At 68.1% G+C, this 56981-nt stretch carries 53 protein-coding genes and 1 riboswitch (2 of these 54 only partly in view); of the genes, 30 read left to right on the forward strand and 23 right to left on the reverse strand.

Annotated features, from left to right (window positions below; translation table 11 throughout):
* The 3 genes from ABZ909_RS20890 to ABZ909_RS20900 form a co-directional block, all read right to left on the reverse strand.
* A protein-coding gene (locus ABZ909_RS20890) for a tobH protein (RefSeq protein WP_357002037.1) crosses the window boundary here: on the reverse strand, positions 1–380 show its 5' end (the start). The gene continues 799 nt to the left of window position 1, outside the view; 380 of the gene's 1179 nt are visible here — the first part of the coding sequence; it begins with the start codon at positions 378–380; the stop codon falls past the left edge of the window.
* Between the two features lie 73 nt (positions 381–453).
* Positions 454–1830 (reverse strand): phosphomannomutase/phosphoglucomutase, encoded by a 1377-nt coding sequence (locus ABZ909_RS20895; RefSeq protein WP_357002040.1) that lies wholly within the window; start codon positions 1828–1830, stop codon positions 454–456.
* A 169-nt stretch (positions 1831–1999) separates the two neighbouring features.
* Entirely contained in the window at positions 2000–2413 is a 414-nt protein-coding gene (locus ABZ909_RS20900) for a DUF3499 domain-containing protein (RefSeq protein ID WP_357002043.1), read from the reverse strand.
* 244 nt (positions 2414–2657) lie between these two features.
* Between ABZ909_RS20900 and ABZ909_RS20905 the strand changes: the two genes are divergently transcribed.
* A complete protein-coding gene (locus ABZ909_RS20905) occupies positions 2658–3137 on the forward strand; it encodes a metallopeptidase family protein (RefSeq protein WP_357002045.1) in 480 nt (159 codons plus the stop codon).
* 183 nt (positions 3138–3320) lie between these two features.
* Here ABZ909_RS20905 and ABZ909_RS20910 read toward each other — a convergent pair whose 3' ends face one another.
* Positions 3321–3581, reverse strand: a complete 261-nt coding sequence (locus tag ABZ909_RS20910) for a WhiB family transcriptional regulator (RefSeq protein ID WP_354834123.1) — start codon at positions 3579–3581, stop codon at positions 3321–3323.
* A gap of 599 nt (positions 3582–4180) precedes the next feature.
* Between ABZ909_RS20910 and cofD the strand changes: the two genes are divergently transcribed.
* The 4 genes from cofD to ABZ909_RS20930 all read left to right on the forward strand — a co-directional run bounded on the left by cofD (position 4181) and on the right by ABZ909_RS20930 (position 7787).
* Positions 4181–5140, forward strand: coding sequence for a 2-phospho-L-lactate transferase (gene cofD / locus ABZ909_RS20915; RefSeq protein WP_357002294.1), 960 nt, complete (start codon positions 4181–4183; stop codon positions 5138–5140).
* Positions 5137–6501 (forward strand): coenzyme F420-0:L-glutamate ligase, encoded by a 1365-nt coding sequence (locus ABZ909_RS20920; RefSeq protein ID WP_357002048.1) that lies wholly within the window; start codon positions 5137–5139, stop codon positions 6499–6501. Before cofD ends, ABZ909_RS20920 begins: the two co-directional genes overlap by 4 nt.
* Complete coding sequence (locus tag ABZ909_RS20925; protein WP_357002050.1) at positions 6498–7016, forward strand: NUDIX domain-containing protein; 519 nt, start codon at positions 6498–6500, stop codon at positions 7014–7016. The genes ABZ909_RS20920 and ABZ909_RS20925 overlap by 4 nt, the downstream gene beginning before the upstream one ends.
* Positions 7017–7093: 77 nt before the next feature.
* Positions 7094–7264, forward strand: a riboswitch (FMN riboswitch).
* Positions 7265–7340: 76 nt separating this feature from the next.
* Positions 7341–7787 carry a 6,7-dimethyl-8-ribityllumazine synthase gene (locus tag ABZ909_RS20930; RefSeq protein WP_357002052.1) on the forward strand — a complete coding sequence of 149 codons (447 nt, stop codon included), beginning with the start codon at positions 7341–7343 and terminating at the stop codon, positions 7785–7787.
* A gap of 125 nt (positions 7788–7912) precedes the next feature.
* Here the strand turns inward: ABZ909_RS20930 and ABZ909_RS20935 are convergent, their stop codons facing one another.
* Positions 7913–9277 (reverse strand): cation:dicarboxylase symporter family transporter, encoded by a 1365-nt coding sequence (locus tag ABZ909_RS20935; RefSeq protein WP_357002054.1) that lies wholly within the window; start codon positions 9275–9277, stop codon positions 7913–7915.
* A 226-nt stretch (positions 9278–9503) separates the two neighbouring features.
* On the opposite strand from ABZ909_RS20935, the gene ABZ909_RS20940 reads away from it, so the two are divergent.
* The 4 genes from ABZ909_RS20940 to ahcY all read left to right on the forward strand — a co-directional run bounded on the left by ABZ909_RS20940 (position 9504) and on the right by ahcY (position 14536).
* The gene (locus ABZ909_RS20940) at positions 9504–10964 is read left to right on the forward strand and encodes an ATP-binding protein (protein ID WP_357002295.1); all 1461 of its coding nucleotides are present in this window, start codon (positions 9504–9506) and stop codon (positions 10962–10964) included.
* On the forward strand, positions 10961–11674 hold the full coding sequence (locus ABZ909_RS20945; RefSeq protein ID WP_357002056.1) for a response regulator: 714 nt from the start codon (positions 10961–10963) through the stop codon (positions 11672–11674). Before ABZ909_RS20940 ends, ABZ909_RS20945 begins: the two co-directional genes overlap by 4 nt.
* Positions 11675–11866: 192 nt before the next feature.
* Entirely contained in the window at positions 11867–13027 is a 1161-nt protein-coding gene (locus ABZ909_RS20950) for an alkane 1-monooxygenase (RefSeq protein ID WP_357002058.1), read from the forward strand.
* A 33-nt stretch (positions 13028–13060) separates the two neighbouring features.
* The gene (gene ahcY, locus ABZ909_RS20955) at positions 13061–14536 is read left to right on the forward strand and encodes an adenosylhomocysteinase (RefSeq protein ID WP_357002061.1); all 1476 of its coding nucleotides are present in this window, start codon (positions 13061–13063) and stop codon (positions 14534–14536) included.
* An 83-nt stretch (positions 14537–14619) separates the two neighbouring features.
* Here the strand turns inward: ahcY and ABZ909_RS20960 are convergent, their stop codons facing one another.
* Positions 14620–14916, reverse strand: coding sequence for a hypothetical protein (locus ABZ909_RS20960; RefSeq protein ID WP_357002064.1), 297 nt, complete (start codon positions 14914–14916; stop codon positions 14620–14622).
* A gap of 182 nt (positions 14917–15098) precedes the next feature.
* Positions 15099–15749 (reverse strand): glycerophosphodiester phosphodiesterase family protein, encoded by a 651-nt coding sequence (locus ABZ909_RS20965; protein WP_357002066.1) that lies wholly within the window; start codon positions 15747–15749, stop codon positions 15099–15101.
* Between the two features lie 99 nt (positions 15750–15848).
* On the opposite strand from ABZ909_RS20965, the gene ABZ909_RS20970 reads away from it, so the two are divergent.
* The 11 genes from ABZ909_RS20970 to ABZ909_RS21020 all read left to right on the forward strand — a co-directional run bounded on the left by ABZ909_RS20970 (position 15849) and on the right by ABZ909_RS21020 (position 27230).
* Complete coding sequence (locus ABZ909_RS20970; RefSeq protein WP_357002067.1) at positions 15849–16496, forward strand: dTMP kinase; 648 nt, start codon at positions 15849–15851, stop codon at positions 16494–16496.
* 78 nt (positions 16497–16574) lie between these two features.
* Entirely contained in the window at positions 16575–17252 is a 678-nt protein-coding gene (gene mtrA, locus ABZ909_RS20975; protein WP_033090495.1) for an MtrAB system response regulator MtrA, read from the forward strand.
* Positions 17253–17296: 44 nt separating this feature from the next.
* Positions 17297–19336 (forward strand): MtrAB system histidine kinase MtrB, encoded by a 2040-nt coding sequence (gene mtrB / locus ABZ909_RS20980; RefSeq protein WP_357002297.1) that lies wholly within the window; start codon positions 17297–17299, stop codon positions 19334–19336.
* Positions 19333–21126, forward strand: a complete 1794-nt coding sequence (lpqB, locus tag ABZ909_RS20985) for an MtrAB system accessory lipoprotein LpqB (protein WP_357002070.1) — start codon at positions 19333–19335, stop codon at positions 21124–21126. The genes mtrB and lpqB overlap by 4 nt, the downstream gene beginning before the upstream one ends.
* Before the next feature lie 16 nt (positions 21127–21142).
* Positions 21143–21787, forward strand: coding sequence for a ComF family protein (locus ABZ909_RS20990; protein WP_357002072.1), 645 nt, complete (start codon positions 21143–21145; stop codon positions 21785–21787).
* A 228-nt stretch (positions 21788–22015) separates the two neighbouring features.
* Positions 22016–22687 (forward strand): ribosome-associated translation inhibitor RaiA, encoded by a 672-nt coding sequence (gene raiA / locus ABZ909_RS20995; RefSeq protein ID WP_357002298.1) that lies wholly within the window; start codon positions 22016–22018, stop codon positions 22685–22687.
* 281 nt (positions 22688–22968) lie between these two features.
* Positions 22969–24261 carry an acetyl-CoA C-acyltransferase gene (locus tag ABZ909_RS21000; protein WP_357002074.1) on the forward strand — a complete coding sequence of 431 codons (1293 nt, stop codon included), beginning with the start codon at positions 22969–22971 and terminating at the stop codon, positions 24259–24261.
* A gap of 379 nt (positions 24262–24640) precedes the next feature.
* A complete protein-coding gene (locus ABZ909_RS21005) occupies positions 24641–25072 on the forward strand; it encodes a hypothetical protein (protein WP_357002077.1) in 432 nt (143 codons plus the stop codon).
* Positions 25073–25314: 242 nt separating this feature from the next.
* The gene (locus ABZ909_RS21010; RefSeq protein ID WP_357002079.1) at positions 25315–26019 is read left to right on the forward strand and encodes a hypothetical protein; all 705 of its coding nucleotides are present in this window, start codon (positions 25315–25317) and stop codon (positions 26017–26019) included.
* 65 nt (positions 26020–26084) lie between these two features.
* On the forward strand, positions 26085–26402 hold the full coding sequence (locus tag ABZ909_RS21015) for a YciI family protein (protein ID WP_357002082.1): 318 nt from the start codon (positions 26085–26087) through the stop codon (positions 26400–26402).
* Between the two features lie 63 nt (positions 26403–26465).
* A complete protein-coding gene (locus tag ABZ909_RS21020; RefSeq protein ID WP_357002084.1) occupies positions 26466–27230 on the forward strand; it encodes a type 1 glutamine amidotransferase domain-containing protein in 765 nt (254 codons plus the stop codon).
* Positions 27231–27235: 5 nt separating this feature from the next.
* Here the strand turns inward: ABZ909_RS21020 and ABZ909_RS21025 are convergent, their stop codons facing one another.
* The 7 genes from ABZ909_RS21025 to ABZ909_RS21055 all read right to left on the reverse strand — a co-directional run bounded on the left by ABZ909_RS21025 (position 27236) and on the right by ABZ909_RS21055 (position 35030).
* Positions 27236–27772 (reverse strand): YceI family protein, encoded by a 537-nt coding sequence (locus tag ABZ909_RS21025; RefSeq protein WP_357002086.1) that lies wholly within the window; start codon positions 27770–27772, stop codon positions 27236–27238.
* Positions 27773–27841: 69 nt separating this feature from the next.
* Entirely contained in the window at positions 27842–28474 is a 633-nt protein-coding gene (bluB, locus tag ABZ909_RS21030; protein WP_357002300.1) for a 5,6-dimethylbenzimidazole synthase, read from the reverse strand.
* 143 nt (positions 28475–28617) lie between these two features.
* The gene (locus ABZ909_RS21035; protein WP_357002088.1) at positions 28618–29868 is read right to left on the reverse strand and encodes an acyl-CoA desaturase; all 1251 of its coding nucleotides are present in this window, start codon (positions 29866–29868) and stop codon (positions 28618–28620) included.
* Positions 29869–29963: 95 nt separating this feature from the next.
* Positions 29964–31418, reverse strand: coding sequence for a fatty acid desaturase (locus ABZ909_RS21040; RefSeq protein WP_357002090.1), 1455 nt, complete (start codon positions 31416–31418; stop codon positions 29964–29966).
* 188 nt (positions 31419–31606) lie between these two features.
* The gene (locus ABZ909_RS21045) at positions 31607–32770 is read right to left on the reverse strand and encodes a ferredoxin reductase (protein WP_357002092.1); all 1164 of its coding nucleotides are present in this window, start codon (positions 32768–32770) and stop codon (positions 31607–31609) included.
* A 267-nt stretch (positions 32771–33037) separates the two neighbouring features.
* Positions 33038–33556, reverse strand: coding sequence for a hypothetical protein (locus ABZ909_RS21050; protein ID WP_357002302.1), 519 nt, complete (start codon positions 33554–33556; stop codon positions 33038–33040).
* Between the two features lie 52 nt (positions 33557–33608).
* Positions 33609–35030 (reverse strand): wax ester/triacylglycerol synthase family O-acyltransferase, encoded by a 1422-nt coding sequence (locus ABZ909_RS21055; RefSeq protein WP_357002094.1) that lies wholly within the window; start codon positions 35028–35030, stop codon positions 33609–33611.
* A gap of 482 nt (positions 35031–35512) precedes the next feature.
* Here ABZ909_RS21055 and secA point away from each other — a divergent pair, with 482 nt between their 5' ends.
* The 3 genes from secA (at position 35513) to ABZ909_RS21070 (ending at position 41814) form a co-directional block, all read left to right on the forward strand.
* Positions 35513–38347: a preprotein translocase subunit SecA gene (gene secA / locus ABZ909_RS21060; protein ID WP_357002096.1), complete on the forward strand. Its 2835-nt coding sequence runs from the start codon at positions 35513–35515 to the stop codon at positions 38345–38347.
* A gap of 182 nt (positions 38348–38529) precedes the next feature.
* Positions 38530–38769 (forward strand): hypothetical protein, encoded by a 240-nt coding sequence (locus ABZ909_RS21065; protein ID WP_357002099.1) that lies wholly within the window; start codon positions 38530–38532, stop codon positions 38767–38769.
* 420 nt (positions 38770–39189) lie between these two features.
* Positions 39190–41814, forward strand: a complete 2625-nt coding sequence (locus ABZ909_RS21070; protein ID WP_357002101.1) for an AAA family ATPase — start codon at positions 39190–39192, stop codon at positions 41812–41814.
* Between the two features lie 31 nt (positions 41815–41845).
* Here ABZ909_RS21070 and ABZ909_RS21075 read toward each other — a convergent pair whose 3' ends face one another.
* Complete coding sequence (locus tag ABZ909_RS21075) at positions 41846–42163, reverse strand: hypothetical protein (protein WP_357002103.1); 318 nt, start codon at positions 42161–42163, stop codon at positions 41846–41848.
* 423 nt (positions 42164–42586) lie between these two features.
* On the opposite strand from ABZ909_RS21075, the gene ABZ909_RS21080 reads away from it, so the two are divergent.
* Positions 42587–45328 carry a LuxR family transcriptional regulator gene (locus ABZ909_RS21080; protein ID WP_357002304.1) on the forward strand — a complete coding sequence of 914 codons (2742 nt, stop codon included), beginning with the start codon at positions 42587–42589 and terminating at the stop codon, positions 45326–45328.
* Between the two features lie 57 nt (positions 45329–45385).
* Here the strand turns inward: ABZ909_RS21080 and ABZ909_RS21085 are convergent, their stop codons facing one another.
* The 4 genes from ABZ909_RS21085 to aroA all read right to left on the reverse strand — a co-directional run bounded on the left by ABZ909_RS21085 (position 45386) and on the right by aroA (position 48504).
* A complete protein-coding gene (locus ABZ909_RS21085; RefSeq protein ID WP_357002105.1) occupies positions 45386–45910 on the reverse strand; it encodes a nitroreductase family deazaflavin-dependent oxidoreductase in 525 nt (174 codons plus the stop codon).
* 15 nt (positions 45911–45925) lie between these two features.
* Complete coding sequence (locus ABZ909_RS21090; RefSeq protein ID WP_357002108.1) at positions 45926–46144, reverse strand: hypothetical protein; 219 nt, start codon at positions 46142–46144, stop codon at positions 45926–45928.
* A 72-nt stretch (positions 46145–46216) separates the two neighbouring features.
* Entirely contained in the window at positions 46217–47260 is a 1044-nt protein-coding gene (gene rsgA / locus ABZ909_RS21095; RefSeq protein ID WP_357002306.1) for a ribosome small subunit-dependent GTPase A, read from the reverse strand.
* Positions 47221–48504: a 3-phosphoshikimate 1-carboxyvinyltransferase gene (gene aroA / locus ABZ909_RS21100; RefSeq protein ID WP_357002110.1), complete on the reverse strand. Its 1284-nt coding sequence runs from the start codon at positions 48502–48504 to the stop codon at positions 47221–47223. The genes rsgA and aroA overlap by 40 nt, the downstream gene beginning before the upstream one ends.
* Positions 48505–48706: 202 nt before the next feature.
* Between aroA and ABZ909_RS21105 the strand changes: the two genes are divergently transcribed.
* Positions 48707–49000: a hypothetical protein gene (locus ABZ909_RS21105; RefSeq protein WP_357002113.1), complete on the forward strand. Its 294-nt coding sequence runs from the start codon at positions 48707–48709 to the stop codon at positions 48998–49000.
* Between the two features lie 135 nt (positions 49001–49135).
* Here the strand turns inward: ABZ909_RS21105 and ABZ909_RS21110 are convergent, their stop codons facing one another.
* A complete protein-coding gene (locus ABZ909_RS21110; RefSeq protein ID WP_357002115.1) occupies positions 49136–50644 on the reverse strand; it encodes an aldehyde dehydrogenase family protein in 1509 nt (502 codons plus the stop codon).
* Between the two features lie 132 nt (positions 50645–50776).
* On the opposite strand from ABZ909_RS21110, the gene ABZ909_RS21115 reads away from it, so the two are divergent.
* A complete protein-coding gene (locus tag ABZ909_RS21115; RefSeq protein WP_357002308.1) occupies positions 50777–51544 on the forward strand; it encodes an SOS response-associated peptidase in 768 nt (255 codons plus the stop codon).
* 120 nt (positions 51545–51664) lie between these two features.
* On the opposite strand, the gene ABZ909_RS21120 is transcribed toward ABZ909_RS21115, so the two are convergent.
* The 3 genes from ABZ909_RS21120 to ybaK all read right to left on the reverse strand — a co-directional run bounded on the left by ABZ909_RS21120 (position 51665) and on the right by ybaK (position 54557).
* Positions 51665–53362 (reverse strand): MDR family MFS transporter, encoded by a 1698-nt coding sequence (locus ABZ909_RS21120; protein ID WP_357002118.1) that lies wholly within the window; start codon positions 53360–53362, stop codon positions 51665–51667.
* The gene (locus tag ABZ909_RS21125; protein ID WP_357002119.1) at positions 53359–53907 is read right to left on the reverse strand and encodes a MarR family winged helix-turn-helix transcriptional regulator; all 549 of its coding nucleotides are present in this window, start codon (positions 53905–53907) and stop codon (positions 53359–53361) included. The genes ABZ909_RS21120 and ABZ909_RS21125 overlap by 4 nt, the downstream gene beginning before the upstream one ends.
* 155 nt (positions 53908–54062) lie before the next feature.
* A complete protein-coding gene (gene ybaK, locus ABZ909_RS21130) occupies positions 54063–54557 on the reverse strand; it encodes a Cys-tRNA(Pro) deacylase (RefSeq protein WP_357002122.1) in 495 nt (164 codons plus the stop codon).
* Positions 54558–54847: 290 nt separating this feature from the next.
* On the opposite strand from ybaK, the gene ABZ909_RS21135 reads away from it, so the two are divergent.
* From ABZ909_RS21135 to ABZ909_RS21150, 4 genes are all read left to right on the forward strand, one after another.
* The gene (locus ABZ909_RS21135) at positions 54848–55579 is read left to right on the forward strand and encodes a sigma-70 family RNA polymerase sigma factor (protein WP_357002310.1); all 732 of its coding nucleotides are present in this window, start codon (positions 54848–54850) and stop codon (positions 55577–55579) included.
* 8 nt (positions 55580–55587) lie between these two features.
* Entirely contained in the window at positions 55588–55863 is a 276-nt protein-coding gene (gene rsrA, locus ABZ909_RS21140) for a mycothiol system anti-sigma-R factor (RefSeq protein WP_357002312.1), read from the forward strand.
* Between the two features lie 353 nt (positions 55864–56216).
* Positions 56217–56432, forward strand: coding sequence for a biotin/lipoyl-binding carrier protein (locus ABZ909_RS21145; RefSeq protein WP_357002125.1), 216 nt, complete (start codon positions 56217–56219; stop codon positions 56430–56432).
* 88 nt (positions 56433–56520) lie between these two features.
* Positions 56521–56981, forward strand: partial view of a histidine kinase N-terminal domain-containing protein gene (locus ABZ909_RS21150; protein WP_357002128.1) — the beginning only. 1054 nt of this gene lie beyond the right edge of the window; only the first 461 of its 1515 coding nucleotides appear in the window; it begins with the start codon at positions 56521–56523; its stop codon lies off the right edge, out of view.

Consider the following 56981-nt stretch of genomic DNA (forward strand, 5'->3'; position numbering starts at 1 on the left):
TCGGCACCTCGCCGAAGTGCTCGGTCCACCGCTTCGGCCAGCCGCGGATCACCCGCGTCGTCGCCCGCCACCAGCACCACGTCCAGCGGCCCGACCCACGGCGGGATCGAAGTCGCCGGTACCAGCGGCATACTCGTGCGGTCACCCAGGGCCGCGATCAACAGCGCTGCCGCGCGTGCGGCGCGCCCGCTGCCCGACACCAGGACCAGACTGCGGGGTCGCAGATCGGTCAGTCGGGTCAGCGCATCTTCGGAAAGTGCCGCGGCGGTTGCCCTTACCTGGGCTCCCCCCGACGCGGCGGAGCGGAGTACACCCCCGGCGTCCGCCGCCTCCAGCGAGGCGACGTCATCGAGGTCGATTACCGGTGTCCCAGCGATCATCGGGCGTTGCCACCTCCCCTCATCGGGTCACCAGACGCTGGTGAATCCAAGCTCTGTGATTCCACTATTCCAGTCAGGCGCGGACGATGCTCAGGATCTCGGTTACGAGTGCGTCTACTTCATCTTGCGAGCGCGCCTCGACGTTGAGCCGCAGCAGCGGTTCGGTATTGGAGGCCCGCAGGTTGAACCACGCGCCGTCGGCCAGCTGCACGGTCACGCCGTCCAGCCGATCGACCGATTTCGCCCGCTTGCCGAAGGCCTCGAGCACGGCGAGGGTCCGCTCCTGCGCATCCGAAACCGTCGAATTGATCTCCCCGGAGGCCGCGTACGTCGAGTAGGCGGAGGCCAATTCCGACATGGGCCGGTCCTTCTCGCCCAGTGCGGCCAGCACGTGCAGGGCGGCGAGCATGCCGGAGTCGGCGCCCCAGAAGTCGCGGAAGTAGTAGTGCGCCGAGTGCTCGCCGCCGAAGATCGCGCCGGTGGCCGCCATCTGCTGCTTGATGAACGAGTGACCGACCCGGGTGCGCACCGGGGTGCCACCGAGCTCGGTCACCAGCTCCGGCACCGCCCGCGAGGTGATCAGGTTGTGGATGACGGTCGCGCCCGGTTCCTTGGTCAGCTCGCGCTCGGCCACCAGGCCGGTGATGGCCGACGGCGAGACCGGGTCACCCTTTTCGTCCACCACGAAGCAGCGGTCGGCGTCGCCGTCGAAGGCCAGGCCGAGATCGGCGCCGGTCTTGCGGACGTAGTCCTGCAGATCGACCAGGTTCTTCGGATCCAGCGGATTGGCTTCGTGATTGGGGAAGCTGCCGTCGAGTTCGAAGAACAGCGGCTCGACGGTGTACTGCGGCAGCGTGCCCAGCACGGCGGGCACGGTATAGCCGCCCATGCCGTTGCCGGCGTCCACCGCGATGCGCAGCGGGCGCGAGCCGCTCAGGTCCACCAGCTTGTGCAGGAAGTCGGCGTAGGCCGAGAGCAGGTCCTCCCGGGTCTCGCTGCCGCGCGGCCCGTCGAAGGCCGGGACGCCCGCGACGACTTCCTCGGTGATGGTGGCCAACCCGGTGTCCTGGCCGACCGGCAGCGCCTTGGCGCGGCACAGCTTGATGCCGTTGTACTTGGCGGGATTGTGGCTGGCGGTGAACATGGCCCCGGGGCAGTCCAGGTGGCCGGAGGCGAAGTAGAGCTCGTCGGTGGAAGCCAGGCCGATGTGCACCACATCGAGCCCCTGGGCGAGCACGCCGTCGGCGAAGGAGGCAGCCAATTCCGGTGAGGAGTCGCGCATATCGTGACCGATGACGATGCGCCGGGCGCCCTCGCCGCGCATCAGCCGGGCGAAGGAACCGGCGACGTCCCGGACGAAGTCCGCGTCGATCTGTTCGCCGACAACCCCGCGAACGTCGTATGCCTTGATGACTGCTTGAACTGACTCGGCGGACCGGGCGACTGTCATGGCCCCCACCCTAGTGGCAGAGTCCGGTAACGCGAGACTTCCCCTGCCCCTGCTTTCTGGACAACTGACTTCGTGGGGCGAGGGTAACTCGCCGGGTACGTCCGAAATTGGTGACGGCACCCAACCGCCGGCACGGATTGCCAATGGATCACGGCTCCCGGCTGCCCGCTTAAGATTCGGAGAGGCGGTCGGGTGGGTCCGGTAGGACGCGAAGATGTCCGCGTCTGCCGGTGCGACCCGTACGGGTCGGGCGCTGCGGGGCGGGAGCGTAGTCGGTGTAGCCGCGCGGATCGGGTTCCGGTGTGCGGCGGCGCAATCCGGCCTCGCGGACGGCTTCGGCGAGCGCGGTGAGATCGTCGTCATCCGGCGTCGAGGAGGAGAACCCGCCCTCGTGGCGGACCAACTCCCAGCCCTTGGGTGCGGTGATCCGGGAAGCATGCGTTTCACACAGGTCCCAGGAATGTGGTTCGGCCACCGTGACCAGCGGACCCACGACTGCCATCGAGTCGGAGTACACATAGGTCAGCGTCGCGACGGCCGGGTTCTTGCAGCCTGGACGGCAGCAACGACGCATGGGGATCACGCCATGCAGGGTAACCCCCCTCGCTGCCTCGTGGACAAAGACACGCTCAATGAAGCCCGTCTCACTCGTGCCACAAGGGCCTCGGGTAGCTGTGCGCTTTCGTGCCGCGGGCGCGTCGCAGCGGCCCTCGGAAGTGCGGCTCACCGGGTCTCCGGAACGGCGTCGCAGTGGGCCGCCGCACCGGCCGGGCGGCCGGGCGAGACGGGTGCGCACACCCGCCCGGGGTAAGGGCTAGATTCAAGGTATGACCCGTTCACGTAAGAGGCGGCCGCCCACCGCGCGGTCGGTCATCCGCCGCGGGCGGGGTGTGCGCGGGCCGATGCTGCCGCCGACAGTGCCCGCCCGGCGCACCCGGGGTCAGGAGTTCGACCGCCTGGTGCTGGAGGCCTTCGCGCCGCTGGAGACCCGCTGGCACGAGCAGCTCACCAAGCTCGATATCGCGGTCGACGACGTGCCGAAAATCCGTCCGCTGCACCCGGATTCGGTCACCTGGCCGGACGAGGTGGTGGCCGACGGCCCGGTGCCCCTCTCCCGCCTGATCCCGGCCGGTGTGGACCGCTACGGCATGGCCACCCGCGCCCGCGTCGTGTTGTTCCGCAAGCCGTTGGAGCTCCGGGCCGGGGACCCCGACGACTTGGTCGACCTGCTGCGCGAGGTCCTCGTGCAACAGATCGCGACCTATCTCGGCGTCGAACCCGACGTCATCGATCCCGATCCGGAGTAGCCAAGGCCCTGACGTTGTACCCCGAACTACGTTTCGTAACAACTGATTTCGTGAGTTCGGGGTAACTCGTCGGGCACGTCCAAAGTAGTTTGGGCACCTGACCACCGGCACGGTTGTCAGCGGTCAACGGCTTCCGAATCGCCCGCTGAAGACGCGGAGAGGCGGGGGAGTGAGGCGGGGTAGCTAGCTGATGCCCCGTTTCAAGCGGCGGCGCTCCCGCTCGGAGAGTCCGCCCCAGATGCCGAAGCGCTCGTCGTTGGCCAGGGCGTATTCGAGGCACTCGTCGCGGACCTCGCAGCCCATGCAGATGCGCTTGGCCTCGCGGGTGGAGCCGCCCTTCTCCGGGAAGAACGCCTCCGGGTCGGTCTGGGCGCATAGCGCCCGTTCCTGCCACTGTTCGGCCTCAGTCATCATGCGGCCGCCGCGCGAGAAAGTGTCGTACATATCCTCGGCACCGGTGACGATCAGGCTCAACCGCGGTGGTTCGGGCTGGTAGGCGGCTCGCGCCCACTGCCCGCCCCCCAGTCGCACAGTCGTCATCGGTTCACCCCCCTCGTATCCGTTCCGATCGTCGGCGCAGAAGTCAGGTGCTGCGCCAGTCGTGGAATCGGTTTGCGATACACCGCCCGGAATGCCCGACGGGGCCAGCTCTTCGGCCATCGCTCCGCCTCCTCACTGTGTGTTAGCGCAGAATGATTAATCCGTCGGAGCCGATCCCACCGACGGCCCAACGCCGCGGCGTAGTCCCGCGGCCATCCCCGAGCTTGACGTCACTCCGGTGCGAACGCCTGTTCGAAAACCCGTCCGCGCCTTGCACTCTCACGCGGACCCGGAATGACATGCCTGTGATTAGACACGCCGGGAGCGGCGATGGTCAAGCTGCCGAAGCGATTCCGTTACCATCTCCGACCCCGTCGGGAGGCGTTCCCGCAGTTCAAATAGCAAATTCGCAGCAAATGAACTGCCGACCGACTTTCCGCTCCGAACGCATAGGCTGTGCGGATGTGACTCGAGAACAAGCGGACACCGTGCCCGGCACCGGCCTGCGGATCGCCGTCCTGGTCGGCGGAGTCGGCGGCGCGCGGTTCCTGATGGGGGTGCGCGAACTGCTGCCCGGAGCCGACACCACGGCCATCGTCAATGTCGGCGACGACGTGTGGATGCACGGGCTGCGCATCTGTCCTGACCTGGACACCTGCATGTACACCCTGGGTGGCGGCATCGACCCCGAACGGGGCTGGGGGCACGCGAACGAGACCTGGAGTGCCAAGGAGGAGCTGGCGAAATACAAGGCTCAGCCCGATTGGTTCGGGTTGGGCGACCGGGATATCGCCACACATCTCATTCGCACCGAAATGCTGCGTCAGGGATACCCGCTCTCGGCGGTCACCGAGGCGCTCTGCAATCGGTGGCAACCGGGTGTGAAACTGCTCCCGGCAACCGATGACCGATGCGAAACACATGTCGTAATCGGCGACCCGGAGAACCCTGGCGAACGCCGCGCGATCCATTTCCAGGAGTGGTGGGTTCGATACCGGGCGAACGTAGAGACCCATGGATTCGTGACTATTGGGGCAGATGCTGCGAAACCGGCCCCGGGTGTGATCGAAATCATAGATTCAGCGGATGTGATCCTGCTCGCTCCGTCGAACCCGGTCGTGAGCGTGGGCGCCATCCTCTCGGTTCCGGGCATCCGGGGTGCACTGCGCACCACGGGTGCCAAGGTGATCGGACTGTCTCCGGTGATCGGCGGAAAACCATTGCGCGGCATGGCCGATGAGTGCCTGTCGGTGATCGGTGTGGAAACCTCCGCCGAGGCCGTCGGGGCCCACTACGGCGCGCGCTCGGGCACCGGCATTCTCGACGGCTGGCTCGTGCACACCGGTGACACCGCCGACATTCCGGGCGTCGAAACCCGGAGCGTGCCGCTGCTCATGACCGACCCGGTCGCGACCGCCGAGATGGTTCGCGAAGCCCTCGACATCGCGGGAGTCAAACCGTGACAACGGATTCCATCGAAGCGCTGGGCGATCACGCGTCCGGTGGCGAACTGCGCATCCTGCCTGTTCCGGGCCTGCCGGAATTCCGCCCGGGCGACGATGTCGCCGACGCCATCGCGGCACAGGCGCCCTGGCTCCAGGACGGCGACGTGCTGGTGGTGACCAGCAAGATCGTCGCCAAGGCCGAGGGCCGCATCGTGACCGTGCCCAGCGACCCCGAGGAGCGCGACGCCGCGCGCCGGCAACTGGTGCTCGACGAGTCGGTGCGAGTGCTGGCGCGCAAGAACCGCACCCTCATCACCGAGAACCGGCTCGGCATCGTGCAGGCTGCCTCCGGAGTCGACGGCTCCAATGTGGAACAGGGCGAACTGGTCCTGCTGCCGGAGGATCCGGACGCCAGCGCCAAGGCGCTGCGCACCGCGCTGGCCGACCGCCTGGGCGTGCAGGTGGCCGTGGTCATCACCGACACCATGGGCCGGGCCTGGCGCAACGGCCAGATCGACGCCGCCATCGGGTCGGCGGGCATCGGGGTGCTGCACGACTACAACGGCGCGGTCGACGGGCAGGGCAATGAACTGCACGTCACCCTGGTCGCGGTGGCCGACGAGCTGGCCGCGGCCGCGGACCTGGTGAAGGGCAAGCTGGGCGGCGTCCCGGTCGCGGTGGTGCGCGGGCTCGACTACATCGACGACGGGTCCACCGCCGGGGATCTGCTCCGGCGCGGCGAGGACGATCTGTTCTGGCTGGGCACCGAGGAATCTGTCGAGCTCGGCCGCAAACAGGCGGTGCCACTACGGCGTTCGGTGCGCCGGTTCGCCGAGACGCCGGTGCCGCCGCAGCTCATTCGTGAGGCCGTCGCCGCCGGGCTCACCGCGCCCGCACCACATCACACCCGTCCGGTCCGCTTCGTCTGGGTCCGCAAGCGCGGCCTGCGCGAGCAGCTGCTCGAGGCCATGGCCGAGAAGTGGCGCACCGACCTGACCGGTGACGGTCGCACCTCGGAGAGCGTGGAGAAGCGGGTCGCGCGCGGCCGCATCCTGTTCGACGCCCCCGAGATGATCATCCCGTTCTGCGTGCCCGACGGCGCGCACGAATATCCGGACGAGCGCCGCCGCGCCGCCGAGCAGACCATGTTCACCGTCGCGGTGGGCGCGGCCGTGCAGGGCCTGCTGGTCTCGCTGGCCGTGCGGGGCGTGGGCAGCTGCTGGATCGGGTCGACCATCTTCGCGCCCGAGGTCACCCGTGACGTGCTGGGCCTGGAGGCGGACTGGAATCCGCTGGGCGCCATCGCCATCGGGTACCCACTCGACGAGGTCGCCCCGCGCGAGGCGCGCGAGCCCGGCCTGGGGCTGGTCGAGCTGTGAGCGCCGAGTCGCTGCACAAATCGGCGACCGAGCTGCTGGAGACCTGGTCTCCGGCAACGGGTTCGGAGTGCTCGATCCGGGAGGCCATGCTGGCCTTCCTTGGTTCCGCGCCGCGCGGCTGCCTGCGCGAGCACGCGGCCGGGCACATCACCGCCTCGGCCATCGTGTTCTCCCATGACGAGCGCGAGGTGCTGCTGACTCTGCACCCGCGGGTGGGCCGGTGGATCCAATTGGGCGGGCACTGCGAGGAATCCGATGATTCGGTCGCGGCGGCCGCCTTCCGCGAGGCGACCGAGGAGTCCGGCATCGACGGGCTGGTGCTCGAGCCCGGCCTCTACGGCGCGCAGGCGCACCCCATCACTTGCTCACTGGGCGTGCCGACCCGGCACCTGGATCTGCTGTTCAAGATCAAGGCGCCGGAAGGCGCTGTGCCGGTGCGCAGTTCGGAGTCGACCGACCTGCGCTGGTGGCCGGTGGACGGGCTGCCCGCCGATTCCGACGTACTGGTGCGCTGACACACGGCCGTGCTGTCGCATTGTGCGGTACACGGGGTTCCGGACGCTGGAATCCCCGTGTTACTGTCCGCTACGTAACACGTTCTCAGGGCGGGGTGGAATTCCCCACCGGCGGTAATGGCATCCGGGCCGATCCGGAGCGCACGAGCCCGCGAGCGCCACAGTGTCTTTCATCGGCAGTGTGGGTCGAGCAGATTCCGGTGTGATCCCGGAGCCGACGGTCACAGTCCGGATGAAAGAGAACGCGGCACCGGCACGTCCGCACCGCTGGACGGGCCCGTTCGCGTCTTGCCCTGGGTGACATCGCGAACAGGAGGAATCCCCATGTCACCCACTCCCACTCGCATCGCCATCGTTGCCGCACGCTGGCACAGCGACATCGTCGACAAGGCCGTCGCATCCTGCCGGGCCGGGCTGCTCGAACGCGGCTACACCGAGGTCGACGTGATCGAGGTGCCCGGTGCGTTCGAAATCCCGCTGCAGGTCAAGCGTTTGGCCACCGGCGGCTCCTACGCCGCTGTCGGGGGCTGCGCGCTCGTCGTGGACGGCGGCATCTACCGGCACGACTTCGTGGCCTCGACCGTCGTCGACGCGCTCATGCGCGTGCAGCTCGAGACCGATGTGCCGGTGTTCTCGGCCGTGCTGACCCCGCACCATTTCCACGAGCACGGCGAGCACCTGGCCTATTTCGCACGGCATTTCGAGGTGAAGGGCGCGGAACTGGCCAATGCCATCGCCGCCACCCTGGCCCTGGACACGGTCGGCGCCTAGGCAAAAAGAGAAAACCCTGCCCGCACGAGCCGGAGGCGGCTGGTCGTGCGGGCAGGGTGCGGGTTCCGCCGGCGGGTACGGGGGGAGAACGCGCCGACGGTCCGGGCTCGGCCTGGGGGTTGGGTTCAGGCCGGAACCAGGTCTTTCTCTTGCGAGCCCTGCTTGTCGGGGGCGGCGGGCGCCGGGTGCTCCTCCACCATGGCCTGCTCGTCGAAGGGGATCTCGCGATCCAGCACCGCGCGGACGCGGGCCGGGTCGATGGTCTTCGTCCAGGTGCCGATCAGCAGCGTGGCGACCGCATTGCCCGAGAAGTTGGTCAGCGCGCGGGCTTCCGACATGAACCGGTCGATGCCGACGATCAGGCCGACGCCGTCCAGCAGTTCCGGGCGATGGCTCTGCAGGCCGCCGGCCAGTGTGGCCAGGCCCGCGCCGGTGACACCCGCCGCGCCCTTGGAGGCCACGATCATGAACAGCAGCAGGCCGATCTGCTCGTGCCAGGCCAGCGGCTTGCCCATGGCGTCGGCCACGAACAGGGTGGCCATGGTCAGGTAGATGGCGGTGCCGTCCAGGTTGAACGAATACCCGGTCGGGACGACCACACCCACCGTCGTGCGGTCCACGCCGACGTGCTCCATCTTGGCGATGAGCCGCGGCAGCGCCGACTCCGAGGACGAGGTGGCGAAGATCAGCAGGTACTCCCGCGCCAGGTAGCGCACCAGCTTGAAGATGGAGTTCCCGGCCACCAGCCGCAGCAACAGGCCCAGCACGCCGAAGATGAAGACGACGCAGGTGAGATAGAACGCCACCATCAGCAGCGCCAGCTGCTTGACCGCGTCGAGCCCGGTGCGCGCCACCACATTCGCCATGGCGCCGAACGCGCCGATCGGGGCCAGCCACAGGATCATGGTGAGAATTCGGAACACCAGCTTCTGCACCGAGGCGACCCCGCGCAGGATCGGCTCGCCCGCGGCGCCCAAGGCCTGGATACCGAAGCCCACCAGCAGCGCCACGAACAGCGCCTGCAGCACCTTGCCCGAGGTGAGCGACGACAGCAGGGTGGTCGGCACGATGTCTTCGAGGAACTGCCAGGTGCCGCCCGCCGCCTTGGCGTCGGTGGCGTACTTGGTGATCTCCTTGGCATGGGCGGCCACGTTCAGGCCCGAACCCGGGTGCAGCAGGTTGCCGACCAGCAGGCCGATGGCCAGCGCCACCGTGGACATGATCAGGAAGTAGCCGATGGCCAGGCCGCCGACCTTGCCGACCTTGGCGGCCGCCCGCACCGAGCCGATGCCGAGCACGATGGTGCAGAAGATGACCGGGGCGATCATCATCTTGATGAGGTTCACGAAGATCGTGCCGAGCTCGCCGACGCTCTTGCCGAAGCCCGGGGCCAGCCAGCCGACCAGGACGCCCGCGACAACGGCCACGATGACCGCCAGGTAGAGCCAGTGGGTACGGTCTCGGCGCTGTCGTGTTGTCGTGTCGCTCATCTCGCTGGTGCCTCCGGGTCGGTGCCCGCATGACGTTTGCTCCGCGCGGGTGTTCGGAGAGAATCATGGTCTGGAGAGTGACGCGGGTCACTGTTTCGTAAATTATGTTCATGAAGTACCCGGAGGAATCGTGAGAGGTCGAAGAACCCGGGCCCGCCGTACGCTGGCCGGGCAGGTGTTCGTGGTGCAGGTGCTGGTACTGGCGGTGGTGATCACTGCCGCGTCGATGCTGGCGTTCCTGCAGACCCGCCGGGTACAGGACGACGCCACCCGTGCGGAGGTCATCGATACCGCGATCGCGGTGGCGCAGTCGCCCTCGACGCTGGCCGGGGTGCGGAGCCCGGATCCGACCGCCGCGCTGCAGCCGGTGACCGAGGCCACCCGCAAGGCGACGGGTATGGACTTCATCGTGGTGATGGCCCCGGATCGGACCCGCTACACCCACACCGAGACGGACCGGATCGGAAAACCCTTCAGCGGCAACATCGATCGCGCCCTGGCGGGGGAGACCTTCACCGAGACCTTCACCGGCACGCTGGGTCCGTCGATTCGCTCGGTCACCCCGGTACGCGATGCCGACGGCCGCATTGTCGCGCTGGTGTCGGCGGGTGTCACCCGCACCCACATCGGCGAACAGGTGCGCGCCCAGCTGCCGCTCATCCTCGCCGCCGCGGCGGGCGGTCTGGCGTTGGCCATGATGAGTTCGTTGTTGTTGCGGCGCAGGCTGTTACGGCAGACGCACGGCCTCGCGCCCGCCGAGCTGCGGGCCATGTACGAGCATCACGACGCGGTGCTGCACTCGATCCACGAGGGGCTGCTGGTGTTCGACAGCTCCGATGAACGCGCCGAGGTGGTCAACGATCAGGCGCGGCTGCTGCTCGATCTGCCGGCCGGGCCGATCACGCGCACGGATCTGCCGGTGTCGTTGCAGCGCTTGGGAACCGGCGTGGTCCGTGACGAGATGCACGTGACCCCGGACCGGGTGCTGGTCGTCAACCAGGACGTGGTGGAGCAGGCCGGACGCCGCATCGGCACCGTGCTCACCCTGCGCGACCACACCGAATTGCGGGATGTGCTGGGCGAATTGGATTCGGTGCGCGGCTTCGCCGAATCGCTGCGTGCCCAGGCGCACGAGGCGGCCAATCGGCTGCACACCGTGGTCACCATGGTGGAGCTGGGCCGCCCGCGGGAGGCGGTGAACTTCGCGACCGCGGAACTCGAACTGTCCCAGGCCCTCATCGACCGGCTCACCGGCGCGGTGGCCGAACCCGCGGTGGTGGCGCTGCTGCTGGGCAAGGTGGAGCAGGCGGCCGAGAACGGGGTGGAGCTGACCGTCACCGGTGACACGCTGCTCGACACCACCGACCCGCTGACGCCGCACGAGATGGTCACGCTGCTGGGCAATCTCATCGACAACGCCCTGGACGCCGTCGGGCACGACGAGGACGCGTGGGTGGAGGTGACGGTGCGGCGCGACGAGCCGGAGCTGTACATCCGGGTGGCCGACAGCGGCCCGGGCATGTCGGAGGAGCTGTTCACCCGCGCCACCGAACGCGGCTATTCCACCAAGACCGACCACCACGGGCTGGGCCTGGCGCTGGTACGCCGGTTGGTCGCCAGGCACGCCGGCGAGTTGCGGGCTCGGCGGGAACCGGAATCCGCAGTGATCGTGAGGTTTCCGCGATGAAGGCCGCGCCGGCGTCGGCGATCCGCGTGCTGATCGTCGAGGATGAGCCGAAAATCGCTGCGGCACATCGCTCTTACGTGGAGCGGGTGCCGGGCTTCACGGTGGTCGCGGTGGCGCACACCGGCCGCGACGCCATCTCGATCGCGAAAAGGTCACAATCTTCCGGCGTCCCCATTGATTTGGTGTTGATGGATATCGGGTTGCCGGATATGAGCGGGCTCGCCGTCGCCGCGGCGCTGGCGGGACTCCGGCCGCGCCCGGACGTCATCGCCGTCACCTCGGCGCGCGATCTGGCCATGGTGCGCTCGGCCGTCTCGCACGGTGTGGTCCTGTATCTGTTGAAGCCGTTCACCTTTGCGGCCTTCCGCGAGAAGCTGGACCGCTACCTCGAATACCGGGCGGCGCTGCCGGCCGGGGAGACGGCGGTGTCGCAGCAGGACATCGATCGCGCCTTCGGCGTACTGCGCACTCCGGATCAGCGGCCTACCTCACCGAAGGGCATTGCGCCGCAGACGATGGACGAGGTGTCGCGGGCGGTGCGGGCCGCGCCGGACGGGCTGTCCGCGGGTGAGGCGGGGCGCGCGGTGGGGGTGTCCCGGGTGACGGCGTGGCGGTATCTGGAGCGGATGGCCGAAGACGGCGTGGTGGAACGGCGAACCGACTACGGTCGGACCGGGCGCCCGCAGGTTCGATATGTGTGGCTCCGCTGAGCCCGGTTTCGCTCCCGGTTTGCGCTCGAGCGCTGGTGACGGGTACCACACGGTCGGTTGCAGCGGAACCGACTGCTCATGATGTAACGGTGGCCACCTTTCGGTTCAGCCGGGTGCTGTAACAGGGGCTAGGTTCCAAGATATGTAGCTGCGAAGTTCTTCGAGCCATTGATTAGCGGGGCAAAAGTGCAAATGGTCGGCAAACGGTTGGGTTCGCCGGATCCGAAACGACACCTGTGGGTGCTGGGGTTGATCGCGCCCGGGTGTGCGTTACTGCCGTCGCAGCTGGTGTTGCATACCAAGCTGGAGGTGTTCTGGTGGATCGGACCGATCATCATTCTGATCGCCATTCCGGTCCTGGACTGGGTCGTCGGGGAAGACGGCACCAATCCGCGCGACGAGGATTACGAATTACTCTCCAATGACCGGTACTACCGGTGGTGCACCTATATGTTCCTGCCGATCCAGGTGGTCGGCCTGATCATCGCCGCCTGCATGTGGGCCGGCGACGATCTGTCCGTCCTCGACAAGCTCGGGCTGGCGGCCACTCTCGGATTCGTCAGCGGCATCGGCATCAACGCCGCCCACGAACTCGGCCACCGGGTCGAGCGATTGGAGCGCTGGCTGTCGAAAATGGCTCTGGCGCAGTCGGCCTACGGGCACTTCTTCGTCGAGCACAACAAGGGCCACCACGCCCGTGTCGCGACGCCCGACGATCCGGCCAGCGCCCGGATGGGTGAGTCGCTGTGGGAGTTCCTGCCCCGCAGCGTGATCGGTGGCTTCCGGTCGGCAATTCGTCTGGAAGGGGAGCGGCTGCGCCGCAAGGGACACCGCTGGTTCAGTGTCCACAACCACATCCTGCAGGCCTGGGCTATGACCGTCGTGCTTTTCGGCGGGCTGCTGGCGGTCTACGGCTGGCGAGTGCTGCCGTATCTGCTGCTGCAGGCGGTGATCGGGGCGGGCCTGCTCGAAACCGTCAATTACGTCGAACATTACGGCCTGCTGCGGCGTCGCCGCCCGAACGGCGGCTGGGCCCGCTGCTCCCCGGCGGACAGCTGGAACAGTGACCGGCTGGTCACCAATATCTTCATGTTCCACCTGCAGCGGCACAGTGACCACCACGCCAATCCGGGACGGCGGTACCAGACGCTGCGCACCTCCGAGGAGGCCCCGCAGCTGCCCGCGGGCTACGCCACCATGATTCTGCTGGCAGTGTTCCCGCCGCTGTGGCGCGCCGTCATGGACCCGCGCCTGCTCGCCCACTACGCGGGCGACGTGAGCCGGGCCAATATCCAGCCCCGCAAGCGGGAGCGCATCCTCGCCGAGTACGACGAGTACCCGGCCGCCGCGTAGGGTTTCGGGAAAGCAGCCGACCAGGAGAGGCAGATGACGACCGCTGTGTCCAGCAATATGACCCCTGACGTCCGCAATGGGATCGACTACAAGGTGGCGGACCTGTCACTGGCCGACTTCGGCCGCAAGGAGATTCGCCTGGCCGAGCACGAGATGCCGGGCCTGATGGCGTTGCGTCGCGAATACCACGACGTGCAGCCGCTCGAGGGCGCCCGCATCTCCGGCTCGCTGCACATGACCGTGCAGACCGCGGTGCTGATCGAGACCCTGGTCGCCCTCGGCGCCGAGGTCCGCTGGGCCTCCTGCAACATCTTCTCCACCCAGGACCACGCGGCCGCCGCCGTCGTGGTCGGGCCGCACGGCACCGTCGACGAGCCCAAGGGCACTCCCGTCTTCGCCTGGAAGGGCGAGACCCTGGAGGAGTACTGGTGGGCCGCCGATCAGATGCTGACCTGGCCGGGCGAGCCCGCGAACATGATCCTGGACGACGGTGGTGACGCCACCATGCTCGTGCTGCGCGGCGCGCAGTTCGAGAAGGCCGGCGTCGTTCCGCCCGAGGACGACACCCACTCCGCCGAATACAAGGTCTTCCTGAATCTGCTGCGCGCCAGCCTCGAGACCGACAAGGGCAAGTGGGGCAAGATCGCCGAGAGCGTGCAGGGTGTCACCGAGGAGACCACCACCGGTGTGCTGCGCCTGTACCAGTTCGCGGCCGCGGGTGAGCTCGTCTTCCCGGCGATCAATGTCAACGACTCGGTCACCAAGTCGAAGTTCGACAACAAGTACGGCACCCGGCACTCGCTGATCGACGGCATCAACCGCGGCACCGACGTTTTGATCGGTGGCAAGAAGATCCTGATCTGCGGCTACGGCGACGTGGGCAAGGGTTGCGCGGAGTCGATGGCCGGGCAGGGCGCGCGCGTGCAGGTCACCGAGATCGACCCGATCAACGCGCTGCAGGCGTTGATGGACGGCTTCGACGTCGTCACCGTGGAACAGGCGATCGGTGACGCCGACATCGTCATCACCTCCACGGGCAACAAGGACATCATCCTGCTCGACCACATGAAGGCGATGAAGGACCAGGCCATCCTGGGCAACATCGGCCACTTCGACAACGAGATCGACATGGCAGCCCTCGAGCGTTCGGGCGCGGACCGGCTCAACATCAAGCCCCAGGTCGACCTGTGGACCTTCAAGGAGTCCGGCAAGTCGATCATCGTGCTGTCCGAGGGCCGCCTGCTCAACCTGGGCAACGCGACCGGCCACCCGTCGTTCGTGATGTCGAACAGCTTCTCCAACCAGGTGATCGCGCAGATCGAGCTGTGGACCAAGCCCGACGAATACGACAACGAGGTCTACCGCCTGCCCAAGCACCTCGACGAGAAGGTCGCGCGGATTCACGTGGAGGCCCTGGGCGGCACGCTGACCAAGCTCACCAAGGACCAGGCCGAATACATCGGCGTGGACGTGGAGGGCCCGTACAAGCCGGACCACTACCGCTACTGAGCGGAAACAGCCTGTAGCGCATGAAGATTCGGCCGGTCACCCGAGAGGGTGACCGGCCGGATCTCGTTGGCGCCGTGCGTCCGCTACTTGAGGCAGATGTCGATCAGGGGGACCCACTTGCCGCCCTGGATGGTGCAGATGGCGGCGCTGAGGAGTTCACCGGCGCTGGAGCCGGTGCCGGCGACATTGCTGGAGCCGGAGCTGCTCGACAGGGAGGATGCCGAGCCGGAGTCGGCCACGGGGGCGGCCTGGTCGGCGGTGGCGGGTTCGAGGGTGACGGGGGCGGCGGTGGCGGTGGCGGCCGTGGAAAGAGCGGCGGCGGTGATCGCTACGGCGGCCAGGGCGGCACGCGGACCATGGTGTGCGAGATGGGACTTCATCAGGGTTGCGCTCCTTGCAGGGGGAGTGTTGTCCGGGACCCTACAAGAGTTGAACGGCGAGTGTTTCGGATTTGCGTGGCTTATTTGCGGAAGGGCCTCGGGAGGGGGTAGCCCTTCTCCTGCATGACGTCGCGCGCGGTTCGGATAGTCGGTGATGAGGCCGTCAGCGCCCTGGTCGAGGATCAGTCCGACTTGCCGATGGCGCCGGCCCGCTCGACGGCGTCGAGGATGACGTCGACGAATTCCCTGGGGGCAGCGGACTGTTCGGGGTGGGCGGCCTCGATTTTGGTCTCCACGTTGTAGTGCACGGTGCCGAACGCGCCCGGATGGCTCTTCACCAGATCGAACAGTTGCGGCAGCGTCGCGATCCTGTTGCCCGGAAGCTCCTGTGCCGCTGGGAATCCCGCGAGCTTCTTGCCGCAGTCGAGGGTGTGGACCTGGTCGTAGGTCAGGTCGTGGACCAGCTTGCCGACATAGGGGAACCGCGGATCGCCGGGGAAGGACGGGGCCGTGTCGGCGCACTTCTCGGCCCGGATGACCGGGTCGTGCCGGATGAGCGGCGTCTTCTCGGCGGTGAGCACGATGTCGAGTTCCAGGGTGATGACGCCCGGTTCGATGGCCTTGGCGAAGCCGGGCAGCGACTCCTCGATGGTCATACCGTGGCCGCCGCGGTGGGTTTGCGGATCGAAGGAGCGGCGTGGATCGGCCACGGTGACCGGGTTCGTGTCGCTGGAGTTGCTGCCGCAGGCCGTAAGACCGATAGCGGCAATTGCTACCGCGAGGATCGAAAAAGCTCTCTTGAACTGCGTTGACCTCACGTATTCAGCAGTCATGGCCGGACTGTAGCAATCGAATGGCTACGAAAATCTGAGCCTTTCGAACAAACGGGATCCCGCCGGTGCGGACCGCGGCCGATTCGGTACTCTCGCGGCATGGGTGCACTGGTTCCGGTGGAAGGACTCGACGGCGCGGGCAAACGCACGCTCACCGATGCCGTCATCACCGCCCTGCGCGCCCGCGGGCTGCGGATCGCCACGCTGGCCTTTCCGCGCTACGGCGTCTCCGTGCACGCCGACCTCGCCGCTGAGGCCCTGCGCGGCAGTCATGGAGATACCGCTCGGTCTGTGAACGCCATGGCGCTGCTGTTCGCGCTCGACCGGGCCGATGCCCGCGACGAGCTCTCGAAACTACTGGCGGACAACGACATCGTGCTACTGGACCGCTATGTCGCCTCCAATGCCGCCTACTCCGCGGCCCGCATGGAACAGGACGCGCACGGCGAAATCGTGGCCTGGATCGAGGAATTGGAGTTCGAGCGCTTCGCACTGCCCGCTCCGGATGTCCAGATTCTCCTGGATGTTCCGGTCGATGTGGCCGAGGAACGCGCGCGCCTGCGCGGCGAAGCCGATGCCGCACGCGCTTTGGACGCTTACGAGAAAGACGGGGGTCTGCAGCGTCGCACCGGTACTGTCTACCGTGAGCTGGCCGAAATGAACTGGCACGGGCCATGGCGGGTGCATCGGACCGGTGACGATCCGGCAACACTGGCCGCGCGCCTCGCGGAAATTGTTGCTGGATAGGGTTGGATGTGCGCCGACAGGTCACGAGTGTTGGCGTGGCGGCCGAATCAGAGCCGGAGAGGTGACAAACTAGACGTTATGAAGCCGAAGATTCTGGTCGTCGACGACGATATGGCTCTCGCGGAGATGCTCACGATCGTCTTGCGGGGTGAGGGTTTCGACCCCCACGTCGTCGGTGACGGCACGCAGGCGCTGACCGCGGTCCGGGAGCTACGTCCGGATCTCGTATTGCTGGATCTCATGCTGCCCGGCATGAACGGCATCGACGTGTGCCGGGTGCTGCGAGCCGATTCGGGAGTGCCCATCGTGATGCTGACGGCGAAGACCGATACGGTCGACGTCGTCCTGGGTTTGGAAAGTGGCGCGGACGACTACATCGTCAAGCCGTTCAAGCCGAAGGAACTGGTGGCCCGGGTGCGGGCCCGCCTGCGCCGCACCGAGGAGGAGCCGCAGGAGTTGCTGTCCATCGCCGACATCGTCATCGATGTGCCCGCGCACAAGGTGACTCGCGGCGGGGCGCAGATCTCACTGACTCCACTGGAGTTCGATCTGCTGGTGGCGCTGGCACGCAAGCCGCGCCAGGTGTTCACCCGTGAGGTGCTGCTGGAACAGGTCTGGGGCTATCGGCACGCCGCCGACACCCGCCTGGTCAACGTGCACGTCCAGCGGCTGCGCGCCAAGGTGGAGAAGGATCCGGAGAACCCTGAGATCGTGCTGACCGTCCGAGGTGTGGGCTACAAGGCCGGACCGCCGTGATCGCTGGCTCCAGAAACCGCGTTCAGCGGTGGCTGGCGGTAGCGGTGGCCTGGTTCCGCAATCTGGGTGAGCAACTGGGCCATGTGTGGCGGCGTTCGCTGCAGTTGCGTGTTGTCGTGTCCACGCTCACCCTGTCGCTGATCGTCATCACGATTCTGGGCGTCGTGCTCACGAGTCAGATCACCGACCGATTGTTGGACGCGAAGATCAACGCGGCCGTCGAGGAAATGGGCCGCGCTCGCAACACCGTTCAGAACCAACTGACCGGTGTGCACGATTCGGGCACCCAGCAGAGTCGCCTGGACGACGCCCGCCGCGCGCTGTTCAGCAGCGCCGGCGGGACCCAGACCGGCGGCGCCGCAGGCAGTTACGAAGCGGCCCTGGCCATGACGGGCGACAGCGGGCAGGAGATCACCTCGGGCGCCATCCAGGAGATCCCCGCCGAGCTACGTCAATTCGTCAAGCAGCGGCAGGTGTCCTATCAGTTCGCCACGGTCTCCAGTCCGGACGGGTACAAGGGCTCGGCGCTGATCATCGGCAGTCCGTCGGCCGATATCGACTCGCTGGAGATCTATCTGATCTTCCCGCTCACCAATGAGCAACGGAGTCTGTCGCTCATGCGCGGCACCATGCTCATCGGCGGCATCGTGCTGCTGGCCGCCATCACGGCGCTGGTGACGCGACAGGTGGTGCTGCCCATCCGATCCGCGGCGCGGATCGCGAGTCGGTTCGCCGACGGGCGGCTCAAGGAGCGCATGCTGGTGCGCGGCGAGGACGACATGGCGAGGCTCGCCATGTCGTTCAACGAGATGGCCGAGAGCCTGTCCAACCAGATCACCCAACTCGAGGAGTTCGGAAATCTGCAGCGCCGCTTCACCTCCGACGTCAGCCACGAACTGCGCACGCCATTGACCACGGTGCGCATGGCGGCCGACCTCATCCACGGATCCAGCGACGACCTGGACCCGGCGCTGGCGCGCTCGGCCGAACTGCTCGTCAACGAACTCGACCGCTTCGAGGGACTGCTCAACGACCTGCTCGAGATCAGCCGTCACGACGCGGGTGTGGCCGAGCTGCAGGTGGAATCGCTGGACGTGCGCATGTGTGCGCGGGCCGCGGTCTCCACGGTGCGGCACCTGGCCAAGGAGTCAGGCGTCGAACTGGTGGTGGACCTGCCCGAGGAACCGCTGGTCGCCGAGGTGGATCCGCGCCGCGTCGAACGCGTGCTGCGCAACCTGCTCGCCAATGCCATCGACCACAGCGAGGGCAAGCCCGTGCTCATGCGCATGCGCGGCGACGTGGACGCCAATGCCGTCGCCATCGTGGTGCGCGACCAGGGCGTGGGCCTGCGGCCGGGCGAGGAGAAGCTGGTGTTCAACCGCTTCTGGCGCTCGGACCCCTCACGCATGCGCCGCTCCGGCGGTACCGGACTCGGTCTGTCCATCAGCGTCGAGGACGCCAACCTGCACGAGGGCAAGCTCGAGGCGTGGGGCGAGATCGGTGTGGGCGCGAGCTTCCGGCTCACCCTGCCGCTGGTCCGCGGCCGCAAACTCGGCACCAGCCCACTCTCGTTGGAGCCGCCCAAGATTCGCGGCGCGGTCTCGCCCGAGCAGCTGGCCCTCGATATCGCGGGCTCGGACGCCGTCCCGGCGGCCATCGCTTCCATCGCGGCGGTGCTCGAATCCGCGCCCGCCGCACCGGAACCGGGCACCGCGGGCCTGGACGGCGCCGCGGCCGAACCCGGCCCCGAGGGGCCGACCGCGGAAACCGAGGACGGGGAACCGGGATTCGAGGTCATCGCCCCGGAATTCCCTTTCACCGCTGGGACTGAAAACGGCACCGCCGCTGGGACTGAAAGCGGCACCGCCGCTGGGACTGAAAGCGGCACCGCCGCTGGGACTGAAAACGGCGCCGCCGCTGGGCCCGGAAACGGCACCGCAGCCGAGGGGGAATCCGCCTCCGACGCCGCCAACGGGGAAAACCATGCCGCCGATAATGGTTCCGCCGGTTCCGGCGGAACCGGTTCCGGCCGTGACACTTCCGGCGGCTCGGTACCGGCTGCCCAGGGGGACGGCCAATCATGAGGAGGCCGTCCGCGGGCGGGGCCCTGGTGGTGCTCGGCTGCCTGCTCAGTGTCAGCGCGTGCGCGAGCCTGCCGGACTCCTCGGCGCCGCAGGCGCTGGGCAGCCTGGACCACCTGGCCACCAGCGCCTCGCCGCTGCCGCCCGTCGCCGGGCGGGAACCCGAGCAGTTGCTGCTGGACTTCATGGCCGCTACGGCCGATCCGTCCGACCGGCATCAGTCGGCCCGGCAGTTCCTCTCGCCCGCGGCGAATGTGCAGTGGGACGACGCGGCGTCCACCAGCATCGTGGACTCGCAGCCCAGTACGCTGCGGGAGTCCCGCAACGGCGACTCCGCCACCTACGTGATCCGGGCGCGCAAGATCGGCGAGTTGGCGTCCGACGGCTCGTACCGGCCCGGTGACGGCACCCTGGAGTCCAAGGTCGATATGGAGAAGATCGACGGCGAGTGGCGGATCAAGGATCTGCCGCCCGGCGTGATCGTCGAACAGGCCGCCTTCGCCAAGTCCTACCATCGGTATTCGCTGTTCTTCCCGAACCTGGCCGGGCTGGCCATGGTGCCCGACCTGCGCTGGATCTCCGCCCGCAAGGACCAGCTGGCGCAGCGGCTGCTCGGCCTGCTCGCCCAGGGACCCCAGTCCGCGCTCGCGCCCGCCGTGCGCAACCCCATGGGCGCACCGGTGACGTTGCGCGGGCCGATCACCAAGGCCAACGGCGATGCCGACAACGTCGGTGTCGGTGGCGGCGGGCTGAGCGTCGACTTCTCCGGCGCCACCGCCCTCGACCCGCCCACCCGCGACGTGATGGCCGCCCAGATCGTGCTCACCCTCTCCGGCGCCGACGTGCTCGGCCCCTACCTGCTCAACGCCGACGGCAAGCCGCTCGACGACAAGTTCGCCGCCGGCTGGCAGCGCGCCGATGTGGACGCCCGCAGCCCCGACACCATCGCCCGTAACCGGGCCGGCATGCACGCCGTGCGCGACGGGTCGCTGGTGGCGATCACCGACAGTGGAATCACCGCTGCCCCGGGCTTCTTCGGCGCCACCCACACCCTGCAGTCGGTGGGACTGTCGCCGGATGGGCAGCTGGTCGCCGCCGTCGCCAAGTCGGGCCGTCCGGACCCCGAGCCCGAGCGCACGCTGATCATCGGGACCTATGACGGCCAGGGCTTCCCGGTCGCCACCGGCGGCACCTTCACCCGGCCCACCTGGCCCGCCGACGGCAGCTCGGCCTGGTCGGTGGTGGACGGCCGCCGGGTGATCCGGGCCGTGCACGACCGCGCCACCGGCAATGTCTCGGTGCAGGACGTCGACATCGCGGAACTGACCGCGGTGGTGGCCAATTCGACCTCGCCGCGCGGGCCGATCACCGAGCTGCGCATCTCGCCGTCCGGGGCGCGGGCGGCCCTCATCGCCAACGGCAAGGTGTACGTGGCGGTGGTGGTGCCGCAGCCGAACGGGAAGTTCTCGCTGTCCTCGCCGCTGCCGCTGGCCATCGGGCTGAGCACGCCCGCGGTGTCCATCGACTGGCTCTCCGACGAGAAGGTCGTGGTGGGCCGCGACGGCAATGTGGACCCGGTGGCCGGGGTGCTGGTGGACGGCTCCGAGTTCCGCGCCCAGACCTCCCAGAACCTCACTCCGCCGGTGCGCGTGCTGAGCGCCGCACCGGACCAGGAGTACGTGGCCGACTCCCGTGCGGTGCTGGAGCTGACCCGCAATCCCGAAGGGCGCGAGGACTACTGGCGCGAAGTTCCGGGTCTGGGGGCCAACGCGGTTCCGGTGCTGCCCGGCTAGGCGCACACTGAGAGGCATGGGGGAACTGCTGGATCTGATCCTGCCGCGCGCCTGCGGTGGGTGCGGGCAGGCCGGGACGGGGTGGTGCGCGGACTGCGCCGCCACGCTGTCGGGTCCGCCCATCCGGATCCGTCCGCGCGCCGACCCCGGGGTGCCGTGCTGGGCGCTGGCCGGCTACGCGGGCGCGCCGCGGCGGGCTGTGCTGGCGGTCAAGGAGCAGTGCCGCCGGGACCTGGCGCGGCCGCTCGGCGCCGGATTGGCCAGGGGGCTGGATCATTTGCGGGACACCGCCCGCCCGCTGGTGCTGGTGCCGGCGCCCAGTCGCGCGTCCGCCGCCCGGCGGCGCGGGGGAGACCCGGTGATGCGTGCCGCGAACGTCGCGGCGAGTTGGCTACCAGGTTGCCGACTGGTACGTCTGTTGCGCATGCGGCCAGGCGTGCGCGACTCGGTGGGCCTCGGGCACCGCGATCGCCAGCACAATCTGCACGGGCGGATCATCGTAGCCACCACCCGCCCGCCGGGTGCCCTGTTTCCGGCAAATGCCGAGGTAGTGGTGATCGATGACGTGTTGACCACCGGTGTCACGGTGCGGGAGTCGGTGCGTGCGCTGGCTGATGCGAGCGTGACGGTTCGTGCCGTGCTGGTTACTTGCGCGGCTTGATTCTCCGAAATTTGCGTGAACACTGGCGGACGGGTCGCTGGCGCACTAGGTTGGCGATCAGACACCCGAACCGCAAGTTTGGAGGTGGCGCCTCGGACATATGTGCCGAGCGAGTTCATCGATCGGCACACGTTTCAATCCCGCCGCACGAGCGGCTTGTGCGGCCAGATCCGGGAGGTACGCGTGACGACTACTTCACGACTCTCAGCGAAGAACGCAGACACCACGGTGCTGCTCGATGACGAGGTCATCTCAGACGATTCATCCACTCGGGCCACCATCGCGGATGTCGTGGTCAAGGGCAGGACCCTCGGTGAGGGCGGAGTGCCCGACCATTTCCGAATTCACGTGGCGGACAAGCTCTCTCGGCTCGAGCGGTTCGACCCCACCATCTATCTCTTCGACGTGGAACTCACCCACGAACGCAACCGTCGTCAACGCAAGAACTGCCAGCGGATAGAGATCACCGCCCGCGGTAAGGGCCCGGTCGTCCGGGCCGAAGCGTGCGCGGACAGCTTCTATGCTGCCCTCGAGCTCGCGGTCGAGAAGCTGGAGAGCCGACTGCGCCGGCTCAAGGACCGCCGTCGTGTGCATCACGGGGACAAGACACCGATCTCGGTGTCCGAGGCGACCGCCGGTCTCATCGACGAATCCCTGTTCTCCGCCAATGGATCCATCGCGCACGATCACGCGGCCGACGAGATGGACGAAGCCGCCGGCCCCGGCCATGTGGTGCGTACCAAACAGCACTCCGCGATCCCCATGACGGTCGACGACGCCCTCTACCAGATGGAGCTGGTAGGCCACGATTTCTTCCTGTTCCAGGACAAGGAGACCGACCGACCCTCGGTCGTCTACCGCCGCCACGCCTTCGACTACGGGCTGATCAGGCTCGCGTAATCAGCGGCTGAGGAACACCCACCTTTCGACCGGGGTCACGAACAGGACCCCGGTCGCCTGCTGTACCGCCTCCCCGCGACTTCGGCGGGAGGCTGGGGAGCCGTTGGCGTTGGGCACCAGTGCCGGCGGGTTGGGGGTGTCTGGATCTTGGACGTACCCGGCGAGTTACCCCTGGCGCAGCGAGATCAGTGGTCGCGTTCCGGTCGAAAGCAGCTGTTGCGGCGATGTGTGGTCGAATCCGACACTTGCTGTGACGCGGTGTATCAGTTAATACTGTGGCCATGGCTACCAAGGGCGCTCGCCGTGCTGTCATCGTCGCCGGGGCGCGGACCCCGTTCGTGCGGGCATTCACCGACTTCACGCGGATGGACTCCATCGACCTCGCCGATACCGCCGTGCGCGGGCTGCTGGAGCGGACCGGGCTGCCCGAGCAGGATGTCCAGGCCATCGTGTGGGGCGGGGTGATTCTGCCCAGCGGTGCACCGAACATCGCGCGGGAGATCGCGCTCGATCTGGAACTGGACCCGGGCTGCGAGGGCTACACCGTGACACGCGCCTGCGCGTCCGGGCTGCAGGCGGTGGTGTCGGCGGCCGCCGCCATCGAACGCGGCGAGTACGACATCATGGTCGCCGGCGGCAGCGACTCCACCAGCAATGCGGAGATCAAGCTGCCGCAGAAGCTGGTGCACGCCGCCGCGCCGCTGGCGCTGGGCAAGCCCAAGGCCAAGGACTATCTCACTGCCGCAACCCAATTGGCCCCGTTCTTCGACCTGATGCCACGCCGGCCCCAGATCGCCGAGCGCACCACCGGTGAGGTCATGGGCGAGTCGGCCGAGAAGATGGCGCGCATCCACGGCATTTCGCGCGGCGCACAGGACCACTTCGCCGTCACCTCGCATCACCGGGCCGCCGCTGCCATCGCCTCCGGCCGCTTCGACCGCGAGGTACTGCCGGTCCACACGCCCGACGGGACCGCGGTGTCGCGGGACGGGCTGGTGCGGCCGGACACCAGCCTGGCCAAACTCTCCAAGCTGGCACCGGTTTTCACCGAGAACGGCACCGTCACCGCCGGCAATTCCAGCCCGCTCACCGACGGCGCGTCGGCGGTGCTGCTGATGAGCGAGGAGCAGGCGCGCGCGCTCGGCTTCGAGCCCCTCGCCGCCTTCCGCTCCTGGAGCTTCGTCAGCGTCGACCCGCGCGACCAGGTGCTGATCGGCCCGGCCGTCTCCATGCCGCGAGCCCTGGACCGGGCCGGAATGTCGCTCGCGGACATCGATTTCGTCGATATCCACGAGGCTTTCGCCGCCCAGACCCTGTCCGTGGTCTCGGCGCTGGCCAGCCACGAATGGGCCAAGACCCGCCTGGACCGTGACGCCGCGGTGGGCGAGATCGATCCGGCCAAGCTCAATGTGCACGGCGGCTCGGTCTCCCTCGGCCACCCCTTCGGCGCGACCGGCGCGCGCATGGTCACCACCATGGCCAACGAACTCGCCCTCACCGGCAAGTCCACCGCCCTGCTCGGCATCTGCGCGGCCGGCGGTATCGGCGCCTCGGCGGTGCTGGAACGGGTCTAGCCGACACGCTTCTGCGTCACCGGTTTTCGGCGGCTGTCGCCCGGTCGATTCCCGCCATCCAGGAGTCCGGACCGGCTCGATCGGCATCAGCGGGGACGCGTTCCGCGACCGGTGGACCGGCATCGACACCTTGAACCGCGTGGGCGGAGATTTCCGGAGCAGTGTGCTGGTCGGCGGGTGCGGGCGGTGCCATCGGTGCAGGCGGCGGTTGCCCGAATGTGCCGCAGCAGTGAGCATCGGCGCGAACACGACTTCATGCAGGTGAGACCCTGGCTCGCGGATGCGGGCCGGGGTCTTTTGCGTGCTGCGCGGAAATAGTTGGTGGTGAGGTGATCTCGAATGGGTATTCCCGGGTGACCGAGACGAGCGGAGGTAGGTCATGGTCGCGAGAACGATGATCGGCGCCGCGGCACTCGTGGTCGCGGCGAGCGGCTGTGGCGTGGGAAGCGCTGCGGCGCTGCCACTTCCGGCGACCGGGTCCGAGGGCGGGCAACCGGTGGCGGACCACGACCTGAATCTGCGGCTGCGCAATGCCGAACAGCACGCGGGGGAGCGGTATCCCGTGTACGGGCTGGTGTATTCCGATGCGGCGGTGTGGACTCTGGCGTTCGTGAGCGGCGGGCCGACCGACTACTACACCATCGACGGCGCCCGGGTGGAGCTTGCCGAACCGGCGACCCGCACTGTCGCGCAGGGCGACGTGTTCACCGGGACCATCACGGTCACGGGTGAGCGCGACTCCGGGGATCCGGTGGTGACCCTCGACGACGTCGCGATCATCGGTCATCGCCCGGCCGAGGCGCTGCGCTGACACAGAGACGGACCGCGGGCGGGTGCGGGTATCCCGTCAGCTGAGCAGCGACTCACCGGTCGCGGAAACGGGTCATCGCCGGCAGCCGCACCTATGGTGTGAATCCGATCGAAGGTTCGATCGCGGCCGGGGGCCGGACCCCGTGCCGAGCGGCGATACGAAGACCAATCCAAGACAACAACGATGCGAACGGCTCGGGCGTGGATTGCTGGACGAATCGCGCGCGGCCGCTGGAGGAGCGGATGGAGAGCGTCTTCGCAATCGCCATCGCGATCACGGCCGCCGTGGCGCTGGCCCGGCTCGCCCTGTGGTGCGACGCGCCGCGGACTCGCCCCATCACCGTGGCGCTGTCGCTGCTGGCGATCGGCGCGATCTTCATCGAACCGCAGTGGCATGACGGCGTCGATTCCTTCTTCGTCACCCGTGGTCTGGCGGGCCTCGTCTCGGATGTGGTGCTGCTGGTGGCGGTCTGCTTGCTGTGCGCGCACGTCGCGCGGGTGTGGGACAACGAGTGGCTCAACCGGGCGGCGCTGGTGATCGCGGTCGTCGGGGGTCTCGCGCTCGTCGTCGTCCACGCGATCGCCGTGCATGCGGGTGCGCAGCGCGGGTACACCGGTCAATTGAGCGGTCCGGCAACGGTCTACGGGATCTTGCTGTCGGTACTGCTGATCGCGGTGAACGTCGCTCCACTGATCACGGTGGCGCTGGCGCGTCCCGTCACCCGCATCCAATTCTGGTTCGCTGCTTCGGCTCTGACCTGGGTCGTGATCGCGGGGCTGGGTGGCGCGGCGGCCGTCGACCCTGAGCACTTCGCCGATATCCTCTGGCAGTTACGCCTGCCGCTGGACACGCTCGCACTGTTGACAGGATCGGCCGTGGGGCTGTCGAATCTGTGGCGCAGGCGGCGGGCCGGGGCGGCCCCGGTGGGCTGGTCTGCCCGGACATGACGGCGGTCACTCACAGCCACCGAGCAACGACCTGGAAACTGCCACCGCGAACGTATACTCGGCAAATGGCCGAGTGGATCTTCATGATGCATCCGCCCCGCGACAATTTCATCGCCACCATGACCGCCGACGAAAGATCCGCATTCGTGGCGCACCGGGACTGGCTGGCGCGCCTGGACACCGCCGGTGTGCTGCTGGTGGCCGGGCCTACCCTGGGCGCAGTCAATACCGGCGTCGGGATCTTCACCGCCGACGACGAGGCCGCCGCGCGGCGCATCATCGCCGATGAGCCGGTCACCAGCGGAGGCTTCATGCGCGGCGATCTGCGGCCGATCCAGCTCGGCTACCTCAACCCCCGCACTGAGAGCGAACCCGTCACCTGATCGTCGCGCCAGCAGGATGGCGTGCGCAGTCCGAGGTCTTTCCCTACCATCCGAGGACAGACAATGGCCATCGCGCATCCGACCGAGCATCACGAGATCATCGATGTCACCCGCGCCCAGCGTCCACGAGTGCTGATGGTGGTCGCCAACCCGGCGACCTCGACGACGCTGAACATTCTGGTGGGCTTCTGGGCCGCCGAACTCACACATCCCTTTTACGAATTCACCAGAGCCCGTTATGAGATCAGCATTGCCAGCCCGGACGGAGGGCGAGTCGAGATGGACGCCATGTCCGACCCGCGCGACGAGAGCAACTGGTCGGCAGACGATCTGATCACCATGGGTTTCATCAACACCCCCGAATTGGCTGCTCTGCTGGACAATACGGCTGTATTGGCTGATCTGAACCACGACGACTTCGACGCCATCGTGGTCTGTGGCGGTCAGTCGCCGATGTTCACTTTCCGGGGCCGCAAGGATCTGGCCACCACGATCGGGGCATTCCACGCCGCCGAGAAGCCCACCGCGGTGCTGTGTCACGGTACCTGCGCGCTGCTGGACGTTGTTGCCGACGACGGCACGCCGCTCATCGCGGGCAAGACCATGACCGGCTTCGCCAATGTCGAGGAGGACTTCTCGGATCAAGCCCTGGGTCGTACCGTGATGCCGTTCCGAATCCAGGACGAGGCCACCGCGCTGGGCGCCAACTTCGTCACCGGCGGCCTGTTCCGCGCCTTCGCCGTCCGCGACGGCAACCTCATCACCGGCCAACAGCAGTACTCCGGAGCGAAGGTCGCTCAGATGGTGATCGAATCGCTGGGAATCTGAACGGATCAGGCCGGTGCGTTCAACTGGATGCCGAGGTCGACGGTGAGGATGCGGCCGATCATGCCGCCGAAGGACGGGCCGACGCCGAACTCGCCACGGTCCAGCCTGCCGGTGGCGGTGAAGCCGATGGACGGGCGGCCGGTCACGGGATGCGGCCGCAGTCCGTTCCAGGACACGGTCAGTGGCAGCGGCCGCGTGAGCTCGCCGAAGGTGACCTCGCCGTTCACGTCGAAGGATTCGCCGATCCGGATCGGGCGGGGCGCCCGGAAGGTCATGGTCGGCCGGCGCTCCACATCCAGGAAGTCGGCGTGGCGGACGTGGTCGTCGCGTTTGGCATTGCCGGTGTCGAAGGAATCCAGGTGAACGGTGGCCTCGATGGCCGCCGCTCCGGCCTCGTCCACCATGAATCCGGTGTCGAAGCGCCGGAATTCACCGCGCACGCGCAGCAGTCCGAAGCTGCGCAGCGAGAAGCCGACGGTGGAGTTCGCGGCGTCCAGGGTCCAGAGGCCGGGGGTGAGGGTGATGCCGGTCGAAGTCGTCATGGCCTCGACTGTCGTCCGTTCGCGGGGACGTAACCAGACCGGCTTGGTCCAGGGACCGCCGGTCCGTGGCTAATCGTCTGTGCGTGGCGTGAATTGTTCCCAGTGCACGGCCGATTCGAGGGGCCGCCGCTGGCGCCAGCCGAAGCGCTCGAGGTCCGGGACCTGCTGGAACTCGTGGACCGGTCCGACACACAGCCAGGCGACCGGTTTCACGCCCGGCGGCAGCGAGAGCAGATCGGTGAGGAACGGCTCGTCGTAGAAGCTCACCCAGCCCACGCCCACGCCCTCGGCGGTCGCGGCCAGCCACAGGTTCTGGATGGCCAGGATGGTGGAGTAGATGCCGGTCTCCGGCACGGTCGCGCGACCCAGCACGTGGGTGCCGCCGCGCGCCTGATTGTGGGTCACCACGATGCCGGTGCCGCTCTCCACAATCCCTTCGATCTTGATCGGATTGAAGGTCTCGGCACGATCGGAGGGCAGCGAGTCGTGGAATTGCTGCCGCTTCTCGGCCACATGGTCGGCGAACTTGGTCAGCGTGGCCGGATCTCGCAGCACCACGAAATCCCACGGCATCGAATTGCCGACGCTGGGCGCCCGATGGGCCGCCTCGAGAATCCGGAGCAGCGTGGTGTCGTCGACCACCTCGCCGGTGAATTCGGCGCGGACATCACGACGCAGTTTGATGGCGTCGTAGACGCTCAGACATTCGGTGGCACTGACAGGACCTTCGGAACACACGGCGTCCAGTGAACCAGGCCGGAGGTCGGCCGGGGTCATCGGCCCATTCCCTCGAAAACGCCCCTCGCCGGAAATTCGGCGGGGGGCGTCTCGGGATGCCGGGTGGCTCAGCCGACCAGGGCCAGTTCGCGCCGGGACAGCTTACGGCGGCCCTCCCGCAGCGCGGTGCGCAGGCCGCGGCGGCGTCCGGTCATCGGGTCGATGCTGGACTCGCCGCCGAAGATCTTCTCCGACTTGGTTTCCGGAGCGTCGTCGGTGGAGCGGCGCAGGTACTTGTTGGGCAGCGACAGCTTCATGATGGTGCGCCACGACTTGGCGTACTGCACCGGCAGCGAGCCGGTGGTGTAGGGCAGGTCGTACTTCTCGCACAGCGCCCGCACCCGCACCGCGATGGTCGACAGGTGGTTGGACGGAATGTCCGGGTACAGGTGGTGCTCGATCTGGTGCGAGAGGTTGCCGGTCATGAAGTGCATGAGCGGGCCACCGGAGATATTGGCCGAACCCAGCATCTGGCGCAGGTACCACTCGCCCTGCGTCTCGTTGTCGCAGTCGAACCTGGTGAACTTCTCGGCGCCGTCGGGGAAGTGGCCGCAGAAGATGACCGCATTGGTCCACACATTGCGGACGATGTTCGCGGCCAGATTGGCGGTCAGCGTGCCCAGGAAGGCCGGGCCGGTGAGCAGCGGGAAGACCAGGTAGTCCTTGGCGGCCTGCTTGCCGATCTTCTTGAGAACGGTCTTGCGGTCCTCCTCGAACTGGATGCGCTCGGGCGAACCCGGGGCCCACTTCTTCTTGGCGACCTTGCCGAGCTCCAAATGCTGGATGGCGACACCGTATTCGAAGAACATCTGCAGCAGCAGGTTGTAGACCGGCTGTCCGAGATAGAACGGCGACCAGCGCTGATCGCGGGTGACGCGCAGCAGGCCGTAGCCGATGTCGTCATCCATGCCCAGCACATTGGTGTACTTGTGGTGCAGGAAGTTGTGGGTGATCTTCCAGTGTTCGGACGGGCCCGCGTTGTCCCATTCCCATTTGGTGGAGTGGATTTCCGGATCGTTCATCCAGTCCCACTGCCCGTGCATCACATTGTGGCCGATCTCCATGTTCTCGATGATCTTGGCGGTACCCAGCAGGGCCACGCCGGCCAGCCACGCAGGCGGGAAGAGACTCGCGAAAAGCACTGCGCGGCCACTGATCTCGAGGCCGCGCTGGAGACGGATCACATTGCGGATGTAACGGGCATCCTTATCGCCCAGGGACGATTCGACCTCACGGCGGATGGCGTCTAGCTCCGCCCCGATCGCTTCGACGTCCTCCGGGGTGAGGTGCGCGTATTCCTTGACATCCGAGATCGCCATGCCGGTTACAGTACCGTAGGTTACGGTCCCGTAGGTTGGCGAAGATCGAATCTCTAACGTGTCGAATACCGCATTGTTTTCGTGACTCTACTCTGCTAGCGATTGCGCCGGAGTTTACGCGAGAACCAGCCACCGCGTTGGGCTTTATCGGCCAGCGCGGCCTTTTCTGTCCGGGCCTTTTCCTGCAGTGCGGCCTTGGCCTCGCGCAACACCTGCTTCTCGTGCGCGGCCTTCTCTTTGAGCGCCACCTTGGCCTCCTGCATGGCGGACTGCAGCCCGCGCCGCTCGCCGGTCTCGGGGTCCAGACCCCAGCGCGGCTGGTGCTCGGCCAGCCACTCGCTCGCGCTGTGCCCGGCCAGCCATTCACTGCCGTTCCACGTCGGCATGGACGGCAGCGAGATCCCCGCGAACTTGCGCTCCGAGGAGGTCTCCGGCGCGTCGTCGGAGGTCCGCTTGAGCCACTGGTCCGGCAGCGCCAGCTTGTGAATCGTGCGGAATGCCAACAGGTACTGCTTGCCCAGCGAGCCGGTGGTGTACGGCAGGTCGTACTTGTCACACAGCTCCTGCACCTTCGCCGAGACCTCGGGATACCGATTGCTCGGAATGTCCGGGAACAGGTGGTGCTCGATCTGGTAGCTGAGATTGCCGCTCATGAACGCCATCACCGGGCCGGCATCGAAATTGGCGCTGCCCAGCATCTGGCGCAGGTACCACTCGCCCTGCGTCTCGTTCTTGAACTGTTCCTCGGTGAACTTCTCGGCGCCGTCCGGGAAATGGCCGCAGAAGATGACCGCGTACGCCCACAGATTGCGAATCAGGTTCGCGGTGGCATTCGCCTTCAGCGTCGACTTCCAGGCGCGACCGGTGAGCGCCGGATAGATCACGAAGTCCTTGGCGACCTGTTTACCGGCCTTGCGCCAGAACGCCGTGTTCGGTTCGTTGATGAAGTGGCGCAGGGGGAAGAGCTGGGTCGGGGGCACACCCATCTGCTCCTTGGTGGCCGCCAGATCGTGCAACGCGATGCCCCACTCGAACAGCGCGGCCAGAAACAGATTCGCGACCGGCTGCGCCAGGTTGATCGGCTTCCATTCCTCGTCGCGCGTCATGCGCAGGATGCCGAAGCCCAGATCGTCATCCATGTCGAGGATGTTGGTGTACATGTGGTGCGAATAGTTGTGCGCGGCTTTCCACTGCGCCGAGGTGCCCGTCATATCCCACTCCCAGGTGGTGGAGTGGATCTCCGGGTCGTTCATCCAATCCCATTGCCCGTGGCTGATGTTGTGCCCGAGCTCCATGTTCTCGATGATCTTGGCGACCGACAGCAGCGCGGTGCCGGTCAGCCACGCCCAGCGCTTCTTCGACGCGAAGAGCGTGGCGCGGCCGGCGGCCTCCAGAATCCGTTGCGCCGCAATGGTGCGCCGGATATAGCGGGCGTCGCGTTCACCGAGCGAGTGCTCGATATCGCGCCGAACGGTGTCGAGCTCCTGACCCAGGGTCTCTATATCGGCCGCCGTCAGATGGGCGAACGCCTTGATGTCGGTGATGGCCACCGGCAATCCTTCCGTGTCTGATTTGCCCTCCGCTTCGCTACGGGCGGGTTCGCGGCCTGGGAGGTCTCGTTCTTCCCTCCCTCCGCTCCCCCGCTCCGCTCAGTCCAGAACGAGACGGGCCGCGAACCAGGAGGGGGCTGATAACGAGAGTAGCGGTGTCTGCGCGTTCGGGTGTCGGTCAGTGGGTGTCAAACCTCGAGGGTGCAGTCACCCGCCGCGGCCGAGATACAGGTCTGGATCTTATCCCCGGCGCGGTGCTCCTTGCCGTTGCGCAGATCGCGCACATGGCCCTCGGTGACCGTGACCACGCAGGTCTGGCAGATGCCCATGCGGCAGCCGAAGGGCATCTGCACGCCCGCGCCCTCACCGGCCTGCAGCAGCGTGGTCGCGCCGTCCACCTCGGCGGAGCGGCCGGCCTTGGCAAAGGTGACGGTGCCGCCCTCAGCGGTGGCGTTGCGCTCGATCTCGAAGCGTTCCACGTGCAGCTTGGACTCCAGAACGGCGGCGGCCCAATGGTTCTCGATCTCGTCCAGCATGGGCAGCGGGCCGCAGGCCCAGACCTCGCGCTCGCGCCAGTCCGGCACCACCTCGTCCAGATCGGCGAGCGCGAACTTGCCCTGCTCGCCGGTGAGGTGCAGGTTCGCGGTGAAACCCGGGTGCCGGTCGTCCATGTCGCGCAGTTCGTCGCCGAACATCACGTCGTCGGGGGTGCGGGCGGAGTGGATGTGCATGACATCCGGGACCGCATTGCGGCGATCCATGGTGCGCAGCATGGCCATGACGGGCGTGATGCCCGAGCCCGCGGTCAGGAACAGCACCTTGGAAGGCGCCGGATCCGGCAGCACGAACCCGCCCTGCGGCGCGGCCAGCCGCACGATGGTCCCGGTCGGCACGCCGGAGACGATGTGGCTGGACAGGAAGCCCTCCGGCATCGCCTTCACCGCGATGGAGATGAGCCGCTTGCCCTTGTGCGCGCTGTCGCCGGTCCAATCCGGCGGGCAGGTCAGCGAATACGAGCGCCAGTGCCAGCGGCCGTCCACCAGTACGCCGATGCCGATGTACTGGCCCGGCTCGAATTTGAAGTCGAACCCCCAGCCCGGCTTGATCACCAGGGTGGCCGAATCTGCGGTCTCCTTGCGCACCTCCACGATGCGGCCGCGCAGCTCGCGCGCCGACCACAGCGGGTTCACCAGGTGCAGGTAGTCGTCGGGCAGCAGGGGAGTGGTGATGCGTGCCGCGGCGCCGCGCAGCGCGTCGAGGGGAGTCCGTCCGCCGGTGCCGCCTTCGGCCACGGGGGCTTCCAGCCAGTCCCGCAGCCCTCGCACGGAGAACCCACCACTCTTCGATGCCATATCCCGGAACGCTTCCTGTCGTCGTGCGCGCTGGTCAGCGCGGCGTCGTAAGCCTGTCGCCCATGTGATGAGCAACCATCACAGCCAGGTTACGGCATCGTAGGTTACGGGGGCTGTGTTGGATTGCCCCTTCGCTTCGCTCCGGGGCGGGTTCGCGGCCCCGAGGTCTCGATTCTTCCCTCCCGCCGCTCCTCCGCTTCGCTCCCCCGCTCCAAGCGCGGGGAGGCGGAGCGCAGTCCAGAATCGAGACGGCCGCGAACCTGTGTGTTACAGGAGGTCGAGGAGGAACGGGAGTTCCTGAGCGGCATACCAGGCGAGCTGGTGGTCCTCGGCGTCGCCGAGCACGAATTCGGCGTCGGCGTCGCCCATGTCGGCGGCGTCGATGACATCGACGGCCTTGGCGACCTCGGACTCGGCCTCGGCCAGGTCCACGTGGATGGACGCGATGCGGTCGTAGATGATCGGGCCCGAGAGGCGGACCACGGCATCGTCGAGATCGGGGCGCAGGGTCGCGCCGTCCACGTCCGCCGCGATGACCGCGCGGCGGAAGACCGGTCCGGCCGGGGTCTTGCCGGACTCGTCGCCCGCGTCCTCGCCACCCAGGTCGGCGACGGCCTGTTCCTCGGCGAGCAGTCGCAGCGAGGCGCGCGCGGCCTCGGCCATGGCGACCTCGGCCAGCTCCTCGTCGTCGCCGGAGGCGTAGGCCTCGCGCAGTGCCGGCGTCACCGCGAAGGCGGTGTCGTTGAGCGCGCGAATCTCGCGGTCGGCGACCAGTTCCCGCAGCATCGGCACCGTGGCCGGGACGTAGACCCGTAGTTTCTTCGAGACGCGGGACGACTCACTGGACGCAGGCACCGAGCATCTCCTCCATCGACTCGTGCACCGAAGCGGTCAGCACCGCGATGTCCGCCATGGCGTCGCGATCGGCGGTGAGTCCGTAGAACACCCGTCCGTCGTAGGACGTGAGCCCGATGCTCAGAGCCTGAAAGCGCAGCAGTGGCGACACCGGGTACATCTCCAGCATCCGCGCGCCGCCGATGTACATGGGCTGCTGCGGACCCGGCGCGTTGGTGATCACCAGATTGAACGTGTGCTCTGCAAAAGTACTCGCCGACCGCACGCTCATGGCATGCAGGCTCGCCGGTGCGAATCCGGCCATGTGCATCAGGGTGCGGGCGCGGACCCCGAGTTGATGCCGGGAATGGGCCTCGGTCGCGTGCTTGATGTGCTCCATGCGGATCACCGGATTCGGTTCGCCGACCGGCAGATCCACCAGCAGTGAGGTGACCTCGCCCGCGGGTTTGAGCTCACCGTTGGGTCCGTCGGAGTAGACCGACATGGGCACGACCGCCCGCAGCGCGTCGGCCTCGGTGAGCACCTGCCCGCGCGAGAGCAGCCAGTTGCGCAGCGCGCCCGTCACCACGGCGAGGATCACGTCGTTGATGGAGCAGTCGAACCGCTTGCGGATCTTGCGGTAGTCCTCCAGATCGGTGCGCACCACCTCGAACCGGCGATTTCGGGAGGTGCGGGTGTTCAGGGGACTGTCGGGTGCGCCGATGGCCGCGGCCCGGACCATGGACACCAGTTTCCGCACCGCCTTGCCGGTGGCGTCGACCATGGCGAAGGCCTCGGCGACGTGGTGGCGGGCCACCTCCAGGCCCTCGCGCGGCTGGGTGGCCAGATGCAGCACCGCGCCGAGCAGCAGTTCGATGTCGGCGGGCTCGCGATGGGCGATCCAGGCGTCGTTGGCGACCTCGCGGGGCGCGATCGAGGTGTCCAGGATCACATGCCCGATCTCGAGCGCACTGTCCCCGTCGACCAGGGCCGAATGGGTTTTGGTGAAGATGGCGCAGCGGCTCTCGGAGAGGCCCTCGACCAGGTACATCTCCCACAGCGGTCGGGAGGGGTCGAGCGGGCGTGACGCCAGCCGCGCCACCAGATCCAGCAGCTGCTCGTCGGTGCCCGGTTCGGGCAGGGCGGAGCGGCGGATGTGGTAGGTGATGTCGAAGTGGCTGTCGTCCACCCACACCGGGCGGCCCAGCGTGAACGGGATCTCCCGCACCTTGCGGCGGTACAGCGGCACCAGCGGCAGCCGCGACTCGACGAGAGTTGCCAGCCGCTCGTAATCGAGCGGCCCGTGCCCCGAGTTTCCGGCCGGCGCGGGATTGCGCAGGATGGCCAGGGAACCGATGTGCATGGGGTTGCTGCTGGATTCCAGCCGGTAGAACGACGCGTCCTGGGGCGTCAGTCTGGTGATCACGCTGCCCGCTACTCCCTAGTCCCTGCCTGCGCCCGCAGTGTCCCCCTGCCTAGGCGCCGGCGGTTCTTCCATCAAATGCTGCCGTGGCATTCTTCGAAGGCAAGCTATCGCAATCCGATCACCTGGGGGAATGGATGGGCGGCACTGCCCGAGATCACACACCGTCATCGGTGTCCCCTGCTCCGGGTGCGCGGGCGCAGGCCTCCGCACGCCGGACCCCCTACATCCTACGTCAGGGGTAACGAATGGGCCTCGGACGCAAGATCATTCGCTGAACGGTCGCTGGCCCTCCCGATCGGCTCCCGGGCAACCGTGCGGGCCGCTCGGTTTCACAGCTTCCCTCAGCACGCACACCCTCGCCCGCGCAGTTCAGCACCTACGATGGGCTCCGGATTACCATGGCTAGTGATTGCGCGCCCGCGCGCAGGCTTCCCGCCATGGTGGGGGCTACCGACAACACCGACCAGAGGACTACAAGACCCGTGCCTGCGCTGAGTTTTTCAAGGTTGCTACGGATTGGTGAAGGTCGCACGGTCAAGCGGCTGGCAAGCCTGGCGGACGAGGTCATCGCCCTCGACGAGGAGTACACGGCCCTCACCGATGCCGAGCTGCAGGCCAAGACCGCGGAGTTCCAGCAGCGCTACGCCGACGGCGAGAGCCTCGACGAGCTGCTGCTGGAGGCTTTCGCGACCGCGCGGGAAGCGTCCTGGCGAGTGCTGAACCAGAAGCACTACAAGGTGCAGATCATGGGTGGCGGCGCCCTGCACATCGGCAATGTGGCGGAGATGAAGACCGGTGAGGGCAAGACCCTGACCTGTGTGCTGCCCGCCTACCTCAACGCCATCTCGGGTGAGGGCGTGCACGTCGTCACCGTCAACGACTACCTGGCCAAGCGTGACGCCGAGTGGATGGGCCGCGTGCATCGCTTCCTCGGTCTCGAGGTCGGCGTGATCCTGGGCGGCATGAGCCCGGCCGAGCGCCGCGAGGCGTACACCGCGGACATCACCTACGGCACCAACAACGAGTTCGGCTTCGACTACCTGCGCGACAACATGACCCACTCGCTGGACGATCTGGTCCAGCGCGGGCACAACTTCGCCATCGTCGACGAGGTCGACTCCATCCTCATCGACGAGGCCCGCACCCCGCTCATCATCTCGGGCCCGGCCGATGCCTCCTCGAAGTGGTACGCGGAGTTCGCGCGCATCGCGCCGTTGCTGAAGAAGGACCTGCACTACGAGGTCGACATCAAGAAGCGCACCATCGGCGTGCACGAGGCGGGCGTCGAATTCGTCGAGGACCAGCTGGGCATCGACAATCTGTACGAGGCGGCGAACTCGCCGCTGGTGAGCTACCTGAACAACGCCATCAAGGCGAAGGAGCTCTACACCAAGGACAAGGACTACATCGTCCGCAGCGGCGAGGTCATCATCGTCGACGAGTTCACCGGCCGAATCCTGGTGGGCCGCCGCTACAACGAGGGCATGCACCAGGCCATCGAGGCCAAGGAAGGCGTGGAGATCCAGCCGGAGAACCAGACGCTGGCCACCATCACGCTGCAGAACTACTTCCGTCTCTACGACAAGCTCTCGGGCATGACCGGTACCGCCGAGACCGAGGCGGCCGAGCTGCACCAGACCTATGGCCTGGGTGTGGTGCCGATCCCCACCAACAAGCCGATGGTCCGCCAGGATCAGTCCGACCTGATCTACAAGACCGAAGAGGCCAAGTTCGCCGCGGTCGCCGACGACATCCAGGAGAAGCACGAGCTGCGTCAGCCGGTCCTGGTCGGCACCACCTCGGTCGAGCGCTCGGAGTACCTGTCCAAGCTGCTGACCAAGCGCGGTATCCCGCACAACGTGCTGAACGCCAAGTTCCACGAGCAGGAAGCGCAGATCGTCGCGGAGGCGGGCCGCCCGGGCGCGGTCACCGTCGCCACCAATATGGCCGGTCGTGGTACCGACATCGTGCTGGGCGGCAACCCGGACATCATCGCCGACATCCTGCTGCGCCGGCAGGGCCTGGACCCGGTGGAGACCCCGGACGAGTACGAGGCCCAGTGGCACCCGACCCTGGAGCGGGTCAAGGAGCAGGTGGACGAGGACGCCGAGGCGGTCCGCGACGCTGGTGGCCTCTACGTGCTGGGCACCGAGCGGCACGAGTCGCGGCGCATCGACAACCAGCTGCGCGGTCGTTCCGGCCGTCAGGGCGACCCGGGCGAGTCCCGCTTCTACCTGTCGCTGGGTGACGAGCTGATGCGGCGCTTCAACGGCGCGGCGCTCGAGTCGATCATGACCCGGCTGAACCTGCCCGACGATGTGCCGATCGAGGCCAAGATGGTCTCGCGCGCCATCAAGTCCGCGCAGACCCAGGTCGAGCAGCAGAACTTCGAGATCCGCAAGAACGTCCTCAAGTACGACGAGGTCATGAACCAGCAGCGCATGGTGATCTACGCCGAGCGTGCCCGCATCCTCGAGGGCGAGGACATGGAGGGCCAGGTCCAGGAGATGATCACCGACGTGATCACCGCCTACGTCAATGGCGCCACCGTCGAGGGTTATGTCGAGGACTGGGATCTGGAGAAGCTGTGGGGCGCGCTGAAGACGCTGTACCCCATCGGCATCGACTACAAGGACCTCACCGGCGAGAGCGACGGCGGCGAGGTGGGCGAGCTGTCCCGCGAGGAGCTGCTGGACGCGGTGCTCGAGGATGCGCACGGCGCCTACGACAACCGCGAGTCGGAGATCGACGGCCTCGCGGGCGAGGGCAGCATGCGCAATCTGGAGCGCCAGATCCTGCTGAGCGTCCTGGACCGCAAGTGGCGTGAGCACCTCTACGAGATGGACTACCTCAAGGAGGGCATCGGCCTGCGCGCCATGGCGCAGCGCGACCCGCTGGTCGAGTACCAGCGCGAGGGCTTCGACATGTTCGCGGCCATGCTCGAGGGCCTCAAGGAGGAGTCGGTCGGCTTCCTGTTCAACCTCCAGGTCGAGGTGCAGCAGCCGCAGCCGGTCGGCGTGAACGTGGCCGCGGGTCTGCAGTCGCCGGTCGGTAACCGCCCGCTCCCCACCGAGGAGGACGCGGCCGCCGGCGGCAATGGCGCTCCGGCGGCCCTGCGCGCCAAGGGCATCGACGAGTCCGGTCCCCGCGGCCTGTCCTACTCCGGTCCGGACGAGGGCGGTCACGCCAACATCCGCAGTGACCGCGACGAGTACGGCCTCGAGGACGGTCAGGGCGGCACTCGCCGCGAGCGCCGGGAGGCGGCCCGTGCCCAGGGCAAGGTCGACCGCGCGCCGCGCTCCAAGCGCCGCCACTGAGCGAAGCGCCGCCGCCGAGCGAATCGAAACGCACTGCGCCCCGGGTGTTCACACCCGGGGTGTCGTGTTTTCCGGTCTGGACCAGCGGTTTTCGCGTGGTCATGAAACAGTCACGATCGGTTCGCTGAAATGGGTTCCAGTCCGGTCGCCGCGGGGCGGCCGAGCAGGAAGGAATCACGATCATGCGCAAGACTTTTGCCCTCACCGCCATGGCCCTGGGCATCGCCGGGCTGGGCGCCGCGACCGCGCACGCGGAGACCCTGACGGTCGACGGCAACTACGCCACCGTCGACGCCTGCGCCGCCGACGGCAATGGCGGCCAGTTCCACGCGGGCGGCGTGCAGCTGCGCGGTGAGGACGGCTGGCAGTGGCGGTGCGATCAGGGCGCCGACGGCCTGTGGTACATGACCATCTTCCGTTGACCTAACGCCGGACCCCGGCTCCAGCGGAAACCGTGCCCTCGGCGAAAACGCCGGGGGCACTGTCATTTTCGGGAACGAACCGCACGGCTGATTCCTGATGAGGACGTCCGATTCGGGCGACCGCAGGGCCGCTCGGTTGGCATCCGGTGAAATTCCCTGCCGCTCAGGTGTTTCGGCGGCCCGGCAGGGGGTATTCGGTCTCTGGGCGTGGTTGTTGCAGCCTGCCGCCGATCCGAATCCCATTTGTACCATTTAACTTCGCCGGGATCGCAATCGAGGGCATTTTTATCGCGCGAACCGGGTTGCACGTTAATTGAATTGCTCCCCTCAAATTTGTGATGTGCGTCATTCGGGACATTTTGTGCCAATTGCTCGGCGGCTGCTTGGTTGCACGCTATTAGCTGAGTTAAATTCCCGGATGTGTGGGAGGACCTGAAGTTTTACGGGCGGGAACGCGAACGGAGCCAGTTGGATCGTGCTCTCGCCGCGGCCAGGTCGGGGCGGGGATCGGCGCTGGTGCTGTACGGCGACCCGGCCATCGGCAAGACCGCGCTGCTGCGCACCGCCGTCGATCGCGCCACCGATTTCCGGGTGCTGCGCTGTCAGGGCATCAGCACCGAATCCGAACTGAATTTCGCAGCCCTGCACGAACTTCTGCTGCCGGTGGCCGACCGGCTGCCGACACTGCCCACAGCCCAGTCCCGGGCCCTGGGCGTGGTGCTCGGCCTGCACGCCGGTGCGGCCGACGCCTTCCTGGTCGGCGCCGCCCTGGTCCGGCTGCTGTCGGCGCTCGCCGCCGAGGGCCCGCTGCTGCTGGTCGTGGACGAGGCCCAGCTGATGGATCCGGAGTCGGCGCAGGCGCTCGTCTTCGCCATCCGCCGGCTGAACGCGGCGCCGGTGACGCTGCTGGTGGCACTGCGCGACGATCCGGCCGGCACGCTCTGGCGGGAACTACCCGCGCTGCCGGTCACCGGCCTACCCGATACCGACGCCCGCCGCCTGATCGCCGAGCGGCACGGCGCGCTGGGTGCGCTGCGGCTGGCCCGGATCCTCGCCGTGGCCGGTGGCAATCCGCTGGCCCTGCACGAATTGCCGGACGTCGTCGGTGATCTCGCGGGCACCGCGCCCGAGCCGATCGCGCTGGGACCCGGACTGCGCGCGGCCTTCCGCGATCGCGTCGCCGCGCTGCCCGCCGGGGTGCGCGTGCTGCTGACCGTCGCCGCCACCGAGACCCGCGGCGTGCTGGGCATCGTGACCGCCGCCGCGGCGGCCCTCGGCGTCGATGCCACCGCGTGGGAATTCGCCACGGCCGCAGGCCTGCTCACGGTCGGCGACGGCCGGGTGGAACGCACCCATGCCCTGCTGTGCGCCGCCGTCCACGATGCCGCCACGGCCGCCGAGCGCCGCGCCGCGCAGCTGGCCGTGGCGGACGCGCTGACCGGACCGGCCGGCACGGCGGATCTGCGCTGCTGGCACCGGGCCATGGCCGCCGAGTGCCCCGACGAGGAGCTGGCCGCCGCGCTCGCCGCCGAGGCCGCCGGCTCGGATCACGGGCACATGGCCGCCGCGGCCATGCTGCGGCAGGCCGCCGCGATCACGCCGGATCCGGAGCGGGCGGGGGAGCGGCTGGCCGCGGCCGGTCGATCCGCCTGGGCGGGCGGCGATATCGCCTCCGCGCGCGGTCTGCTCGATCGTGCCACCGCCCGGCTCGGGCCGGAGCGGGCCGCGGTGGCCGGGCGCGGGCTGGCGGGGCTGCTGGAATTCGTTGCGGGAGAACCGGAGCGGGCGAGCCGCCTGCTGCTGCGCGATGCCGAGCTGGTGGACCCCGAGACGGCCGCGCACCTGCGGATCGACGCCGAACGCGCGCGCTGGGTGGCCGGGCACGGCGTGCTCGACCTGGGTCCCGCGGAAATGACCATGCGGGACGGTATTTCGCGCTTCCACACCATGGTCCGGCCGCTGCCGCCGGCGCCGCTGGTGCTGCTGTGGGGGCTGGCGGACGCGGCCCTGGAGCCGTATACCCAGGCGGCGGCGTACCTGCGGGGCAGTTCGGCGCCCGCCGCGGTGTCGCTGTTACCGCAGCTGGCGATCATCCAGTTCGCCAATGGCCGGTTCGCGGCCGCCGAGCAGACCCTGGCCGAGGCTTTCGAGCTGGCCGCGGCGGGCGGGATGGAGAACGTGCTCGCCCAGTGCTGGGCCCTGCGCGCGAAGATCGCCGCGCTGCACGGTGATTCGGATGCGGTGCTGGACAGCGCGGACCGGGTGCTCGCGCTGGCACGTCCGCGCCGGTCGCATGCGCTCATCGCGTCGGCGCACTGGCATCTGGGCTTCCACGCGCTGAGCCTGGGTGATCGGGAGACCGCGTATCTGCGGCTGCGGACCCTGGCCCAGCCGGGGCACGACGCCCGCCATCCGACCTACGCGCGGCTGGCCGCGGTGGAGCTGGTGGAGGCCGCCACCCGGGTCGGCCGGCAGGCCGACGCGCTCGAATATTACGGGGAGATCCGCGATTGGGCGGTGCGGTCCCGCGCGGACTGGGCGCTCTCGGCCGCCTACACCTGCCGGGCCCTGCTGTGCTCCGGTGATCGGGCCGACCACTACTTCCGGCGCGCGCTGGCCGTCCGGCGCACCCACCACGATCTGAATCATGTACGCACCCAGCTGCTCTACGGCAAGTGGCTGCGCCGGGCCCGCCGGCGCGCCGACGCGGCCGACCAATTGCGCACGGCCGCCGAGGCGTTCGAGGGCATGGGCGCGGCCCAGTGGGTGCTGCGCGCCCGGCAGGAGCTGGAGCTCACCGGCCGCCGCGCCGCACCGGTCACCGCGCACGGCGAGACCTCGGTGCTGACGGCGCAGGAGCTACGGGTCGCGCGGCTGGCGGCGCAGGGCCTGACCAATCGGGAGATCGGGACCGACCTGTTCCTGAGCCCGCGCACGGTGGGCCATCATCTGTCGCGGGTGTTCGGCAAGCTCGGGCTCAGCGGCCGGGCCGATCTGGTCGACGTGGATTTCGACAATGGCATGCGAATTGTGCGGCCACGCTGAAGTTCTCGTATCGGAGTGACGCTCCCGGACGTCATTCCAGGTGGACCGACTCGCCCCAATAGCGGGGGTCCCAGTTGATGAGGATCATCCCGGCCACACTGCCCGCGCAGCCACCGCAGGCGTGTACCTGGATGAGGTTGTCCACATCGGTGTCTCCGGCGAGCACGGCACGGGTGGAAAGCCACACCGCCCGCAGGTGCAGGGCAGCGGGCTTTCCGCAGCGCACGCATTCCGGCAGCGCGCCTTCCGGATCGTTGCGCCCTATCCGGACTTCCGGGGTGACGGGTGCGCCGGGCCCGAGGGCATCGTCGAGGAGCGGCGAAAATTCCTTGCGCTCACGGTCTTCCACCCGGGCAGGCTAACTATTTCCGGCGGTGTCCGCACGCCGGCGGCCGGGATCGGCGACCCCCTTCGGCGTCGATCCGGGACGGCGTGGGAACCGGTCGGATCAGCTTCCGGTGGTGGTGGTCGTGGTCGTGCCGGCGAACAGCAGACCGGTGGCAGCGGCGGCCACACCCAGAACGCCGATCTTGCGCATGAAATCTCCTCGGAATCAAACGAATCAGCGGAAATCAGCTGGCGACGAATGTTTGGCACGCAATCTTCTGGGAATGCAATGGATATCGATCGGGTGAGTCGCCGAATTTCGGGATCGAATTCGCGCCGAATTTTAGCCGACAGTATGCGAATCAAGATCGGTCGCTGTATCGGTCACTGAATCGGTCATCGATGAAAGGTTCGGAATCGCATATCCACCATGGGATCTCAGTCGATGGGACGATGGCGACTTCGAGTTTGTCCGGCCCTCGGCACCGAGGTAGCTTGCAATGTGCGCGATATCCGGGTTATCCAGGGGAGGGAACGAGAACAGACTGAACTGTCTCGTGTATTGAGCGAGGCGCGTGCCGGCCGCGGCGGGGGATTGCTCCTGTGGGGTGAACCGGGAATCGGAAAAACCGCACTGTTGCGTGATGCCGAAGTGCGCGCCGCCGATTTTCGAGTGGTGACCTGCCGTGGATTTCCCGCCGAATCGGAGCTGGATTTCGGCGCGCTGCACGAGCTGCTGCTCTCGCTGACCGATCGGGTCGCCGCGCTGCCCGTCCCGCAGGCGCGGGCCCTGGCCGCGGCCCTCGGCCGGGACGCCGGCCCGGCGGACCGTTTCCTGGTGGGCGCGGCCCTGGTCACACTGCTGGCGACGGTCGCCCAGGAACGGCCGTTGCTGCTCATCGTCGACGACGCCCAGTGGGTGGACGCGGCAACGGGGCAGGCGCTCACCTTCGCGCTGCGCCGCCTGGGCGCCGGCCGGGTGGCGATACTGGCCGCGATGCGCGAATGCCCGGCCACCACGGTGTGGCAGGCGCTCCCCGTGCTGCCCGTCGCACCGCTGACCGACGCGCACGCGCGACGACTGCTGGCCCTGCGCTCCGGCGGCATCGGCGAGCCGCGCGCGACGCGCATGCTGCGGCTGGCCGACGGCAATCCGCTGGCGCTGCAGGAATTTCCCATCGACTCCGAGGACGGTGCCGGAATCGGTTGGGGGCCGGCGCCTTTCGGACCGCGGCTGCGCGCCGCCTTCGCTGATCGGCTGGCCGCCCTGGAACCTCAGGTTCGCACCCTGCTGACCGTGGTGGCCGCCGAGGACCGTGGCACGCTGTGTCCGGTCGCGACGGCCGCGACCGAACTCGGTGTCACCGCGGCGGATTGGGAGTCGGCGCTGGCGGCCGGGCTGCTCACGGTCACCGACGGGCGCGTCGAGATGCGGCACCGTCTGCTCTGCGGCGCTGCCTACGACGCCGCGTCCACGGCCGAGCGCCGCGCCGTCCACCTGGCCCTGGCCGATGCCCTGCCCGGCCCCGAGAACGGCGACCTGCGCACCTGGCATCTGGCCGTCGTCCTCGACGGCCCGAATCCCACGCTGGCGCAGTCGCTCGCCGACGGTGTCGAGCGCGTGCGCCGCGCCGGAGCGCTGGCCGCGGCCGCGGTGCTGCGCCGTGCCGCGGCCATCACCCCGGACCCGGACACCGCCGGGGTGCGGCTGGCCAGTGCCGCCCGATTCGCCTGGGAGGGTGGTGATATCGAGTCGGCCCAGCGTCTGCTCGCGCTTGCCGAGACCCGCACGACGCCCGCCGCGATCGCAGCGGCCAGCGGCGGCCTGTCCGGCCTGCTCGAATTCGTCACCGGCGACCCGGCCCAGGCGCACATCCTGCTGCTGCGTGATGCCGAGGCCATCCGCCCGCCCGCCGCGCTGCCGGAAACCGCTGCCGCGGGCCCGGATTCGCCATGGCGGGGCGGCGGCGCCGACCTCGCGGCCGGTCTGCGGCTGCTCGCCGACCGGGCGGCCTGGTCGGTGGGCCGCGCCGCGGACCTGCCGCTGGACGGTCAGCTCGAGGCGGCCGGGGCCGCGCCCTCGCCCATCGCGGCCGCGCATCTGCTGCCGCCGGCCGGGCAGTTGCTCGAGTGGGGTCTGGCCGAGCGGGCGCTGGAGCCGTATCTGAGAGTGGCCGGGGGCCTGCGTAATTCGGGGGACCGGCCGGCCGCGCTCGGCGTGCTGCCGCAACTGGCCGTGGTGCAGTTCGCCACCGGCCGCTGGGAGGCGGGGGAGAGTACCCTGGCCGAGGCGTTCGACCTGGCCGCCGGCGCGGGCGCGGCCAATATCCTGGCCCAGTGCTGGAACCTGCGGGCGCGGCTGGCCGCCCAGCGCGGCGACGGGGACACGGTGGCCGAGAGCGTGGATCGCGCGCTGGCCCTGGCTCGCCCGCACGCGGTGTCGGCGCTGATCGGCGGCGCGTACTGGCATCATGGCTTCCACTCGCTGACCGCCGGGGATGCCGAGTCCGCCTATCGCCGCCTGCGCGCGCTGTACCTGCCGGGCCACGAGGCCGCGCATCCCACGCTGGCCCGGCTGGCCACCCTCGACCTGGTCGAGGCCGCCTGCCGGGTGGGCCGCTTCGACGAGGCCGCCGAGTACGCCGAGCTGATCGCGGCCTGGGCGCGGCGCACGCGGGCCCGCTGGGCGCTGACGACCGCCTACTCCTGCCGGGCCCTGCTGGCCGACGAGGACCGCGTCGAGCACTACTACCGCCGCGCCCTGGCGGTTGGCGACACCCGACATACCAGCTTCGGCCGCGCCCGCACCCAGCTGCTCTACGGCAAGTGGCTGCGCCGGGTTCGCCGCCGCCGCGCCGCCGCCGAGCAATTGCGCGCCGCCGCCGACGCTTTCGACCTCATCGGCGCCATCGCCTGGGCCACCGGCACCCGCTCCGAGCTGGACCTCACCGGCACCGGCGGCAAGCCCGCCACCGGCTCGACACCGCTCACCGCGCAGGAATCCCAGGTGGCCCGGCTGGCCGCCCAGGGTCTCACCAATCGGGAGATCGGCGCGGAACTGTTCCTCAGCCCGCGCACGGTCGGGCACCACATGTCCCGGATTCTCGAAAAGCTCGGTCTCACCAGCCGTGCCGAGCTGCGCGGCATCGACTTCGACAATGGCATGCGCCTGACACGCCCGCACTGAGGCCCGGTTCCGGCAGCCGCAAATGCCGACAGCTAATGTCCAGCAGCAATTTTCGGATCAGGTCCGGGTGAGCTCGAACAGCCGGAAGCGGCGAGTGCCCGCGAGCCGCTGCTCCATGGCGTAACCCGGCCAGAACTCCAGCGCCCGCCGCCACGCGCGATCGCGCTCGGCGCCTGTCAGCTGCCGCACCTCGACCGGGAACCGTTCCTCGCGGACCAGCAGTTCGGCCCGTTCGGCGTCGCGCAGATTGGCCGACCAGGACGGCTGTTCGGGCCGGCCCCAATTCGACGAGACGATCAGGAAGCGCTTCTCGTCGTACGGGTCCGGGACATAGAGCAGGCTGACCGTGCGCGGCAGGCCGGTGCGGCGGCCGGCCACCGTGAGCTGCAACGCGGGCAGGCCCGCGACATCGAGTATTCCCTTGCGGCCGTGCGTCACTCGCCGGGTGACGCGTTCGAGCGCGAACACCGCCGGCGCGATGCGCATGACGGTCCGGCGGCGGGCAAGGCCGCGGCCCAGCCGCGGGAGCGGGTTCCAGCGTGCGGGCGCCTCGGGCCGGCGCCGCCATTCAGCGAAGACCATGCACCGATTATGTTGCTAGGGCGCCCAGCGTGCCCGATCCCAGTCGTCCTGCCACTCGTGCGCGTCGGCCGGGGACCGGTCGTCCGGATGCGCGGGCGGCAGCGTCTCATCCTGGCCGCGCGGCCCGGAATCGTCCTGGTCCCGCCCCGATCGACCGGCCTCGTCGGGTGGGGGCCGGACATTGCTGTGCCGCCACCCGTTGGCGTGCGGCGGTTCGGGAAGTTCCTCGCTCATGACCATCCCTTCGTGCCGGTTATGCACAAAAGGTATCGAATGGGCGATTTTCTAGCTAACTCGGGGCTAGCTTCAGGCGTCGCTGTTGCCCCGGAACCACGGATCGTTCGAATTGAGGGCGATGAGCAGGCGGCGGATGGCCGCTACCCGGAGTTCCTTGCCGGGCAGTTCGTCGAGCGCGCACTCCGGATCGGCGGGCGGGCCCAGGTGGGTGCAGCCGCGCGGGCAGTCCTCGATGGCTTCGGCCAGATCGGAGAACGCCTGGATGACGTCGTCGGGGGTGATGTGCGCCAGGCCGAACGAGCGCACGCCGGGCGTGTCGATGACCCAGCCGCCGTCGGGCAGCGGCAGCGCCACCGACTGGGTCGAGGTGTGCCGCCCCTTGCCGACTCCGGACACCTCGCCGACGGCGCGCTCCGCCTCCGGAACCAGCCGGTTCACCAGGGTCGACTTGCCCACCCCGGAGTGGCCGATGAACGCGGTCAGCTTGTCGTCCAGCAGGTCCAGCACCGGCTCCAGCGGATCCTCGATGCCGCCGTAGACGATGGTCAGATCCAAATCCTCGAAGGCCGAGGCGAATTCGGAGTCGGCGGCCAGATCGTGCTTGGTCAGGCACAGAATCGGTTGCAACCCACCGACATACGCCGCCACCATGGCCCGCTCCACGAACCCGGTGCGTGGTGGCGGATCGGCCAGCGCCACCACGATGAACAGCTGCTCGGCATTGGCCACCACCACCCGCTCGAACGGATCGGTGTCATCGGCGGTGCGGCGCAACACCGTTCGCCGATCGACGACCCGGACGATGCGGGCCAGGGTGTCGGGCTTGCCGGACAGGTCGCCGACCACGTCCACCTGATCGCCGACCACGATCGGCGTGCGGCCGAGCTCGCGCGCCCGCATGGCCGTCAGCGGCCGGTCCGGATCCCCGTCCAGCACGCACCCCCAGCGTCCGCGGTCCACCGAAACCACCATGGCCGCTTCGGCATCCAGGTGCTGCGGCCGGGTCTTGGTGCGCGGACGGGAGCCCTTGCCCGGGCGTACCCGGACATCGGACTCGTCGTACTCGCGCCGCCTCAGTGGTCTGCTCCCGACGAGCCGAGCATGCCGTCCCAGAGTTCGACGAAGTTGGGCAGGGTCTTGGCGGTGGTGTCGATGTCCTCGATCTCCACACCCGGCGTCACCAGGCCGATGATCGCGCCGGCGGTGGCCATCCGGTGGTCGGCGTAGGAGCGCCACTGTCCGCCGGTGAGCGGGTTGGGCACGATGACCAGCCCGTCCTCGGTCTCGGTGACTTTGCCGCCCAGCCGGTTGATCTCGGTGGCGAGCGCGGCCAGCCGGTCGGTCTCGTGCCCGCGCAGGTGCGCGATGCCGCGCAGCCGGGACGGCGAATCCGCCAGTGCCGCAAGGGCGGCCACGGTCGGGGTCAGCTCGCCCACGTCGTGCAGGTCGATGTCGATGCCGGCCAGGCGCTCGGGCCCGCGCACGGTGAGCACGCTGTCGAAGAAGCGTGCCTCGGCGCCCATGCGCACCAGGATCTCCCGGATCACGTCGCCCGGCTGGGTGGTGAGCCGCGGCCAGTGCGGAATGCTCACCTCGCCGCCGGTGACGGCCGCGGCCGCCAGGAACGGGGTGGCGTTGGACAGGTCCGGCTCGACCTCCCAGTCCACCGCCCGGATCGGGCCGGGAGCGACGGTCCAGGTCTGCGCCTTGCGCGGATCGTTGGGCGCGTCCACGCGAACGTCGGCCCGCCGCAGCATCTCCACGGTCATCTCGATGTGCGGCATGGACGGCAGCGCCGCACCGTCGTGGTTCACGGTGACGCCCTGCTCGAACCGCGCCGCCGACAGCAGCAGCCCGGACACGAACTGCGAGGAGCCCGAGGCGTCGATGGTGACCGGCCCGCCGCGCAGCCTGCCCATGCCGTGCACCACGAAGGGCAGCTGGTTGCCGTCGATGTCGAGGCCCAGTGCGCGCAGCGCGTCCAGGATCGTGCCGAGCGGCCGTACCCGCGCCTGCTCGTCGCCGTCGAAGGCGACATCGCCGCGCGCCAGCGCCGCCACCGGCGGCAGGAAGCGCATGACGGTGCCCGCGAGCCCGCAATCGACCATGGCGCTGGTGAATTCGGCGGGCGGGGTGACGGTGAGCGTCTCGCCCTCGCCCTCGATGCCGGTGCCCATGGCCCGCAATGCCGCGATCATGAGGTTGGTGTCCCGGCTGCGCAGCGCGCCGGTGATGGTGGACGGCCGATCCGCCAGCGCGGCGAGGATCAGCGCACGATTGGTAATGGATTTGGACCCGGGCAGGGTCACGGTCGCGTGGACGGGAACTCGGACGTGGGGCGCGGGCCAGAAAGTCACATGGCCATCTTCGCACTCCCGCCTCTCCGCGCCTTTTCGCCGACCGATAATTCTCACCGGACTTGGTCGCGGACCGGCGGTCGGGGTGCGGTGCCCGACCGGGCCCGTACCCGATGAGTTACCCCGAACTCACCAAGTCGGTTGTTCCGTCGGGCATGGACGAGCCTAGACGTATACGTATATGAGTACGTAGACTGGGTCCGTGATCGATCCCATCAGCCTCGTAATCGGTGGCGCGCTCGTCGTCGGCGGCTGGCTCGCGGGCCGATTCGGCTCCCCCCGCACCAAACCCGGCACCGCGGCCGGCCCGGCCGTGTGCGGCTGTGGCCACGACCTCGCCCTGCACGACCGCGAAGTGGGTCATTGCCATGCCGAGACCTTCCGCAAGACCGGCATGGGTCTCAAGGCGTGGGCCCGCTGCAACTGTCAGCGCTACACCGGTCCCACCCCGCTCGAAGAGTTCTTCGCCCCCACACCCTTGCCACCGGCTCCCTGAACGCGCGATGCCGGTCTCGGTGGTGGAGACCGGCATCAACTGCCTGTGGCGCTTGGCATTTCAGGGAACCGCTGAGCGCTGTTTCTGTGGTGCTCGGGGTTTCGGAACCCCGAGAGTCCCGAGAGTCGGCTCTCCCTACTTGGCGCGCCCGTGAATCAGCGGCACGATCTTGCGCAGTAGCTTCATGGTGCGGTCGGTACGGGTGTAGGACAGCAGCGCCATGCCGGGAATCGCGAAGCGCTGCACCGCGATCGAGTGCGGACGCGAGAACTCCAGCAGGCCCGGCGCACCGTGGATGCGGCCGATGCCGGAGTCGCGCACGCCACCGAACGGCAGCCCCGAGATCGCCGCGTAGGACAGCACCGAGTTCACCGAGGTGCAGCCGACCTGGAGGCGACGGGCGATCTCCATGCCCTGATTCTTCGAGTACACCGCCGACCCGAGCCCGTACTTGCTCTTGTTGGTCAGCTCCACGGCCTCGTCCACGCCGTTGACGGTGCGGATGGTGACGGTGGGCCCGAAGGTCTCCTCGCACACCGCATCCGAGGACTCGTCCACGTCGACCAGCACGACCGGTTCGATGAAGGGCCCCTTGACAGATTCTGGCCCGCCCAGCACGGCCTTGCCGCCGTTCTTCAGTGCGTCGTCGATGTGCCGGCGCACGATGTCGACCTGGCTGGGCATGGTCATCGGACCGTAGGAGGCCTTGGCGTCCGAACCCGGCTTGATGTCGGTGAGGATGCGCTTGACCTCGGCGACGAACTCGTCCGCGACCGACTTGTCCACGTACACCCGCTCCACGCCCGCGCAGGTCTGGCCGGAGTTGGCGGTGGCGCCCCAGGCGACCGCGTCGGCGGCGGCCTTGACGTCGGCGTCCGCCGCCACGATCACCGCGTCCTTGCCGCCGCACTCCAGCAGCACCGGGGTGAGGGTCTCGGCGGCGGCGGCCATGATCTTCTTGCCGGTCGCGGTGGACCCGGTGAAGGCCAGCTTGTCGACGCCGGACTGCACCAGCGCCGCACCGGTCGCGCCGTAGCCGTTGATGGTGATGAAGACGCCGTCCGGCAGTTCGGGGTTCGCGTCGGCGAACGCCTTGGCCACGAAATTGCCGATGCCGGTGGAGAATTCGCTCGGCTTGAAGACCACGCAGTTGCCGGCGGCCAGCGCGTAGGCGATGGAGCCGTTCGGGGTGTAGATCGGGTAGTTCCACGGCCCGATCACGCCGACCACGCCCAGCGGGCGGTACTCCAGGTGGGCGGCGAAGTTGGTCATGAACGCGCCGGGCGCGACCTTCTTGGGCTTGAGCACCTTCTCGGCATTGGAGGCGGCCCACTTGATGTGCTCGAGGGCCAGCATGAGCTCGAGGAAGGCATCGTCGAGGGGCTTGCCGTTCTCGGCGTGGATGAGCTCGCTGAGCTCGTCGGACTTCTCGACCAGCTTGCTGCCCCAGCGCAGAATGTGCTTCTTGCGCTCGGCGTAGGTCAGCGCGCCCCAGGTGGCGGCGGCGGTCCTGGCCTTGGCGACGGCCGCGCGCACCGCCGCCTCATCATCGATCTTGTAGGTGGCGAGGGCCTCGCCGGTGGCAGGGTTGACCGAAGTCAGCGTGTCGGCCTGATCGAGCGTGGCGGTTTCGGTTGCAGTCATGATTGGCGGCGATCCCTTGATGAGAGTGTGATGAGACGAACGTCTCATACCGTCCAAGTGATGTCAATTGCCATCACATCGCGGGCGATTCACTTCTGGTGGCTGTCGGCACGCGATGGCAGCATGGTCGGCATGTGCGGTAGATACGCGACCACGACGAATCCCGCGAAGCTGGCCGTCGAGCTCGATGCTATCGACGAGACCGGCGACCAGGGCTTCGATCCGAATTACAACGTGGCCCCGACCAGTCAGGTGCTCACCGTCGTCGAACGCCACGATCGCGACCACCCGGAGGATCCGGCCGCCCTGCGCATCCGGGCCATGCGCTGGGGTCTGATCCCGCCCTGGACCAAGGCCGCCGAGCCCGGGATCCCGGTGAAGGGCAAACCGCTGTTCAATGCCCGCGCCGACAAGGCCGCCACCACCGCCTCCTTCCGCGATGCCGTGAAGAAGCGCCGCTGTCTGGTGCCCATGGACGGCTGGTACGAGTGGGTCACCGCGGCCGATGCACTCGGAAAGGCCGTCAAGCGGCCGTATTTCATGTCCCGCGCAGACGGGGGACGCCTCTATATGGCGGGTCTGTGGTCGATCTGGCGTGACCGCAGCCAAGGTGACGAGGCGCGGCCGCTGCTGTCCTGCACCATCCTGACCACCGATGCGGTCGGCGATCTGGCCAAGGTCCACGACCGCATGCCCCTGCCGATGCCGCGCGAGCACTGGGACGCGTGGCTGGACCCGGACCACCCCGCTCCCGAATCGCTGCTGGAAACGCCTTACCCCGCAGCGGTTTCGGACATTCTGGTCCGCGAAGTGCCGTCACTGGTCAACAGCGTCAAGAACAACGGCCCCGAACTGCTGGCGCAGGTGGACGAGCAGGCCGGTCAGATCAGCCTGATCTGACCGGCCCGGCCCGCAAGAGATTCGAATCCCGCACCCACACTTCACGGTCGGTAGCCGATCGCAATGCCCCCGCCGCGTCTCCGCGCCGGGGCATTGCCGATTCGGTTGTGGTCCGGCCGATCAGACCGCGGCGGCGTCCGCCTCCTCGACGGCTTCCTTCCTGGCCTGGATGCCGCCCGCGGTGCGCAGCGGCACCTCCTTCCAGAACAGCACCAGGATGAATCCGAGCAGCGCCACGAAGGTGGCCGACAGGAACACCCGATCCATGGACTTGGCGAAGCCCTCCTTGAAGGGGTGCGCCAGCGTCGGATTCAGCTGCTGAATCACCGAGCTGTCGTTGAGCACCTGGCCCACGACCGCCGGAGCGGTCTCCTGGTTCGACAGGCCGAGGACGACCTTCTTGTCGACCGAGTCGGGGCCCTTCACCGCGTCCGTAGCGGCCTGCGTGTAGGCCTGGTCGCCCCGGACACTCTCCAGCGAGGTGGTGATGTTCGGAGCCAGCTGGGTGAACAGCACCGACAGGAACACCGCCACACCCAGGGTGCCGCCGATCTGCCGGAAGAAGGTCGCGGCCGCGGTGGACACGCCCATGTCCTTGGGCGGCAGCGCGTTCTGCAGCGCCAGGGTCAGCGGCTGCATCAGGTTGCCGAGGCCGAAGCCGGTGATGACCATGAAGATCATGACGACCCACAGCTCGGTGTCCGCCGACACCAGGTGCAGCAGGAACAGGCCCGAGGTCAGCAGCGCCGCGCCCACCGGCGGGAAGTACTTGTACCGGCCGGTCCGAGCGATCAGCTGGCCGGCCAGGATCGAGCCGGTCATCATGCCCGCCACCAGCGGCAGCATCAGCAGGCCCGCCTTGGTCGGGCTCGCACCCTGCACCACCTGGAGGTACTGCGGCAGCAGGGTGATGCCGCCGAACATGGCCGCACCGACCACCACCGAGATGACCACGCCGAGGGCGAAGGTGGAGTTCTTGAACATGCGCAGCGGGATCAGCGCCGCGTCGCCCTGCTTGGCCTCGACCGCGATGAAGGACAGCACGCCGATCGCGCCCAGCGCGTAGCAGAGGATGGCATGGCTGCCGGTCCAACCCCATTCGCGGCCCTGCTCGGCGACCACCAGCAGCGGCACCAGGCCGACGATCAGGGCCGAGATGCCCATCCAGTCGATCGGCACCTTGGTGACGGGGCGCTTGGGCAGCTTGAGCACACGGGTCACCACGGCCAGCGCGATGATGCCGACCGGCACGTTCACCAGGAACACCCAGCGCCAGCCGGTGACGCCCAGGATCTGGTCGGTGCCGGACAGGATGCCGCCGACGACCGGGCCCACCACGCTGGAGGTGCCGAACACGGCCAGGAAGTAGCCCTGGTAGCGGGCGCGCTCCCGCGGGGACACGATGTCGCCCATGATGGTCAGCGCCAGCGACATCAGACCGCCCGCGCCCAGGCCCTGGAAGGCCCGGAAGGCGGCCAGCTCGTACATGGAGGTCGCCATGGAGCAGGCCAGTGAGCCGACCACGAAGATGGAGATGGCGGCCAGGTAGAACGGCTTGCGGCCGTACATGTCCGAGAGCTTGCCGTAGAGCGGCGTCGCCAGGGTCGAGGTGATCAGGTAGGCGGTGGTCACCCACGCCTGCGCCGAATAGCCGTGCAGCTCATCGGCGATGGTGCGGATGGAGGTCGACACGATGGTCTGATCCAGGGCTGCCAGCAGCATGCCCATGATCAGGCCGCTCATGATGACCAGGATCTGCTTGTGGGTGAAGCCGGCCGAATTGAGTTCCGGCTCCGCCACTTCCGCTTGTGTAGTCACGAATTGCTCTCCGCGGGTGCGTAATAGGACTGAAGGTCTTTGTGGGCGGCCATATCGGCCAGCATGCGCTGCCGGGTCTCCTCGTAGCCGTCGACGAAGCGCCGCAGCAGGGCGCCGAAGGTCTCCCGTTCATCGGGATCCCAGCCGACCAGCATGTGGCGCAGCGAGTCGTTGCGGCGGGCCCGGATCTGGGCGGCCACGGTGCGGCCGGTGTCGGTCACGTCGAGGACACTGACCCGGCCGTCGGCCGGATCGGCGCGGCGCTCGATGAGTCCGCGCTTGACCAGGCTCGCGACCTGCCGGCTGATGGTCGAGGCGTCGGAGTAGAGGGCCTCGGCCAGCGCGCCCGAGCGTTTCGGGCCGTCGTGGATCAGCTGGAACAGGATGCTGAACGCGGCCGGTTCGATCTCGCCCTGGGTCATGGACGCGACCTGCGCATTGGTGCGGTCGCGCAATTTGGTGAGCCGGGCGATCTCATAGGCGATGGCGTCGACAAGGCCGTCGTCGATGTCGGTGGGGGTAATCGCCGGGTCATCGTCGGTCACGGTCGATCTCACCTCCTTGCGTCGGGCAACTGCTTGTATGCGTCAACTAGTTGTATGGCGCAAGTATTCCGACATAGTTGTCCCTTGGCAAGTTTTTTCCGGAGGTTGTGTCTCCGGTCACGGGTGAATCGGACAATTCGCCCTTCAGGGGCAGGTCAGGCCACCGCGACCGCGGCCGTCACCGCTCCCGTGAGCCGGACCAGATCCGCCGGGGCGAGCTCGATCTCCAGCCCGCGCTTACCCGCGCTGCACAGCACCCGATCCCACTCCAGCGCCGACTCGTCGATGACGGTCGGCAGCCGCTTCTTCTGCCCCAGTGGCGAAATCCCGCCCAGCACATACCCGGTCGTTCGCTCCGCCTTGGCCTTGTCGGCCATGGCGGCCTTGCCGCCGCCCAGCGCCGCGGCCGCCGCCTTCAGTGACAGGGTGGTCGGCACCGGCAGCACCGCCACCGCCAGCCCGCCCGACCCGAGCTCGATCACGAGCGTCTTGAAGATCTGCCCGGCGGTAACCCCGAGCTCGCCCGCGAGCGCCTCCACCGCCTCCGCCCCGTACGAATCACTGCGCGGGTCATGGGTATACGAGTGCACCCGGTGGTCCACCTTCGCCTGCATCAGAGCCTTGATCGCCGGGGTCGGAGCTGCAGCCATGGGCACACCCTATCCAGCGAACGCAATCGGATTTCCGGTGCTGGGAACAGGGTGAGCGCCACGCCTGTTGCACGCGATACGCGCTTCGCAGCAACCGCAGGGCCCACGGTTCGCGGGCGCACGCATCCCATTCATCCAAGGAGGAGTCGGTGACCGTTCTGGTCGAAGAGCCCCCGGTGCGGACCGGGCCGCTGCTGTTCCGCAGGGGAGCCGCCGACGTCGCGCCCCCGGCCGGTTTCCTGGCCGAATCCCTGTTCGCGGTAGATTCAATTGCTACGGCGATCGAAGGGATTAGCGTGACGAGCGACGACGACATGGTCGATCGCCAGCGTGATGACGACGCGGACAGCGAGCGCATCGACGCCGGCGACGATCAAGCGGTCGACTATGACGAGGTGAGCGAATCCGGTGCCAGGAGTGCCGAATCCGTGGCGGAACTGGCCGCGCGATTCGAGCGTGACGCGCTCCCGCTGCTGGATCAGCTCTACGGGGCGGCGTTGCGCATGACTCGCAACCCGGCCGATGCCGAGGATCTGGTGCAGGAGACCTTCGCCAAGGCCTACCAGGGGTTCCGCTCGTTCCGCGAGGGCACCAACCTGCGGGCGTGGCTGTACCGCATCCTCACCAATACCTACATCAACTCGTATCGGAAGAAGCAGCGCCAGCCTGCGCAGTATCCGACCGACGAGATCACCGACTGGCAGCTGGCCTCCACCGCCGAGCACACCTCCACCGGTCTGCGCTCCGCGGAGATGGAAGCCCTCGAGGCGCTGCCGGACGACGACATCAAGGCCGCGCTGCAGTCGCTTCCCGAGGAGTTCCGGATGGCGGTGTACTACGCCGACGTGGAGGGCTTCCCCTACAAGGAAATCGCCGAGATCATGGGAACTCCCATCGGTACCGTGATGTCCCGACTGCACCGTGGCCGCAAGCAGCTCAAGGGCCTGCTCGCCGACGTGGCGCGGGAACGTGGATTCAATCGATCGGGCAGCGATGCGGCGCGTGAGGAGGTAACCCAGTGAGCGACGAGATGGAAGAACTGGACTGCTCGGCGGTGCTCGCCGATGTCTGGCTGCTCCTGGACAACGAGTGCGACGACACCGTGAAGGCACGGTTGCGCGAGCACATCGACCGTTGCTCGCCGTGCATCGAGGCCTACGGCCTGGAGGAGAAGCTGAAGTCGCTGTTGAATCGCAAATGCGGCGGCGACCGCGCACCCGATTCGCTGCGCCAGCGCCTGACGATGGAGATCCGGACCAGCTACACGCGCGTTGAAAGGCGTGTCGTTACGGATCCGGAGAGCTGATGTGGTGGCGGCCCGGGTAACTCACCGGGTACGTCCAAAACAGGTTCGGCACTTGGCCGCCGGCACGGGTGTGCGAGCGGGAACGGCGACCGGCTGCCCGCGCAAGTCCCGGAGAGGCGGAACCGAGCGGCACCACTTCCGATGGGAAGTGGTGCCGCTCAGCAGTTTTCGAGCTTTTCGCTACGGCTCAGGCGTTCGGCCGCTTGCCGTGGTTGGCGGCATTCTTCTTGCGGCCACGCTTCTTACGTCCACGCTTACCCATAGGTAATCTCCCTTCAGTCGGTCGCCATTCTTTCATGTGTGGTTGGCTGTACCTTCAGGGGCTACGGGTCACTCGAACGTGAGAGGTGTACATGGCTGAGGAAGTGAAGGCCGAGATGGTGTCGACCGTGCTGAACGTCGAGGTCGCTGTCGGCGAGAAGGTCAGCGCCGACCAGACCCTGGTCCTGCTGGAGTCGATGAAGATGGAAATCCCCGTCATCTCCGAGATCGAGGGCACTGTCGCCTCCATCCATGTCAGCCCCGGCCAGGTGCTGCAGCAGGGTGACCTGATCGCCGTCATCTCCTGAGCGACGAGCCCCCGACCTGCTCCTGACGCGTCCTTGCCGAGTCGCGTGGGAACATACACGCGACGTGGGAACAGAGGAGCGTGGGTGAATGTCGACACTGAGTGAGCTGCTGGCCGAGCACACCGATCTACCGGGTGCGGCTGTCGACCATTTGCAGCGGGTGGTGGGGGACTGGCAGTTGCTGGCGGATCTGTCCTTCGCGGATCTGCTGCTCTGGGTGGGCACGGGCCCGGTCAGTGCGGGCGCGGAGGTGGTGTGCGTCGCCCAGTGCCGCCCCACCACAGCGCCCACCGTGCACCTCGAGGATCTGGTCGGCACCCTCGCCACCAAGGAGGCGAATCCGCAGGTGTTCGAGGCCCTGCTGACCGCTGATATCGCTCGCACCGAAACCGATACCGCGCTCACCGGCGTCTATCACCCGCATCCCGTACACGCCATGCGCGAGGCGATTCCGGTGCGGGTCGGTGACGACATCATCGCCGTGCTCGGCCGCGACACCGATACCCAGCGTCGCAAGATGCGCTCCAGCCTCGAGATCGCCTACATGTC

This window comes from Nocardia sp. NPDC046763 (genome assembly GCF_040645495.1).
Classification (GTDB): domain Bacteria; phylum Actinomycetota; class Actinomycetes; order Mycobacteriales; family Mycobacteriaceae; genus Nocardia.

What these genes read in the sequence shown, in the direction of transcription:
- ABZ909_RS20895 (WP_357002040.1), bottom strand. Translation starts at nt 1,830, where the DNA reads ATGACAGTCGCCCGGTCCGCCGAGTCAGTTCAAGCAGTCATCAAGGCA.
- ABZ909_RS20905 (WP_357002045.1), top strand. Translation starts at nt 2,658, where the DNA reads ATGACCCGTTCACGTAAGAGGCGGCCGCCCACCGCGCGGTCGGTCATC.
- ABZ909_RS20910 (WP_354834123.1), bottom strand. Translation starts at nt 3,581, where the DNA reads ATGTACGACACTTTCTCGCGCGGCGGCCGCATGATGACTGAGGCCGAA.
- ABZ909_RS20930 (WP_357002052.1), top strand. Translation starts at nt 7,341, where the DNA reads ATGTCACCCACTCCCACTCGCATCGCCATCGTTGCCGCACGCTGGCAC.
- ABZ909_RS20935 (WP_357002054.1), bottom strand. Translation starts at nt 9,277, where the DNA reads ATGAGCGACACGACAACACGACAGCGCCGAGACCGTACCCACTGGCTC.
- ABZ909_RS20940 (WP_357002295.1), top strand. Translation starts at nt 9,504, where the DNA reads ATGCTGGCGTTCCTGCAGACCCGCCGGGTACAGGACGACGCCACCCGT.
- ABZ909_RS20945 (WP_357002056.1), top strand. Translation starts at nt 10,961, where the DNA reads ATGAAGGCCGCGCCGGCGTCGGCGATCCGCGTGCTGATCGTCGAGGAT.
- ABZ909_RS20950 (WP_357002058.1), top strand. Translation starts at nt 11,867, where the DNA reads ATGGTCGGCAAACGGTTGGGTTCGCCGGATCCGAAACGACACCTGTGG.
- ahcY (WP_357002061.1), top strand. Translation starts at nt 13,061, where the DNA reads ATGACGACCGCTGTGTCCAGCAATATGACCCCTGACGTCCGCAATGGG.
- ABZ909_RS20960 (WP_357002064.1), bottom strand. Translation starts at nt 14,916, where the DNA reads ATGAAGTCCCATCTCGCACACCATGGTCCGCGTGCCGCCCTGGCCGCC.
- ABZ909_RS20965 (WP_357002066.1), bottom strand. Translation starts at nt 15,749, where the DNA reads ATGACTGCTGAATACGTGAGGTCAACGCAGTTCAAGAGAGCTTTTTCG.
- ABZ909_RS20970 (WP_357002067.1), top strand. Translation starts at nt 15,849, where the DNA reads ATGGGTGCACTGGTTCCGGTGGAAGGACTCGACGGCGCGGGCAAACGC.
- mtrA (WP_033090495.1), top strand. Translation starts at nt 16,575, where the DNA reads ATGAAGCCGAAGATTCTGGTCGTCGACGACGATATGGCTCTCGCGGAG.
- lpqB (WP_357002070.1), top strand. Translation starts at nt 19,333, where the DNA reads ATGAGGAGGCCGTCCGCGGGCGGGGCCCTGGTGGTGCTCGGCTGCCTG.
- ABZ909_RS20990 (WP_357002072.1), top strand. Translation starts at nt 21,143, where the DNA reads ATGGGGGAACTGCTGGATCTGATCCTGCCGCGCGCCTGCGGTGGGTGC.
- ABZ909_RS21000 (WP_357002074.1), top strand. Translation starts at nt 22,969, where the DNA reads ATGGCTACCAAGGGCGCTCGCCGTGCTGTCATCGTCGCCGGGGCGCGG.
- ABZ909_RS21005 (WP_357002077.1), top strand. Translation starts at nt 24,641, where the DNA reads ATGGTCGCGAGAACGATGATCGGCGCCGCGGCACTCGTGGTCGCGGCG.
- ABZ909_RS21010 (WP_357002079.1), top strand. Translation starts at nt 25,315, where the DNA reads ATGGAGAGCGTCTTCGCAATCGCCATCGCGATCACGGCCGCCGTGGCG.
- ABZ909_RS21015 (WP_357002082.1), top strand. Translation starts at nt 26,085, where the DNA reads ATGGCCGAGTGGATCTTCATGATGCATCCGCCCCGCGACAATTTCATC.
- ABZ909_RS21020 (WP_357002084.1), top strand. Translation starts at nt 26,466, where the DNA reads ATGGCCATCGCGCATCCGACCGAGCATCACGAGATCATCGATGTCACC.
- ABZ909_RS21025 (WP_357002086.1), bottom strand. Translation starts at nt 27,772, where the DNA reads ATGACGACTTCGACCGGCATCACCCTCACCCCCGGCCTCTGGACCCTG.
- ABZ909_RS21035 (WP_357002088.1), bottom strand. Translation starts at nt 29,868, where the DNA reads ATGGCGATCTCGGATGTCAAGGAATACGCGCACCTCACCCCGGAGGAC.
- ABZ909_RS21045 (WP_357002092.1), bottom strand. Translation starts at nt 32,770, where the DNA reads ATGGCATCGAAGAGTGGTGGGTTCTCCGTGCGAGGGCTGCGGGACTGG.
- ABZ909_RS21050 (WP_357002302.1), bottom strand. Translation starts at nt 33,556, where the DNA reads ATGCTGCGGGAACTGGTCGCCGACCGCGAGATTCGCGCGCTCAACGAC.
- ABZ909_RS21065 (WP_357002099.1), top strand. Translation starts at nt 38,530, where the DNA reads ATGCGCAAGACTTTTGCCCTCACCGCCATGGCCCTGGGCATCGCCGGG.
- ABZ909_RS21080 (WP_357002304.1), top strand. Translation starts at nt 42,587, where the DNA reads ATGGGACGATGGCGACTTCGAGTTTGTCCGGCCCTCGGCACCGAGGTA.
- ABZ909_RS21085 (WP_357002105.1), bottom strand. Translation starts at nt 45,910, where the DNA reads ATGGTCTTCGCTGAATGGCGGCGCCGGCCCGAGGCGCCCGCACGCTGG.
- ABZ909_RS21090 (WP_357002108.1), bottom strand. Translation starts at nt 46,144, where the DNA reads ATGAGCGAGGAACTTCCCGAACCGCCGCACGCCAACGGGTGGCGGCAC.
- ABZ909_RS21110 (WP_357002115.1), bottom strand. Translation starts at nt 50,644, where the DNA reads ATGACTGCAACCGAAACCGCCACGCTCGATCAGGCCGACACGCTGACT.
- ABZ909_RS21115 (WP_357002308.1), top strand. Translation starts at nt 50,777, where the DNA reads ATGTGCGGTAGATACGCGACCACGACGAATCCCGCGAAGCTGGCCGTC.
- ybaK (WP_357002122.1), bottom strand. Translation starts at nt 54,557, where the DNA reads ATGGCTGCAGCTCCGACCCCGGCGATCAAGGCTCTGATGCAGGCGAAG.
- rsrA (WP_357002312.1), top strand. Translation starts at nt 55,588, where the DNA reads ATGGAAGAACTGGACTGCTCGGCGGTGCTCGCCGATGTCTGGCTGCTC.
- ABZ909_RS21145 (WP_357002125.1), top strand. Translation starts at nt 56,217, where the DNA reads ATGGCTGAGGAAGTGAAGGCCGAGATGGTGTCGACCGTGCTGAACGTC.